54 protein-coding genes and 1 riboswitch (2 of these 55 cut by a window edge) are annotated in these 55,785 nt (G+C 70.7%); of the genes, 22 read left to right on the top strand and 32 right to left on the bottom strand.

Going from position 1 to position 55,785, the window contains the following annotated elements; all coding sequences use genetic code 11:
• On the top strand, positions 1-523 hold the end of the coding sequence (locus GPA03_RS09885) for a diflavin oxidoreductase (protein ID WP_156251805.1). It extends 1,214 nt beyond the left edge of the window; only the last 523 of its 1,737 coding nucleotides appear in the window; its start codon lies beyond the left edge, outside the window; the stop codon is at positions 521-523.
• Between the two features lie 360 nt (positions 524-883).
• Here the strand turns inward: GPA03_RS09885 and dapC are convergent, their stop codons facing one another.
• Positions 884-2,005: a succinyldiaminopimelate transaminase gene (dapC, locus tag GPA03_RS09880; protein WP_156251804.1), complete on the bottom strand. Its 1,122-nt coding sequence runs from the start codon at positions 2,003-2,005 to the stop codon at positions 884-886.
• A gap of 14 nt (positions 2,006-2,019) precedes the next feature.
• A complete protein-coding gene (gene fdxA, locus GPA03_RS09875; protein ID WP_156251803.1) occupies positions 2,020-2,340 on the bottom strand; it encodes a ferredoxin in 321 nt (106 codons plus the stop codon).
• Positions 2,341-2,414: 74 nt separating this feature from the next.
• Between fdxA and GPA03_RS09870 the strand changes: the two genes are divergently transcribed.
• The gene (locus GPA03_RS09870) at positions 2,415-2,624 is read left to right on the top strand and encodes a putative acetyltransferase (RefSeq protein ID WP_156251802.1); all 210 of its coding nucleotides are present in this window, start codon (positions 2,415-2,417) and stop codon (positions 2,622-2,624) included.
• Between the two features lie 13 nt (positions 2,625-2,637).
• Here the strand turns inward: GPA03_RS09870 and GPA03_RS09865 are convergent, their stop codons facing one another.
• The 5 genes from GPA03_RS09865 to GPA03_RS09845 all read right to left on the bottom strand — a co-directional run bounded on the left by GPA03_RS09865 (position 2,638) and on the right by GPA03_RS09845 (position 10,493).
• Positions 2,638-4,653 (bottom strand): VanW family protein, encoded by a 2,016-nt coding sequence (locus GPA03_RS09865; RefSeq protein ID WP_156251801.1) that lies wholly within the window; start codon positions 4,651-4,653, stop codon positions 2,638-2,640.
• 100 nt (positions 4,654-4,753) lie between these two features.
• On the bottom strand, positions 4,754-5,248 hold the full coding sequence (locus GPA03_RS09860; RefSeq protein WP_156251800.1) for a flavin reductase family protein: 495 nt from the start codon (positions 5,246-5,248) through the stop codon (positions 4,754-4,756).
• Positions 5,248-6,681, bottom strand: a complete 1,434-nt coding sequence (locus GPA03_RS09855) for a PIG-L family deacetylase (protein ID WP_156251799.1) — start codon at positions 6,679-6,681, stop codon at positions 5,248-5,250. Before GPA03_RS09855 ends, GPA03_RS09860 begins: the two co-directional genes overlap by 1 nt.
• Positions 6,682-6,694: 13 nt before the next feature.
• Positions 6,695-8,608 (bottom strand): translational GTPase TypA, encoded by a 1,914-nt coding sequence (gene typA / locus GPA03_RS09850; RefSeq protein ID WP_156251798.1) that lies wholly within the window; start codon positions 8,606-8,608, stop codon positions 6,695-6,697.
• Between the two features lie 76 nt (positions 8,609-8,684).
• Complete coding sequence (locus GPA03_RS09845) at positions 8,685-10,493, bottom strand: ABC transporter ATP-binding protein (RefSeq protein ID WP_156251797.1); 1,809 nt, start codon at positions 10,491-10,493, stop codon at positions 8,685-8,687.
• A gap of 95 nt (positions 10,494-10,588) precedes the next feature.
• Between GPA03_RS09845 and GPA03_RS09840 the strand changes: the two genes are divergently transcribed.
• On the top strand, positions 10,589-11,164 hold the full coding sequence (locus GPA03_RS09840; protein WP_156251796.1) for a PH domain-containing protein: 576 nt from the start codon (positions 10,589-10,591) through the stop codon (positions 11,162-11,164).
• Positions 11,165-11,184: 20 nt separating this feature from the next.
• On the opposite strand, the gene GPA03_RS09835 is transcribed toward GPA03_RS09840, so the two are convergent.
• The 3 genes from GPA03_RS09835 to GPA03_RS09825 form a co-directional block, all read right to left on the bottom strand.
• The gene (locus GPA03_RS09835; RefSeq protein ID WP_156252015.1) at positions 11,185-12,252 is read right to left on the bottom strand and encodes an ABC transporter permease; all 1,068 of its coding nucleotides are present in this window, start codon (positions 12,250-12,252) and stop codon (positions 11,185-11,187) included.
• Between the two features lie 163 nt (positions 12,253-12,415).
• Positions 12,416-13,957, bottom strand: coding sequence for an ABC transporter permease (locus GPA03_RS09830; protein ID WP_156251795.1), 1,542 nt, complete (start codon positions 13,955-13,957; stop codon positions 12,416-12,418).
• Positions 13,958-14,129: 172 nt separating this feature from the next.
• Positions 14,130-16,016 carry an ABC transporter family substrate-binding protein gene (locus GPA03_RS09825; RefSeq protein ID WP_156251794.1) on the bottom strand — a complete coding sequence of 629 codons (1,887 nt, stop codon included), beginning with the start codon at positions 16,014-16,016 and terminating at the stop codon, positions 14,130-14,132.
• Between the two features lie 333 nt (positions 16,017-16,349).
• On the opposite strand from GPA03_RS09825, the gene arfB reads away from it, so the two are divergent.
• Entirely contained in the window at positions 16,350-16,799 is a 450-nt protein-coding gene (gene arfB, locus GPA03_RS09820) for an alternative ribosome rescue aminoacyl-tRNA hydrolase ArfB (RefSeq protein ID WP_156251793.1), read from the top strand.
• A 3-nt stretch (positions 16,800-16,802) separates the two neighbouring features.
• Here the strand turns inward: arfB and GPA03_RS09815 are convergent, their stop codons facing one another.
• Positions 16,803-17,135, bottom strand: coding sequence for a hypothetical protein (locus GPA03_RS09815; RefSeq protein ID WP_156251792.1), 333 nt, complete (start codon positions 17,133-17,135; stop codon positions 16,803-16,805).
• Between the two features lie 164 nt (positions 17,136-17,299).
• Here GPA03_RS09815 and GPA03_RS09810 point away from each other — a divergent pair, with 164 nt between their 5' ends.
• From GPA03_RS09810 to GPA03_RS09800, 3 genes are all read left to right on the top strand, one after another.
• Positions 17,300-19,636, top strand: coding sequence for a glycoside hydrolase family 65 protein (locus GPA03_RS09810; RefSeq protein ID WP_156251791.1), 2,337 nt, complete (start codon positions 17,300-17,302; stop codon positions 19,634-19,636).
• Positions 19,637-19,727: 91 nt separating this feature from the next.
• Positions 19,728-20,213, top strand: a complete 486-nt coding sequence (locus GPA03_RS09805) for a GNAT family N-acetyltransferase (protein ID WP_156251790.1) — start codon at positions 19,728-19,730, stop codon at positions 20,211-20,213.
• 85 nt (positions 20,214-20,298) lie between these two features.
• Positions 20,299-20,652: a cupin domain-containing protein gene (locus GPA03_RS09800; RefSeq protein ID WP_156251789.1), complete on the top strand. Its 354-nt coding sequence runs from the start codon at positions 20,299-20,301 to the stop codon at positions 20,650-20,652.
• 132 nt (positions 20,653-20,784) lie between these two features.
• Here the strand turns inward: GPA03_RS09800 and GPA03_RS09795 are convergent, their stop codons facing one another.
• Both GPA03_RS09795 and GPA03_RS09790 read right to left on the bottom strand, forming a co-directional pair.
• On the bottom strand, positions 20,785-21,315 hold the full coding sequence (locus tag GPA03_RS09795; protein WP_206673504.1) for a putative immunity protein: 531 nt from the start codon (positions 21,313-21,315) through the stop codon (positions 20,785-20,787).
• Positions 21,316-21,411: 96 nt separating this feature from the next.
• The gene (locus tag GPA03_RS09790; RefSeq protein ID WP_156251788.1) at positions 21,412-21,816 is read right to left on the bottom strand and encodes a VOC family protein; all 405 of its coding nucleotides are present in this window, start codon (positions 21,814-21,816) and stop codon (positions 21,412-21,414) included.
• Positions 21,817-21,952: 136 nt separating this feature from the next.
• On the opposite strand from GPA03_RS09790, the gene GPA03_RS09785 reads away from it, so the two are divergent.
• The gene (locus GPA03_RS09785; protein WP_162458320.1) at positions 21,953-22,486 is read left to right on the top strand and encodes a GrpB family protein; all 534 of its coding nucleotides are present in this window, start codon (positions 21,953-21,955) and stop codon (positions 22,484-22,486) included.
• Positions 22,487-22,563: 77 nt separating this feature from the next.
• Here GPA03_RS09785 and ychF read toward each other — a convergent pair whose 3' ends face one another.
• From ychF to GPA03_RS09760, 5 genes are all read right to left on the bottom strand, one after another.
• On the bottom strand, positions 22,564-23,652 hold the full coding sequence (gene ychF / locus GPA03_RS09780) for a redox-regulated ATPase YchF (RefSeq protein WP_156251786.1): 1,089 nt from the start codon (positions 23,650-23,652) through the stop codon (positions 22,564-22,566).
• Between the two features lie 148 nt (positions 23,653-23,800).
• Entirely contained in the window at positions 23,801-24,544 is a 744-nt protein-coding gene (locus GPA03_RS09775; protein ID WP_156251785.1) for an energy-coupling factor transporter transmembrane component T family protein, read from the bottom strand.
• Positions 24,541-26,037: an ATP-binding cassette domain-containing protein gene (locus GPA03_RS09770; RefSeq protein ID WP_156251784.1), complete on the bottom strand. Its 1,497-nt coding sequence runs from the start codon at positions 26,035-26,037 to the stop codon at positions 24,541-24,543. Before GPA03_RS09770 ends, GPA03_RS09775 begins: the two co-directional genes overlap by 4 nt.
• On the bottom strand, positions 26,034-26,624 hold the full coding sequence (locus tag GPA03_RS09765; protein ID WP_156251783.1) for an ECF transporter S component: 591 nt from the start codon (positions 26,622-26,624) through the stop codon (positions 26,034-26,036). Before GPA03_RS09765 ends, GPA03_RS09770 begins: the two co-directional genes overlap by 4 nt.
• Positions 26,621-27,265, bottom strand: coding sequence for a YkoF family thiamine/hydroxymethylpyrimidine-binding protein (locus GPA03_RS09760; RefSeq protein WP_156251782.1), 645 nt, complete (start codon positions 27,263-27,265; stop codon positions 26,621-26,623). Before GPA03_RS09760 ends, GPA03_RS09765 begins: the two co-directional genes overlap by 4 nt.
• Positions 27,266-27,309: 44 nt before the next feature.
• A riboswitch (TPP riboswitch) is annotated at positions 27,310-27,421 on the bottom strand.
• A gap of 142 nt (positions 27,422-27,563) precedes the next feature.
• Between GPA03_RS09760 and GPA03_RS09755 the strand changes: the two genes are divergently transcribed.
• Positions 27,564-29,249: a DNA recombination protein RmuC gene (locus GPA03_RS09755; RefSeq protein ID WP_156251781.1), complete on the top strand. Its 1,686-nt coding sequence runs from the start codon at positions 27,564-27,566 to the stop codon at positions 29,247-29,249.
• Positions 29,250-29,290: 41 nt separating this feature from the next.
• On the opposite strand, the gene pflA is transcribed toward GPA03_RS09755, so the two are convergent.
• The 4 genes from pflA to GPA03_RS09735 form a co-directional block, all read right to left on the bottom strand.
• On the bottom strand, positions 29,291-30,208 hold the full coding sequence (gene pflA, locus GPA03_RS09750; RefSeq protein WP_156251780.1) for a pyruvate formate-lyase-activating protein: 918 nt from the start codon (positions 30,206-30,208) through the stop codon (positions 29,291-29,293).
• Positions 30,209-30,221: 13 nt separating this feature from the next.
• Positions 30,222-30,470, bottom strand: a complete 249-nt coding sequence (gene grcA2 / locus GPA03_RS23025; protein WP_156251779.1) for an autonomous glycyl radical cofactor GrcA2 — start codon at positions 30,468-30,470, stop codon at positions 30,222-30,224.
• A 25-nt stretch (positions 30,471-30,495) separates the two neighbouring features.
• Complete coding sequence (locus GPA03_RS09740; protein ID WP_156251778.1) at positions 30,496-32,610, bottom strand: pyruvate formate lyase family protein; 2,115 nt, start codon at positions 32,608-32,610, stop codon at positions 30,496-30,498.
• A gap of 155 nt (positions 32,611-32,765) precedes the next feature.
• On the bottom strand, positions 32,766-33,770 hold the full coding sequence (locus GPA03_RS09735) for a 4-hydroxy-3-methylbut-2-enyl diphosphate reductase (RefSeq protein WP_156251777.1): 1,005 nt from the start codon (positions 33,768-33,770) through the stop codon (positions 32,766-32,768).
• A gap of 92 nt (positions 33,771-33,862) precedes the next feature.
• On the opposite strand from GPA03_RS09735, the gene xseA reads away from it, so the two are divergent.
• The 4 genes from xseA to GPA03_RS09715 are packed head-to-tail and all read left to right on the top strand — an operon-like array spanning position 33,863 to position 36,979.
• Positions 33,863-35,176 carry an exodeoxyribonuclease VII large subunit gene (gene xseA / locus GPA03_RS09730; RefSeq protein ID WP_241681204.1) on the top strand — a complete coding sequence of 438 codons (1,314 nt, stop codon included), beginning with the start codon at positions 33,863-33,865 and terminating at the stop codon, positions 35,174-35,176.
• A complete protein-coding gene (locus GPA03_RS09725) occupies positions 35,164-35,415 on the top strand; it encodes an exodeoxyribonuclease VII small subunit (protein WP_156251775.1) in 252 nt (83 codons plus the stop codon). Before xseA ends, GPA03_RS09725 begins: the two co-directional genes overlap by 13 nt.
• Complete coding sequence (locus tag GPA03_RS09720; protein ID WP_156251774.1) at positions 35,412-36,332, top strand: carbohydrate kinase family protein; 921 nt, start codon at positions 35,412-35,414, stop codon at positions 36,330-36,332. Before GPA03_RS09725 ends, GPA03_RS09720 begins: the two co-directional genes overlap by 4 nt.
• On the top strand, positions 36,329-36,979 hold the full coding sequence (locus tag GPA03_RS09715; RefSeq protein WP_241681202.1) for a carbonic anhydrase: 651 nt from the start codon (positions 36,329-36,331) through the stop codon (positions 36,977-36,979). Before GPA03_RS09720 ends, GPA03_RS09715 begins: the two co-directional genes overlap by 4 nt.
• Positions 36,980-36,982: 3 nt before the next feature.
• Here GPA03_RS09715 and GPA03_RS09710 read toward each other — a convergent pair whose 3' ends face one another.
• Positions 36,983-37,183: a hypothetical protein gene (locus tag GPA03_RS09710; RefSeq protein WP_156251773.1), complete on the bottom strand. Its 201-nt coding sequence runs from the start codon at positions 37,181-37,183 to the stop codon at positions 36,983-36,985.
• Positions 37,184-37,352: 169 nt separating this feature from the next.
• On the opposite strand from GPA03_RS09710, the gene GPA03_RS09705 reads away from it, so the two are divergent.
• Entirely contained in the window at positions 37,353-38,624 is a 1,272-nt protein-coding gene (locus GPA03_RS09705; protein WP_156251772.1) for an NAD(P)/FAD-dependent oxidoreductase, read from the top strand.
• A 10-nt stretch (positions 38,625-38,634) separates the two neighbouring features.
• On the opposite strand, the gene GPA03_RS09700 is transcribed toward GPA03_RS09705, so the two are convergent.
• A complete protein-coding gene (locus GPA03_RS09700; protein WP_156251771.1) occupies positions 38,635-40,941 on the bottom strand; it encodes a family 78 glycoside hydrolase catalytic domain in 2,307 nt (768 codons plus the stop codon).
• A gap of 255 nt (positions 40,942-41,196) precedes the next feature.
• Between GPA03_RS09700 and GPA03_RS09695 the strand changes: the two genes are divergently transcribed.
• The 3 genes from GPA03_RS09695 to GPA03_RS09685 are packed head-to-tail and all read left to right on the top strand — an operon-like array spanning position 41,197 to position 43,162.
• A complete protein-coding gene (locus GPA03_RS09695) occupies positions 41,197-41,580 on the top strand; it encodes a GntR family transcriptional regulator (protein WP_156251770.1) in 384 nt (127 codons plus the stop codon).
• Positions 41,577-42,479, top strand: coding sequence for an ATP-binding cassette domain-containing protein (locus GPA03_RS09690; protein WP_156251769.1), 903 nt, complete (start codon positions 41,577-41,579; stop codon positions 42,477-42,479). Before GPA03_RS09695 ends, GPA03_RS09690 begins: the two co-directional genes overlap by 4 nt.
• Positions 42,476-43,162 carry a hypothetical protein gene (locus GPA03_RS09685; RefSeq protein ID WP_156251768.1) on the top strand — a complete coding sequence of 229 codons (687 nt, stop codon included), beginning with the start codon at positions 42,476-42,478 and terminating at the stop codon, positions 43,160-43,162. Before GPA03_RS09690 ends, GPA03_RS09685 begins: the two co-directional genes overlap by 4 nt.
• Before the next feature lie 104 nt (positions 43,163-43,266).
• Here the strand turns inward: GPA03_RS09685 and GPA03_RS09680 are convergent, their stop codons facing one another.
• Both GPA03_RS09680 and GPA03_RS09675 read right to left on the bottom strand, forming a co-directional pair.
• Positions 43,267-44,622: a PhoH family protein gene (locus tag GPA03_RS09680; protein ID WP_156252012.1), complete on the bottom strand. Its 1,356-nt coding sequence runs from the start codon at positions 44,620-44,622 to the stop codon at positions 43,267-43,269.
• Positions 44,623-44,986: 364 nt separating this feature from the next.
• Complete coding sequence (locus tag GPA03_RS09675; protein ID WP_156251767.1) at positions 44,987-45,748, bottom strand: isoprenyl transferase; 762 nt, start codon at positions 45,746-45,748, stop codon at positions 44,987-44,989.
• 129 nt (positions 45,749-45,877) lie between these two features.
• Between GPA03_RS09675 and trhA the strand changes: the two genes are divergently transcribed.
• Together trhA and GPA03_RS09665 are read left to right on the top strand one after the other, a co-directional pair.
• Positions 45,878-46,627 (top strand): PAQR family membrane homeostasis protein TrhA, encoded by a 750-nt coding sequence (gene trhA / locus GPA03_RS09670; protein WP_156251766.1) that lies wholly within the window; start codon positions 45,878-45,880, stop codon positions 46,625-46,627.
• 29 nt (positions 46,628-46,656) lie between these two features.
• Entirely contained in the window at positions 46,657-47,538 is an 882-nt protein-coding gene (locus tag GPA03_RS09665) for a PPK2 family polyphosphate kinase (protein WP_156251765.1), read from the top strand.
• A gap of 1 nt (position 47,539) precedes the next feature.
• Here the strand turns inward: GPA03_RS09665 and GPA03_RS09660 are convergent, their stop codons facing one another.
• The 3 genes from GPA03_RS09660 to mca are packed head-to-tail and all read right to left on the bottom strand — an operon-like array spanning position 47,540 to position 49,460.
• Positions 47,540-48,325: a nitrilase-related carbon-nitrogen hydrolase gene (locus GPA03_RS09660; protein ID WP_241681199.1), complete on the bottom strand. Its 786-nt coding sequence runs from the start codon at positions 48,323-48,325 to the stop codon at positions 47,540-47,542.
• Entirely contained in the window at positions 48,322-48,609 is a 288-nt protein-coding gene (locus GPA03_RS09655; protein WP_194239510.1) for a hypothetical protein, read from the bottom strand. Before GPA03_RS09655 ends, GPA03_RS09660 begins: the two co-directional genes overlap by 4 nt.
• A complete protein-coding gene (gene mca, locus GPA03_RS09650) occupies positions 48,606-49,460 on the bottom strand; it encodes a mycothiol conjugate amidase Mca (RefSeq protein ID WP_156252010.1) in 855 nt (284 codons plus the stop codon). Before mca ends, GPA03_RS09655 begins: the two co-directional genes overlap by 4 nt.
• Before the next feature lie 108 nt (positions 49,461-49,568).
• Between mca and GPA03_RS09645 the strand changes: the two genes are divergently transcribed.
• The gene (locus tag GPA03_RS09645) at positions 49,569-49,988 is read left to right on the top strand and encodes a DUF4307 domain-containing protein (RefSeq protein ID WP_156251764.1); all 420 of its coding nucleotides are present in this window, start codon (positions 49,569-49,571) and stop codon (positions 49,986-49,988) included.
• 19 nt (positions 49,989-50,007) lie between these two features.
• On the opposite strand, the gene GPA03_RS09640 is transcribed toward GPA03_RS09645, so the two are convergent.
• A complete protein-coding gene (locus tag GPA03_RS09640; RefSeq protein ID WP_156251763.1) occupies positions 50,008-51,738 on the bottom strand; it encodes a hypothetical protein in 1,731 nt (576 codons plus the stop codon).
• Positions 51,739-52,042: 304 nt separating this feature from the next.
• On the opposite strand from GPA03_RS09640, the gene greA reads away from it, so the two are divergent.
• On the top strand, positions 52,043-52,525 hold the full coding sequence (greA, locus tag GPA03_RS09635) for a transcription elongation factor GreA (protein ID WP_156251762.1): 483 nt from the start codon (positions 52,043-52,045) through the stop codon (positions 52,523-52,525).
• An 86-nt stretch (positions 52,526-52,611) separates the two neighbouring features.
• Here greA and ilvA read toward each other — a convergent pair whose 3' ends face one another.
• Both ilvA and GPA03_RS09625 read right to left on the bottom strand, forming a co-directional pair.
• Positions 52,612-53,826 carry a threonine ammonia-lyase gene (gene ilvA / locus GPA03_RS09630; RefSeq protein WP_241681195.1) on the bottom strand — a complete coding sequence of 405 codons (1,215 nt, stop codon included), beginning with the start codon at positions 53,824-53,826 and terminating at the stop codon, positions 52,612-52,614.
• Positions 53,811-55,016 carry an AI-2E family transporter gene (locus GPA03_RS09625; protein ID WP_156251761.1) on the bottom strand — a complete coding sequence of 402 codons (1,206 nt, stop codon included), beginning with the start codon at positions 55,014-55,016 and terminating at the stop codon, positions 53,811-53,813. Before GPA03_RS09625 ends, ilvA begins: the two co-directional genes overlap by 16 nt.
• A 109-nt stretch (positions 55,017-55,125) precedes the next feature.
• Here GPA03_RS09625 and msrA point away from each other — a divergent pair, with 109 nt between their 5' ends.
• Positions 55,126-55,785, top strand: the 5' portion of a protein-coding gene (msrA, locus tag GPA03_RS09620; RefSeq protein ID WP_156251760.1) for a peptide-methionine (S)-S-oxide reductase MsrA. 39 nt of this gene lie beyond the right edge of the window; the window shows 660 of its 699 coding nt (coding positions 1-660); the start codon lies at positions 55,126-55,128; its stop codon lies off the right edge, out of view.

Below are 55,785 nucleotides of genomic sequence, written 5' to 3'. Positions count from 1 at the left end.
CGTGGGCGCCGAGGACGTCGCCGGCATCTTCCTGCAGCCGAACCAAGCCTTCCGGCTGCCCGCCGACGGCGACCGCCCGGTCATCATGATCGGCCCCGGCACGGGTGTGGCGCCGTTCCGGGCATTCCTGCAGGAGCGTGCGGCCACCGGCGCGACCGGCCCGAACTGGCTCTTCTTCGGAGACCAGCACCAGGCCAGCGACTTCATCTACGCCGAAGAGCTGCAGGCGCACGCCGACGCCGGCCTGCTGACCCGGCTCGATCTCGCGTTCTCGCGCGACCAGGCCGAGAAGATGTACGTGCAGACCCGCATGCGCGAGCACGCCGCCGACCTGTTCGGCTGGCTCGAGGACGGCGCGTACGTGTACGTGTGCGGCGACGCGACCCGGATGGCGAAGGACGTCGACGCAGCCCTGCTCGAGATCGTGGCGTCCCAGCTCGGCGGCACGGACCGCAGCGAGCGCGCCGCGGAGTACGTCAACGACCTCAAGCGCACCAAGCGCTACGTCCGCGACGTGTACTGACGCCCCACCCCGCCGCGCGTTGCGGAACCCACCGAACCGTCACTTCCGCAACGCCCCACCCCCGCCGCGCGTTGCAGAACCCACCGAACCGTCACTTCCGCAACGCCCCACCCCCGCCGCGCGTTGCAGAACCCACCGAACCGTCACTTCCGTGACGCCCCACCCCCGCCACACGTTGCAGAACCCACCGAACCGTCACTTCCGCAACGCCCCACCCCCGCCGCGCGTTGCGGAACCCACCGAACCGTCACTTCCGCAACCCCACCCCAGCACCAACCGCGCGTTCGTGGCAGCGATGCGGCACTTCCGCGATGCAGCGCCAGGCGCCCGGCGGGCCTTGACGTGCGGCTGAACGACTCGTCAGGCGGCTGTGAGGCGCGCGGCGGCGGCAGCGATGCGGTCGTCGGGGGCGGTGAGGGCGAAGCGGACGTGGTGCTCGCTGCCCGGGCCGTAGAAGGCACCCGCACCGGCGATGATGCCGAGGTCGGCAAGGCGGTCGAGGGTGGCCCAGCAGTCTCCGCCGTCGAGCGCGCGGGCCCACAGGTACAGCCCGGCCTCGGAGTGGTCGATCGTGAACCCGGCCGCGTGCAGCGCGGGCAGCAGCAGCGCGCGGCGAGCGCGGTAGATCTCGCGCTGCGCGGCCACGTGCTCGTCGTCGGCCAGGGCCACGGCCATCGCCACCTGCACCGGGTGCGGCAGCATCAGGCCGAGGTGGCGGCGCATCAGCACGATCCGGGCCATCAGATCGGTGTCACCGGCGAGCAGACCCGCGCGATACCCCGCCAGGTTCGACTGCTTCGAGAGCGAGTAGGCCGCCAGCAGCCCGGCGTGAGAGTCGCCCGCGACACGAGGATCGAGGAGGCACGGGACGCCGTCGGAGCTCCACGGCTCGACCCAGCCCAGCTCGGCGTAGCACTCGTCGCTCGCCACCACGGCGCCGAGCCCACGAGCAGCCTCGACGATCTCGCGCAGCTTCTCGACCGGGGCGACGGCGCCGGTCGGGTTCCCCGGGGAGTTCACCCACACAAGTCGAACCCGGGCGTCGCCGGCCCAAGCGGCGACGTCGTCGGTCGCGAGCACCTCAGCGCCAGCCGCACGGGCGCCGACCTCGTAGGTCGGGTACGCCGAGGCAGGGATCACCACGACGTCGCCGGCGCCGATGCCCAGCAACGAGGGCAGCAACCCCACGAGCTCCTTGGAGCCGATCGTGGCCATCACGCCGTCGATGGTCAGCCCCTCGACGCCGCGGCGCCGCGCGAACCAGTCCACCATCGCCTGTCGCAGCGCCGGGATCCCGGCCACCGTCGGGTACCCGGGGGCGTCGGCCGCGCCAGCGAGCGCGGCCTGGACCGCCTTCGGGGTCGGGTCGACCGGGGTGCCGATCGAGAGGTCCACGATGCCGCCCGGGTGCTGCTTCGCCCGGCGCACGTACGGCGCGAGCTTGTCCCAGGGGTAGTCCTCGGTGATCGCGACGAAGCCCACAGCCCTGCCGCGCTCTACTCGCCCTGCGGCGGGAGCGCTGCGATGATCGGGTGGTCCTTGGGGATCAGACCCATCTTGGCGGCGCCGCCTGGCGAGCCGATGTCGTTGAAGAAGTCGACGTTCGCGGTGTAGTACTGCGCCCACTCCTCGGGGACGTCGTCCTCGTAGTAGATCGCCTCGACCGGGCAGACCGGCTCGCACGCGCCGCAGTCCACGCACTCGTCGGGCTGGATGTAGAGCGAGCGCTCACCCTCGTAGATGCAGTCGACGGGACACTCGTCGATGCAGGCCTTGTCCTTGACATCGACGCAGGGCAGCGCGATCACGTACGTCACCGGTGGATCTCTCCTCACGCTCGCCGCTGGCGGTCCAGCGGGTTCAGCTTGTCCTGCGTCCTAGTATCGCAGGCATGACGTTCTGGCGAGCCTGGGAGCCCGGCATGCGCGTCGTCGTGAGATACCGCAACGACGAGGGCAGCTTCTCGGACGCCGTCGGCGAGCTCGTGCGGGTCGACGACGACGGCGTGGAGGTAGCCACCAAGCGCGGCCCGGTGTCGGTATCCGCTGCTGCGATCGCGATCGGCAAGCGGGTCCCGCCCGCCGTGCCGCCCCGCCGCTGAGGTCGCTACCGGCTCATCCCTCGTCGGTGCTCTCGGCCTCGGTGGTCTCGGCCTCCTCGTCGTCGTCGGACGGCGGCTCCCCGCACACGACCCGGTTCCACGGCGAGTAGGTCCACGAGTAGCTGTCGGAGTACTCGTCGTTGACCTCGCCGTCCAGCGTGAGCGTGCGGCGGATGTCGATCGTGAACCCCGAGGCACCGCCGCTCTCCGGCTTGCACTCGGGCGAGGTGTTGTAGACCGTCCGTGGCGAGGTGAACCGGTACTTCTCGCTCGAGGTGATGTCCACGTCCCAGTAGGCGGTGCTCCAGAGCCGCACGTGCACCTGGTTGTCGTCGGTGCCCACCCAGGCCTGCACGAGCACCCCGTACGGCGTGTTGTTGCCCCACCGCATGTCCAGGGAGGGGGCGTAGATCGTGGCCTCGCGGCCCGGGGGGTACCGCTGGAACCAGCGCGAGTGCGGCTTGTGCTCGATGTCCTCCATGCCGGCCTCGTAGGCCGCGTTGAAGGTGGTGGTCGAGACCTGCGAGAGACCGCCGCCCATGGCGGTGGTCGCGAAACCGTTCTCGACGACGCCGGAGCTCACGTACCCGTTCGCTGCCGTGATCGGCCCGAGCGCCTCGATGAGTGAGAACTCCTCGCCGGGCTTGATCAACGTGCCGTTGATGTGTGCGGTGCCGTTGACCAGGTTCTCGGTGCGGGTGGGGTCGTAGGGGTACGGCGTCGCGTACTCCCCCACCACCTCGACGATGCCGAGGGCCTCGGCCTCCTCGGTCGTGAAGTCGGCCTCGGTCGCGGCGAGCCCGGCGACCGCGACACGCGCATCGCCCTCGGCGACGGCTGCCTCACCGACCACGAGCGCGAGCTGGTCGGGGTCCAGACCGGTGCCGGTGACGGCGGGGATCACGGTGGGCACACCGCCGTCGAAGACGATCTGCGCGTCCTGCGGGGTCTCCCCGACCGACGGCACCGCCTCGGTGATGTGATCGGCCAGCAGCTGGCCGTCGATGGTCAGCTCGAGCCCCGAGGCGCCCGGGCTCAGGGTCGCGGCCTCCACGAGCAGCGCCGGCTCGAGACTGGCCTGCTCCTCGTTCAGCTGCACGGTCACGGGACCCGACAGCAACGGGTCCACGATGTTCGACATCGCTGCAGCGATCTGCTCGTCGTCGATCTCCGGCGCGGTGGTCTCCGACGGGAGCTCGATCGGGCGCTGCCCGGTGAGCCACTCGGCGGCGACCAGCTCGGCCGCGGCCGGGATGTCGACCGAGATGCCGTCCTCGGGCTCGGTGGCCACGGTCGCGGTGCCGTCAGCGAGCTCGATCACGCCCTCGACGGGGGCCTTGTCGAGGTCGGTCGAGGCGGTCTCGAGCGCAGCGGTGAGCGCGGCGTCGTCGACCTCGACCACCGGCTCCTGCGCACCCAGCCCGAAGATGTGCCCGAGCACGACCTGCGGCTCGAGCGTGAACCCGGTGAACCGCCCGACGGTCGCGAGCGCGTCGAACGTGAGCCCCGCCTGCGCCGGGTCGATGCTCGCCGCCGTCTCGCCGAGCTGGATCGGGACAGGATCCGTGGTGGGCCCCGCGAGCTGGGTCTCGAGCTGCTCGACGGCGTCCTGCACGGGCAGGCCGGAGATGTCGACGCCGGCGACCGTGGTGCTCTGGGGCACCCTGTCGCCGAGATACCAGGCAGCGCCGACGTACGCACCTGCGAGCACGACGACGCCGATCCCGACCCCGAGCGCGATCTTGCGCCCACGGCGTCGTGGCTTGGGCTTCACAGGCTCCTCGGTGGCCTCGGGGTCGACGGACGGCGGGACCGGATCGCGGACGACGGTGGCCTCGGGGTCGTCGGCGGCCGCAGCGACCGGCTCCTCGTTCGCAGGCCGTACCACCGTGGCCTCGGGGTCGACGTCGGTCGCGGCGGTCTGCTCGGCCGCCTGCTCGCTCGGACGCACCTCGGTCGCATCCGGGTCGGCTTCGGGCTCGCCGGACGCGGGCGACACGCCCTCAGGTGTGACGTCGTCGTCCCTCACGGATCGGCGAAAGATCATGGGCCTCGGAAACTCTCGACAAGACCACCGGTCGTGGCCCCCCTCGGCGCGATTCTAACGGTCGCCGCACCGAGGGCCACGCTCAGCCCTTCCATGTCTCCAGCCGCCCGTACCCGTGCAGGACCGCGCCCTCGTTCTCGGCATGAACGCCGGTCGCCAGGACCTCGCCGCCCACGACGTCGTGCGTGCCCGCCTCGATCACCCACAACGTGCGTGCCTCCAGCCACGCCGTCGCGGCGGTCAGGATCGCCGCGCCGCTGTGCTCGCCCGCGCGGTGCGGCACACGGGTGAGCTGGTCGAGCAACGGTCGGCCCGGCTCGCTCAGCCAGCGGGCCGCAGCGGCCCCGCCGTCGCCCAGGATGCTGACCGCCCAGCTCTCGCCCACCTCGACCGCCTCTCGCAGCCGCGCGTCGCGATGCACGGTGAACAGCACCACCGGCGGCTCGAGCGAGGCGGACACCAGCGAGCTCACGGTCGCGGCGATGTCGTGGCGGCCGGCGCGCGCCGCGACCACCGAGACGCCCGAGACCAGCCGCGACATCGTGCGCCGCAGCTCATCGGGTCCGACGGCGGCCATCAGGAGTCCGCGAACCAGCGCTTGGGCAGCAGGGCAGGCAGCAGCAGCGCGGCGGGGATCGAGCCCACCAGCCAGGCGAGGCCGATCGGTTCGCCGGTGACCAGCACGTCGTCGCCGGGTCGCACGTAGGTCATCACGACCACCATGATCACGGCCGCGGTGCCGAAGGCCGCCTGTCCGGCCCGGTCCACGAACGTCCGGGCGAGCACACCACCTGCCACGAGCGCCACGAACGCCGCCAGCAGGCCCCACGGGGGGCCGACGCGGTGGAACGCCGTCCCGACCGCCGCGACCATGAGCCCGAGCACGAGCGAGAACGCGACCATCGCAGGTCGGAACCACCGCCCGCCGTCGACCGTCTGCGCCGGTGCCGGTGCGACCAGACGCCCGACGGCGGCGCGCAGCTTCTCGGGATCTCCTCGCCCTGGGGCGAGCCGCAGCCAGGCACGGCCCAGGATCGGCTGCAGCAGACCGTTGCTGAGCGCGTACCAGCCGGCGGCAGGAACACCCTCGGCGGTGCCGACCAGCGTCGGCACCTGCACCTGGCTGCGGTGCGCCCGCATCGCGGCGAGCAGGTCCGGGAGCTGGGGAGAGACATCGATCTCGAGATCGACCGTGGCGTCGGGCACCGCGATGCTGGGCAGCTGGCCGCCGGGCTCGGGCAGGGTCAGCGGGGCGCCGTCATCGCCGGTGGTGGGCAGGTCGGTGCGGTTCCGCAGCCACTCCTGCGCAGCTCGGACCGCGCTCTCGGGCCGCACGAGCCAGGCGACGAAGGCCGGGTCGTGCTGGGCAGCCGCCACCGCTGCCATCGTGACCTCGTGGGCGCGCTGGTGGTCGGGGTGTCCGTACCCGCCGCCGGGCTCGTCGGTGAGCACGAGATCGGGCTGCACGCGGTCGATGACCGCGGCCAGTGCCGCCACCGGGCGCTCGAGCGGCACCACGCTGAACGCGTCGGTTCCGGCGTCGAGCGCCGGCAGCGCACGCACCAGGTGCGCGCCCTCGTCCCAGCGCATGCCGGAGTCCACGAGGCGAGGGCCGCCGTCCACCGTGTCCAGGAAGAGGTGATCGACCACGCCGAGCGCCGTCAGCGCGCGCTCGAGCTCGCCGGCGCGATACCCGGCGAGCTCGGCGGGATCGTCGAGAAGGTGAGCGAGATCGGCGCCGATCATCTCGCCGCGCTCGCCACGGGTGCAGGTGACCAGCGTCAGCTGGCAGTGACCCGCGAGCGCCGCGACGAGGGCGCCCGCGGTGAGCGTCTCGTCGTCGGGATGGGGTGCGACCACCAGGACGCGCCGGATCTCCGGCAGCGCCACCGCGGCGTCGGCGACCTCCCCGATCTCGGCACGACTCTCGCCGCCGCCCTCGGCGAGCGACGTCGATCCGCCCGACCCGTCGCTGTCGACAGGTCGAGGAGATCGGCGTTGATCGCTCATGGAGAAGACGAGTTCAGGCGCGGCGGGCGCGGGAGGCGGCCTTGGAGCGCTCGTTGGAGTCGAGGATCACCTTGCGGATGCGCACCGACTCGGGTGTGACCTCGACGCACTCGTCGTCGCGGGCGAACTCGAGCGACTCCTCGAGCGTCAGCGTGCGCGGCGGCGTGAGGTTCTCGAAGGACTCCGCGGTCGAGGACCGGATGTTGTTGAGCTTCTTCTCCTTGGTGATGTTCACGTCCATGTCGTCACCGCGGGAGTTCTCACCCACGACCTGGCCCTCGTACACCTCGGACGTCGGCTGGATGAAGAACGAGCCGCGCTCCTGGAGCGCGAGCATCGCGAACGGGGTGGCCGCGCCCGCGCGGTCGGCGACCAGCGAGCCCGTGGTGCGGAACTCGATGTTGCCGGCCCAGGGCTCGTAGCCCTCGGAGATCGACGAGGCGATGCCGGTGCCGCGGGTGTCGGTGAGGAACCGGGTGCGGAACCCGATCAGGCCACGTGCGGGCACCAGGAACTCCATCCGAACCCAGCCGGTGCCGTGGTTGCTCATGGTCTCCATGCGGCCGCGACGTGCCGCGAGCAGCTGGGTGACGGCGCCGAGGTGCTCCTCGGGGACGTCGATCGTGAGTCGCTCCACCGGCTCGTGGAGCTTGCCGTCGACCTCGCGGGTGACCACCTGCGGCTTGCCGACCGTGAGCTCGAAGCCCTCGCGGCGCATCTGCTCCACGAGGATCGCCAGCGCGAGCTCGCCGCGGCCCTGGACCTCCCAGGCGTCCGGGCGGTCGGTGGGCAGCACGCGGAGCGAGACGTTGCCGATCAGCTCACGGTCGAGGCGGTCCTTGACCTGCCGGGCGGTCACCTTCGCGCCCTTGACCCGGCCGGCCAGCGGCGAGGTGTTGATACCGATCGTCATCGAGATCGCCGGGTCGTCCACGGTGATCAGCGGCAGCGGGCGCGGGTTCTCGGGATCGGTGAGCGACTCACCGATCGTGATGTCCTCGATGCCGGCGACCGCGACGATGTCACCCGGTCCGGCCTCGGTGGCGGGCACCCGGTCGAGGGCCTCCGTGCGCAGCAGCTCGGTGACCTTGACGGTCGTCATCGAGCCGTCGCGGCGCGCCCAGGCCACGACCTGACCCTTGCGCAGGGTTCCGTTGAAGACCCGCAGCAGCGCGAGGCGACCGAGGAACGGTGAGGCGTCGAGGTTGGTGACGTGCGCCTGCAGCGGCGCGCCCTCGTCGTAGGTGGGAGCGGGGATGCGCTCGAGGATCGTCGCGAACAGCGGCTCGAGGTCCGGCGAGTCCGGGAGACCGCCGTCCTCGGGCTGGGTCAGCGACGCGCGGCCGGCGCGGGCAGAGGCGTAGACCACGGGCAGGTCGAGGACCGCGTCGAGGTCCAGGTCCTCGCCGCCCTCCTCCTCGCCCAGGTCCGACGCGAGGCCCAGCAGCAGATCGGTGGTCTCGGCGACGACCTCGCTGATGCGGGCGTCGGCGCGGTCGACCTTGTTGACGACGAGTACCACGGGCAGCCGCGCCTGCAGCGCCTTGCGGAGCACGAACCGGGTCTGGGGCAGCGGGCCCTCGGAGGAATCGACCAGCAGCACGACGCCGTCGACCATGGACAGACCACGCTCGACCTCACCACCGAAGTCGGCGTGGCCCGGTGTATCGATCACGTTGATCGTGATGCCCTCGGGGTGCCCCGCGGCCGCCGCGGCCGGGCCCGAGTAGGCCACCGCGGTGTTCTTCGCGAGGATCGTGATGCCCTTCTCACGCTCCAGATCACCTGAGTCCATCGCGCGCTCCGCGATGTCGTCATGGTCACCGAACGCACCGGACTGCCACAGCATGGCATCGACGAGAGTGGTCTTGCCATGGTCCACGTGCGCGACGATCGCGACGTTGCGCAGGTCGGTGCGCGAGCTCATAAAGGTCCTTCGGGGGCTGGGGCGAGGGCAGGGGCAAGCGTCCCACGTCGCACGAAGCCCGCGGAGATCTTACCTCTCAGAATCCGGTGGGGCCGTCCTGGGTCGGACGTTCCCCTCTCGAGACGTTCTGCTGGTGTGCCTCGAGCTCCTCCTCGGCAGCCAGCTCGGCGGCCGCCGCCTCGAGCAGGGCGTCGCGCCGCTCGCGGCGGATCTTCTGCTCGTTCGGGTCGGGCACGGGCACGGCAGCGATGAGCCGCTGGGTGTACGGATCCTTGGGGCTCTGCACGATCTGCGCCGCCGAGCCCAGCTCCACGAGCTTGCCGTGGTGCATCACCGCGATCCGGCTGGAGAGCATCTCGACCACGGCGAGGTCGTGGCTGATGAACAGGCACGCGAACCCGTGCTCGCGCTGCAGGTCGGTGAACAGCTCGAGCACGTGGGCCTGCACCGACACGTCGAGCGCAGAGGTGGGCTCGTCGGCGACCAGGAGCTTGGGCTCAAGGCTCAGCGCCCGCGCGATACCGACACGCTGGCGCTGCCCGCCGGAGAGCTCGTGCGGGTAGCGGTTGCGCATCGAGCGCGGCAGCTCCACCTGGTCGAGCAGCGACTCGACACGCTTGTCCAGCTCGGCGCCCTTGATGCCGGTGTGCAGCATCAGCGGCTCACCGATCGATTCACCGATCGGCAGCCGCGGGTTGAGCGAGCTGCCCGGGTCCTGGAAAACGATCCCGATCTGCTTGCGCAGCGGCATCAGGTCCTTGTGGCTCGCACCCACCATGTCGAAACCGGCGATCTCGAGCTTTCCCTCGGTCACCGGGAGCAGCCCGACGACGGCGCGCCCGATCGTGGTCTTGCCCGAACCGGACTCGCCCACCAGCCCGACGACCTCGCCCGCGTTGATCGTGAGCGAGACGCCGTCGACGGCGCGGAACGCGGGGGTGCGGCCACGCTTGGGGTACTCGATGACCATGTTCTCGGCCACCATGACCGGCTCACCGATCGGGGTGTCGCCCCCGTGGTCGCGCTCGTGGTCGGAAATCTCCATCGTGCTGTGCGCACCGAGGTGCGGCACCGCGCCGAGGAGCTCGCGGGTGTAGGGGTGCTGCGGGTTGTCGAAGATGTCCTTCGCCTCACCGCTCTCCACGATCCGGCCGCGGCGCATGACGACGATCCGGTCCGCCATGTCCGCCACCACGCCCATGTCGTGGGTGATCAGCACGATGCCGGAGTCGATCCGGTTGCGCAGGTCGCGCATCAGCTTGAGGATCTCGGCCTGCACGGTCACGTCGAGCGCCGTGGTGGGCTCGTCGGCGATCAGCAGGCGCGGGTCGCACGAGAGCGACTGCGCGATCATGGCGCGCTGCCGCTGCCCGCCCGAGAGCTGGTGCGGGTAGGAGTGGAACCGGGTCTCCGGGTCGGGCATCTCCACGAGCCGCAGCAGCTCGAGCGCGCGCTCGGTGGCCGCTGTCGGACCGATGTCGAAGTGGTTGCGCAGGGTCTCCACGATCTGGAAGCCGATGCTGTACACGGGGTTGAGGGCCGTCATCGGCTCCTGGAAGATCACCGCGATGTCGTTGCCGCGGACCCGCCGGAGCTGGCCGGCTGACATCCCGATCAGCTCCTTGCCGTCGAGCTTCGCGCTGCCGGTGGCGCGGCCGTTCCCGGGAAGCAGACCCAGCAGCGACATCGACGACTGGCTCTTGCCCGAGCCGGACTCGCCCACGATCGCGAGCACCTCGCCGGGGCGGACGTCGTAGGTGACGTCGATCGCGGCCGGGAACCACTCGCCCTCGACGTAGAAGTCCACGCAGAGGTCACGGACCTCCAGGATCGGCTCGCGACCGCCGTCGACCGGCTTGTCAGTGATGGCCTCGGGAGCGCTCACAGCTGCTCACCTTCCGTTCGGCAGGTTGCCCGCACCAGGATCGCCGGCGTGGGGTGGACGACCGCGCGAGCGGTCACGGATGGGACGATGACGCGATGGAGTCCGAGACGTTCCGTTCGCGCCTTGCCCAGGGGCTTGCCGTGCTCACCGCTGTGATCGCCGCGGTCGCGTTCGTCACCTTCGTGACCGAGGAGGGGCTGACGGCGGTGCTCACCACGCTCGCGCCGGTCACCCTGGCAGGTGTGCTGGGGTGGGCGGTGTTCTGGAAGCCGCGTGCCGAGGTGTCCGAGGACGGCATCACGATCGTCAACGTGTGGCGCACCATCCACGTCCCGTGGCGCCGGTTCAAGCAGGCCGACAGCAAGTGGGCGCTGGCTGTGACCACCACGGAGGGCCGCACCTTCACCTCGTGGGCGGTGCCGGCAGGCAGCGGCTTCGGAGCGCGGATGGCACCGAACCGGCAGCAGCACGGCGGCTGGGCGCCCACCGAGCGCAAGCTCGGCTCCACCGGCACCGCCGAGGCCGCCGCGCTTGCGATCGCCGAACGCGTACGCGAGCTCCCCAAGCCCGACGGCGCAGGCGCGCCGGTCACCACGACCGTGAACACCCGCCTGCTCGCCGTGCTGGCCGGCCTCGCGGTGCTCTCGGTGCTGAGCGTGACGCTCCCCTGACGTGGGCCTCCGCGGGGAGGTCACGCCGTCGCCCTTGCATCGGCACGCGCGGTCCGCCTGTCGGCGCGTGCCATCTTCCGTGCCGAGGGGACCTTCTTCTGGCGAGGGTCGAACGCGTCGCGCAGGCCGTCCCCGATGAAGTTGACGCACAGCGCGATGAGGATGATGAACAGGCCCGGCCACCAGAACAACCACGGGCGGGTGTTGAACGAGCCCTGGTAGTTGTTGATCATCTGCCCGAGGGAGACGTTGGGCGGCTGGATGCCGAAGCCGAGATAGGAGAGCGCGGTCTCGAGCAGGATCGCCGAGCTCATCAGCAAGGTGACGCTCACGATGATCACCCCGATCGCGTTCGGCAGCATGTGCTTGAAGATGATCCGGCTGGTGCTGGCGCCTGCGACCCGCGCGGCATCGATGAACTCCCGCTCACGTAGCGACAGGAAGTCACCACGGACGAGTCGCGCGAGGCCGGTCCAGGCAATCGCACCGAGCGCGAGGGCCAGCGGGATCGGGTCGGCGGATCCGAGCTTCTTGCCGAGGACCGCACCGATCACGATGACGGGCAGCGTGATGATCAGGTCGGTGAACCGCATGAGGACGTTGTCGGTCTTGCCGCGGAAGAAGCCGGCGAAGGCACCGACCAGGGTGCCGAGCACGGTGGCGACCGCGCCGATGACTCCCATCACGATCAGCGAGGTCTGCACGCCCTTCATGGTGCGCGCGAAGATGTCGCGGCCGATCTCGTCCTGGCCGAACGGGTGCTCGCCGATCGCGAAGCCGCCCTCGTCCCAGGGCATCCTCAGGGTCGGTCCGCCACGGGGGTTGAGGATGTCGTTGAGCGCGCCGGCCGTGTGCGGCCACCAGCCCGGGATCCGGAAGCCACCGATGTTGAAGCCGATCGAGGTGATCGCCAGGAGAGCGATCAGGATCATGACGATCAGACCGGCCATGGCGCCGGTGTGCCGGAAGAACCGGCGCCGCACGATCTGGCCCTGCGAGAGGCCTTCGACCTCGCGCAGCTCGATCGCGTTCTCCGCCTGGCCGGCATCGACGACGCCGTCCTCGTCGGTGGTGGACGCCGCGGTCATCGCCGGGTCGAGCGAACCGGTGCTGGTCTCGCCGGCCTCGAACGGGTCGTCCCGCTCATCCTGGGGGTCCCGCTTGTCCTGAGGGTCGTTGGTGCTCATGCGGGGTCCTCGCGGAGCTGTTCGGAGGAGCGGAGCGGAGGAGAAGAACTCCGTGGGGTGCTGATCATGCGTTCACCCGGATCCTGGGGTCGAGTGCGGCGTACAAGAGGTCGGCGATGATGTTCGCGAGGATCGCGAGGAACGCGATGATCACGAGGTACGCCATCACCGGCGCGATGTCGTCGGCGTTCAGGTTCGCGATGAAGAGCTGGCCCATACCCGGTCTGCTGAAGATGCGTTCGGTGATCAGGGCGCCGCCGATGAGTCCGATGACATCGACCGGGATGATCGAGGCCAGCGGGATCAGCGAGTTGCGGAACCCGTGACGCATCACGACCGTGCGCTCGTTGATGCCCTTGGCGCGTGCTGTGCGGATGTAGTCCTGGTTCATCACCTCGAGCATGCTGCCGCGCGAGAAGCGCGTGTAGCCGGCGAACGAGATCAGCATCAGCGACAGGGTCGGCAGGATCAGGTGCGTGTACTGGTCGAGCACCTGGACCCAGAAGTTGCCGCCCAGGTTGGGGGCGCGGTCACCGATCGTCTGGATCGGGCGGCCTCCGATGGCAGGCGCGGCCATGTACGCACCCCAGTAGCTCATGACCTTGTCGAGGAAGATCAGGAAGGCGATGAGGAACGCCGAGATCGCGCCGGTACGGGCGGACTGCTTCCAGTCCGGCCCTCGCCACAGCCAGCCGATGAGAGCGCCGACGCCGATGGCGACCAGTCCGAGCAGGAGAGCGACCCCGTAGTTCATGTAGGGCGTCAGCCACGCGTTGCTGAACAGGAAGTAGCGCACCGGGTAGTACAGGACCAGGCCAAGCGCAACGCAGCTCAGCGCGGTGTAGAGGGAGCGCCGGTTGCGCAGTCCGGTGGACAGGGTCGTGACCGTGAGCGCGATGCCCAGCGAGGTCACGGTGAGCAGCACCCAGTCGAGCCGGGGCCGCAGCCACCAGTCCGTGAGCTGCATGTAGAGCAGCACGAGCGCGACGGCGAGCGCCGCGAGCCCGGCGTGGATGACCCTGCGCTTGAGGTCTCCGCCCACCGCGAGCTGCCACACGAAGCCGGTGACCACGGCGATCCCGATGATCACCGGGATCGCGATGACTGGATCCGCGAGGAAGTCGTTGAAGCCGATCGCGCCCCACTGCTTCAGCAGCACCGCGACCCAGAACGAGGGCAGCGAGAACATCAGGAACGCGAAGAAGGTGATGAGGTAGTCGAACGTCGTGTACTGACGCAGGGCCGAGACGATCCCGACGGCGACACCGAGAACGATCGCCGCCACGGTGGCGAACGAGACCAGCTGGAGGGTCGAGATCATGGCGCTGCCGAGCAGGTCGGACACCGAGCGGCCGGTACGCCATGCGACGCCGAAGTCACCGGTGACGAAGGCGCCGAGCCAGTCGAAGTACCGCACCCACGGTGGTGCGTTCAGGTTCAGCATCTCGGTGCGCTGCTCCATCTGGAGCGGCGCGCTGGGGTCGGTGCTGGTGCGCAGGTCGGACAGCGGGTCGATCGTGAAGTCGACCAGCATGTACATCACGAACGAGGAGACCAGCAGCAGCGCCAGTCCCATCAGCACACGGCGAATAACAAAGATCAACATGAGCGGGCTACCTCGCAGTCCACGGTGACAGGCCCGAGCCGGAGTCTAGGCGAACGCGCTGGGCACGTCGCCGTCATCCGCTGCTCGGGGGTGGGGGCGAGTCACGACAAGGGGGGCGCCGGAAGTCCGGCGCCCCCGCTCGTCGTGCTCAGGACTCGTCAGGCTTGGCTACTCAGCCCTCGGAGTCAGCGGTGTCACCCGTGGTGCCCCACTCCCAGAAGCCGTAGAACACGGTCGGGGAGATGGTGATCGGGGTGATCCCGGTCACCGTGTTGCGGTAGGCCGTGACCGAGGGGAACTGGAAGATGGTGACGCCGAAGGCGTCGTTCACCAGGTGGGCCTCGATCTCTCCGAGCAGACGCTCCTGCTCGGCGGGGTCGGTCTCGGTGCTGAGCTGATCCTGGAGCTCGTCAACCTCGGGGTTGCTGTACCCGTAGAAGTTGTTGATCTCGCCGGTGCCGAAGTTGGCGTTACCAGCAGTCACCGCGGTGCTGGTCGACTGCCAGCCGAAGAGCGCCGCGTCGTACTGATCGGTCGCTGCCGACAGCATCGAGCCCCAGTCGTCGCTGCTCGCGTCGACGAGGTTGAACAGGCCGCTGCCGTTGATCGCCTCAGCCATGATCGCGTACTCCTGCTGACGACGAGCGTTGCTCGCGGCGAACAGGATGCGGACGTCGACAGGGGTCTCGACGCCGGCCTCCGCCATGAGCGCCTCGGCACCCGCGACGTCGTTCTCCAGCGGGAACGCCTCGGCCTGCCCGTTGGCCTCGGTCACACCGTCGTACATCGGCGAACCGGGCACGACGTTGTAGGACTGACGGACCTCGGCCTCAGGGTTGAGCGGGACGATCAGCTTGTCGACGATCTCCTGACGGGGAACGAGCTTGAGGAACGCCTGGCGAACCTTGAGCGCGGTCTCGGCGTCGCCACCGTAGGTCGCGGGGTCGAAGGGACCACCGTTGGTGACCTGCAGGTCGACGTGCTCGTAGGTGCCGTCGATGCCGGTCTCGACCGTGTAGTCGTCACCGAGGTCGTTCAGCGCCTCGACGAGGTCGGCGGTGGCCTGCGGGGCCATGACGTCGATCTCACCGTTCTCCAGCGCGAGCACCTGCTGCATCGGGTCCTCGTTGTAGCGGACCGTGATGCGCTCGACCGTCGCGGCGTGCGCACCGGTGAAGTCGGGGTTCGCCTCGAGAGTCACGTACTGACCCGCCACCATCTCGGTGAGCAGGTACGCGCCGTTGGACAGGTACAGCGACGTGTCCTCGGGGAGCGTGTCACCGAAGGCGAAGCCCTCGTTCCAGAACTTCGAGATCTTGGCGAGAGCCTCGGTGTCGTTGTTCTCGATCGCGTCCTTGACGGCCTGCTTGGCCTCGGTCGGGTCCTCGATCTCGAGAGCGTGCATCGCGACGACGTGCGCCGGGACGGCCGCACCGGTGAGGTTGACCTCCCAGTCGGCGTAGTTGCGGTCATAGGTGGCGGTCAGCGTCTTGTTGTCGTCGGAGACCTCGACCTCGGTGATGTATCCCACCGTGGCGCTGGTGCCGTTGAAGTAGACGTTGGCGTCAACCTCGTCCTGGTTGACGACGTTGCCCTCCTCGTCGGTCTCGATGTCCTCGTCCGCGAGGGTGTTGAGGTTGCCGCTCGTGGCCGCCCACTGCAGCATCAGGTCGACCGCGTCGACCGGCGTGCCGTCGGACCAGGCGATGTCGTCGGCGAAGACGTATTCGATCGTCAGCGGGTCCTCGTTGACGATCGAGTACGTGCCGAAGTCCTCGTTCGGGACCAGGTTGAGCTCGGGGTCGTAGTAGTTGAACGACTCCTGCATCAGGTACAGGATGTTCGCGTTCGCGGTCGCGTTGCCGGTCGCCGAGCTGGTGTTGTACTCGTAGAAAGGCTGGTTCCACCCCACGGTGACCGCGGTGTCGGTCACGATGCCGCTGTCGTCACCGCCGGTGTTGCCGTCGTCTCCGGTCTCGTCGGGTGGCGTGCACGCCGTGATGGCGAGCGCTGCCGCTGCGGCACCCGCAACGAATGCGGTAAGGCGCCTGATCTTCAATGTTCCTCCTAGGAACGGCCTGGATGCTGCCCGTCCCGGACTCGTCCGGAATGGCCTGGTGGGCCCGTGGGTCGACACGCAATTGTGCCTGGGACAGCGGCAGCATACGCACGGGTGAGGTGCGCCACAGCGTCCCAGAGGGCGAGATGAGACGCATCGTTACCGAGTTGATACCCGAACCGCTCCGGCCGCAACATGGGCGTAACCAAGTAAGCACTGGGGAAACCTGCCCGTGACCTGGAGATGGCGCGGCGGCACCTCGGCCGAGTATCACCTTGACGAACCGTGCGTCCGTCTCGGTCATGTTCGGCCGCGCGCGTCATAGTGGTGCGCATGGACGACCTGCGCGTGAGCCCGGGGCCGGGAGCTCCGGCCGGGCTCAGCATCCCGTCGCGCGAGCTCGTCGAGCAGTTCTCCCACGCCTCCGGCCCGGGCGGGCAGGGCGTCAACACGGCCGACTCCCGCGTGCAGCTGAGCCTCGACATCGGCAGCACGTCCGCGCTCACCGACCTCCAGCGCCGCCGAGCCTTGGACCGCCTCGCCGGTCAGCTCACCGGCACCGTGCTCACCATCACGGCATCCGAGCACCGGTCGCAGCGAAAGAACCGCACGGCAGCGAGGGAGCGCCTCGCGACCGTGCTGCGCGCCGCCGTCGCGCCTGCCTCGGTCCGGCGACCCACCCGGCCCACGCGAGGCTCGCAACGCCGTCGGCTCGCCGCCAAGCGCGAGCGCTCGGAGATCAAGCAAGCTCGACGGCGACCCTCCCCCGGTGGCCACGACTGAGAGTCACGAGGGGTCCAGGGGTCGGCAGGACAGCCCGACGGCGCTCTCCCCCGGTCCGAGGAAGGCGCCGAGCGGTTCGTCCTCGACGAGCAGGCGTGAGCGGAGGTGCTCGGCCGCCCCGTAGGCGACGAGCACCTCGGCGATGTCCCGACGCCGCCCGCTCCAGGTGGCACGACAGACCCAGGTGGCGCGAGGGGTGCGCTCGAGGAACGGCTCGAGCACCCTGGTCAGCACCTGCGACAGCAGGAGGTCACCGGGCACGTCGACGCTCCCTCGGAGACCGTGCACGTCGGCCGGGTGGGCGTCGAGCCGCTCGAGCTCGATGTGGATCGGCACGCACCCTCCCGGCGGCGAGGCTCTGGTGCCGAGACGCTAGCAGCGCCGAGCATCGCGAGGCGGCCTGCCGAAGCAGCGGAGGCGAGGCCGCCCGCCTGCTCGACCCGGACCGCGGCACATCTAGACTGGCCGCCGGCGTCCCGCGCCGACCGAACGGAGGCCCGATGGCGTCGACCCCGCAGCTCGAGATCGACGCCTGGCAGGTGCGCGAGCCCGTGGTCGCGGTCGAGGCGCTGCCGGTGACCGAGTCGCTGTTCAGCCTGTCCAACGGGTACCTGGGGATCCGCGGCACACTGGAAGAGATCGAGCCGCACGGCACGCGTGGGACGTTCCTGGCCGGGGTGCACGAGACCCACCCGCTCTCCTACCCCGAGGGCGGCTACGGGCACCCGGAGGAGGGCCAGGCGATGATCGACGTCGCCGATGCCACGCCGCTGCGCCTCGTGGTCGACGGCACGCCTCTCGACATCCGCACGATCGAGCCCGAGACCCATCAGCGCACGCTCGATCTCCGCTCCGGGATCCTGGAGCGGGTGCTTGTGTGGCGCACGCTCGCGGGCGCTCGACTCGAGCTGCGGTCGCAGCGGTTGGTCTCGCTGCGCGAGCGCTCGTTGGCCGCCGTCCGCTTCCGGGTGCGGGTGATCGACGGCGCGGCTCACGTCGTCGTGCGATCCGAGCTCGTGCTCGGCGGCACGCCGCCCGAGGTCGACAGCGATGACCCGCGTGTCGCCGAGGCCCTCGACCACCCGTTCGAGCGGCTCGAGCTCCGCCACGGTGACGACGGCGGTGCGCTCAGCGCCGTCACCCGCCGCACCGGGATCACCGTCGCAGCCGCGGTCCGTCACGTCGTCGACGGCGCCGACGAGATCGGCATCCAGGCCGCGGACGACGACCACGTCGTCACGACGATCACCGCCTCGCTGAGCTCCGGGCAGTCGCTGGAGGTCGTGAAGACGTTCGGTCACGTGTGGTCGAGGGAGTCCACCGCGGCGTCGGAGCTCGAGGCGGCACGCGCCGCCGTCGACTCGGGCGTGGACCAGGGCTGGGACGGCCTCGTCGCAGCGCAGCGTGAGGAGCTCGACGAGCTGTGGGTGGTGGCCGACGTCGAGATCGACGGTGACGACGAGCTCCAGCAGGCGTTGCGCTTCAGCGTGTTCGCGCTGCTCACCGGCACCGCGTGCACCTCGGGCGCGCCGGTCGGCGCGAAGGGGCTCACCGGGCTGGGGTACAGCGGTCACACCTTCTGGGACATCGAGGGGTTCGTGATCCCGACGCTGTCGCTGCTGGTCCCGGACGCCGCGGCCCGGCTGCTCGCGTGGCGCGCATCCACGCTGGACGCGGCGCGTGCCCGAGCCCGGGTGCTGGGCCTGCAGGGCGCATCGTTCGCGTGGCGCACCATCGACGGGCGTGAGACCTCGGCCTACTGGCCGGCCAGCACGGCCGCCATGCACGTCAACGCCGACATCTCCCGGGCGTTCTGGCTGCACGGGCACATCACCGGCGCCGACGCGGTGGCACTCGGTGCTCTCAAGGTCCTCGTGGAGACGGCGCGGCTGTGGATCTCGCTCGGGCATCATGACGTCGACGGCGGCTGGCACCTGTTCGGGATGACCGGCCCCGACGAGTACACCGGTGTGGTCGAGGACAACGTGTTCACGAACCTGATGGCCCGGCGCAACCTCATCCGAGCAGCCGAGATCTGCCAGGAGCACACCGAGGAGGCCGCGGCGCTCGGCGTCGACGGCGAGGAGCTCGCCAGCTGGCACGCGGCCGCCCGGGCGGTGCACGTGCCGTGGGACGAGCACCTGCGCGTGCACCCGATGAGCACCCTCTTCACCGCCTACCGGCCGTGGCGGTTCGAGGAGGACGACCCCTACCCGATCGAGGATCACCACCACTACGCGAAGATCTACCGGCATCAGGTGCTCAAGCAGGCCGACCTGGAGCTCGCGCTGTGGTGGTGCCGGGAGGACTTCACCGAGGAGCAGATCGCCCGCGACGTCGACTACTACGAGGCGCGCACCGTGCGTGACTCCTCGTTGTCCGCCAGCGCGCAGGCGGTCGCGTGCGCGATGGCGCAGCACCCGGACCTGGCGTACCGGTACCTGCGGGAGTGCGCGCTGGTCGACCTGCGTGACCTGCAGCACGACACCGGGCAGGGCTTGCACCTGGCGTCGGTCGGCGGTACGTGGCTCGCGCTCACCGCGGGTCTGGGTGGCATGCGCGAGGATCACGACGACCTCGAGCTTGCGCCGCTGCTGCCGGCGCAGCTGTCGCGCATGCGTTACCGGATCACGTGGCGCGGGCGGCTGCTGCAGGTGGAGACCACGCGAGCCGGGACGACCGTGACGATGCTGCGGGGCGAGCAGCCGGTCGCCGTCGTGATCGATGGCCGGCGGGTGGAGGTCGCGCCGGGCGCGCCGGCGAGCGCGCCGTTGCGCCAGCCGACCCCGCTGCTCCCCGAGCCGACCCAGCCGGCCGGGCGCGCACCGCAGGCGTGAGCCGTAGAACAGCCCGACCGGGGTGGTTCCGGTTCACCAGGTGACCTCGACAGGCCCCCAGCGCCTGAGCGCCACCCGATATTGTTCTGAGATGCTCCCGGCCCCGACCTCGAGGCTTCGTTTCCGGGAGATGACGGATGCGGACGTGCCCGACATCGCCACGCTGGAGATCGGTGGCTCCCGCGGCCCCGAGAGCTGGATCGCGTGGAACCGCGGCAGCTACGAGCAGCACGGATTCGGCCTCTGGGTGATCGAGACCCACGCCGGCGAGTTCGTGGGCGACTGCGGGCTGACGATGCAGGAGGTCGAGGGCGAGCTCCTGGTCGAGGCCGGGTGGCACGTACGTGCCTCGCTCCGCCGTCAGGGTTATGCCGCCGAAGCGGCGGCCTCGGTGCGCGAGTGCGCACGGGAAGCAGGCGTCGAGCACCTCGTCGCGCTCATCCGACCGCACAACGCGGCGTCCCAACGGGTCGCCCTGAAGATCGGCCTCGCCCTCGAACGCGAGGTCCACGCCCATGGCGGCCCCGCGCTGCTGTTCGGCGGCGACCTGCGGGAGCACGGAACCATCCAGCTGTGACCACCCAGAGTTAGCCCAGCCGAGCGCGGGAGGCGCGGTCGGAAACTGCCATGGCCTGGCGAAGGTCCAGGCGTACAGTGCGATCGTGATCGACGACGATCCGATCTCGACAGATCCCGCGCACTACCGCGTGCTGTGGGAGAACGAGTTCGTCCGCGTGCTGGAGTACACCGATACGCCAGGGGTGCAGACCACACCGCACCGGCATCCGAACAGCGTCATGGTCACGCTGTCCGCCTTCGACCGACGGTTGGCTGCTGGCGACCGCGAGGTGGATGTCTCCCTCCCGGCAGGTCAGGCGGTGTGGCTGCCCGCGCAGCGTCACTCCGGGCACAACACCGGCACGAGTCCCACGCACGCGATCTTCGTCGAGCTCAAGGGCGATGCGGCGGGCCAGCCGTCGGACACCGCGGTGGGACCGAGACCATCATCGCGCTAGCCGACGTAGCCGTGCGTTCCACAGCTCGAGCCGCGGCAGCGCTGGATGACCGCTGCGCCGCGAGTCGCGTGCACAGGTACGGCGTCGGCGTCACCCGGCGTCCAGTGGTCACCTTCGTCGGGTGGGAGCCGACTACGCGATCTCCTCCTGGAGCTGACGGATCGTCCGTCCCAGGATCCCGCTCGATAGCAGCCCCTCTCCCAACGGCCCCGAGGAATCCGATCCCAGCTGTGGGAGCCGGCGCAACGCCGTCCGCTCTCTCTCGCTCAGCTGGGCCAGCTGCCACCGGATCTCTTCCTGCAGCGCTTCAGGTTGCTCCGGACTCGCCAGCGACACGGCCTTGACCGCGTACGCGGCGGCACCGAGAGCGTGGGCTCCCATGTGCGCGACTGCCGCAGCTTGCGCGAGGGCGCGGGCGGCTGCCGCGCCCGCGGGAGTGGTCGCGGCTCTCGCGGCCTTCACCGCGACGAGGCGCTTGGCGATCTCCTCGGCCGCGGTGCTCTCGCCAGCGCTGTACGCCCGCGTGCGGGCAGCCGCGTCGCGGAGCTCCTGCACGGCAGCCTCGTCACCCTCGAACAGCGGCAGCACGCGTTCAGCACAGGCGAGCGCCCGCCGCGCAAGGATCCGTCGGTCTGCCTCATCGAGGGTCTGAGCGGACGCCACGGTCAAAGCCTGTCACAGCGACGGCGCAATGCGGCCTCACGCCCTCCCGATCGAGGATCTCCTTGTTCCGCCACCAAGCAACGTGTGGCACGAGGCTCACAGACGCTCTGTCGACTGCACGGCAGGCGTCATCACCTCGAGCCGGTTCCCGAACCCGTCGCGCGCATGGAACCGGAGGTACCCCTCGAAGGTATCTCTCTCCGCCCACGACAGCTCGTATCCTCCGTGCTCGATACGTTCCGCCATCGCTTCCAGCTCACCCAGGGACTCGCAGACGAGACCGGGATGGGCCTTGCTCGCAGGGCGGAACGGATCGTCGACCCCGAGGTGAATCTCCGCGACGACGACCTCACCGTCGTAGGCCCGGAACCAGCAGCCACCCCGACGGACCAGGGATGGTGGCTTCGGGACCTCCCGCAGCCCAAGGGCCTCCCCGTAGAAGCGACGCGCCTCGTCCTCCCCGCCACGCGGCATCGATACCTGCACATGGTGGAGTCTCATCTCGGCCTCCATCTACCTCGATATCAAGATGAATCTATCGCAGCGGTCGATGGACATGCCTCTTCACGCCGTGACAGGGGATGCCACCCGCTGGCGGGCCCAGAGGTCGAATCGACGTCGAACTACGCTGAACGCGATGACCGCAGAACCGCCTCTGGACGAGCCCATCACGGTGGTGGACCACGATCCACGCTGGGCGTCGCAAGCTGCCCGCACGATCGAGGACGTCAAGCTCATCACCCGAGCGCGCGATGTCGAGCATATTGGCAGCACAGCCGTTCCCGGATTGCCAGCGAAGCCGATCATCGATCTCATGGCCGATGTCGCTCCCGCTGACCACGACGCCGCCGCGCGAGCGCTGACGGCAGCAGGGTTCACCGACTTCGGCGAGATCTCGGCAGGGCGGCGCTATCTCGTTCGGCGGGCGGCACCCGCCACCAACGTTCACCTCATCGCCTCAACGTCTTCGCTGTGGGCCGACAATCTCGCCTTCCGCGACTATCTTCGCTCTCACCCGGATGCCTCGCGCGCCTACGGCTGCGCCAAACGGCATGCCGCGAGCAGAGGGCGGCTCTTGGCCTACTCGGACACCAAGGCACCGATCGTCCTGGAGATCCTGCGCATTGCCCGAACGTGGGCTACGGGCGCTCCGAAGGGATCAACAAACTGACTCAAGCTCCGACCGGATCATCGACGTCCCTGGGGCCGAGTGCTGTTGCCACAGCACAAGCACGCAGATTGCTCGTGCTACACGTTGAAGCGGAACTCCACCACGTCGCCGTCGACCATGACGTAGTCCTTGCCTTCAACTCGCGCCTTGCCCTTGGCGCGGGCCTCCGCGACGGAGCCAGCCTCGACGAGCGCGTCGAAGGAGATCACCTCGGCCTTGATGAAGCCCTTCTGGAAGTCGGTGTGGATGACACCGGCGGCCTGGGGTGCGGTCCAGCCCTGGTGGATCGTCCAGGCGCGGGCCTCCTTGGGGCCGGCCGTGAGGTAGGTCTGCAGGCCCAGGGTGTCGAACCCGACACGCGCGAGCTGGTCCAGACCGGACTCCTCCTGGCCGTTCTCGGCCAGCATCTCGGCAGCCTCGTCCGGCTCGAGCTCGACCAGCTCGGCCTCGAACTTCGCGTCGAGGAAGATCGCCTCGGCGGGTGCGACCAGAGCCTTCAGTTCGGCCTGCCGGGCCTCGTCGGCGAGCACGCCGTCGTCGGAGTTGAAGACGTAGATGAAGGGCTTGGTGGTCATCAGCCCGAACTCGCGCAGCGCGGCGAGCGCGTCGTCGTCGAGCTTCGAGCCGGCCGCGCTCAGCGGGGTCCCCGCCTGCAGCAGCTCGATCGCGGCCTGGGCGGCGGCGAGCACCGCAGGCTCGGTCTTCTTGCCGCGGACCTCCTTCTCGAGCCTCGGGATCGCCTTCTCGAGGGTCTGCAGGTCGGCGAGCTGGAGCTCGGTGAGGATCGTCTCGATGTCGGAGCCGGGATCGACCTTGCCGTCGACGTGCACCACGTCGGGGTCGTCGAACGCGCGCGTGACCACGCAGATCGCGTCAGCCTCGCGGATGTTGGCGAGGAACTGGTTGCCCAGCCCCTCCCCCTCGCTCGCACCGCGCACGATCCCCGCGATGTCCACGAAGCTCACCGTCGCCGGCACGATCCGCTCGCTGCTGAACACCTCGGCGAGCACATGCAGCCTCGGGTCGGGCAGCGGCACCACCCCGACGTTCGGCTCGATCGTGGCGAACGGATAGTTCGCCGCGAGCACGGTCGCGCGAGTCAGCGCGTTGAACAACGTGGACTTGCCGACATTCGGCAGTCCAGCGATCCCGATCGTCAGAGCCACGGGGCGCTAGCCTACTGGGCTCGTGCGCCGGCCCAGACCTGGCCGCGCTCCGGCCGCCCCTCGTGAGTGCGCACATCGGCGGTGAGTGCGCACCGTGCACCGTGCGCACTCACCGTGGGTGTGCGCACTCACCCGTGGGGCGCGCCTCTCACAGGTGCCCGACGGCGGCGCTCACCGCGAGCGCTGCCGTCACCGCTCCGGCGGTCACCAGGGCGGCTGCCGCGACGTCGAGGCGGCTGAACGGCTCCTGCAGCCGCATGGTGCGGGTGGGGGCGCCGATCCCGCGCACGTCGAGCGCGTCGGCGGTGCGGTTGCCGCGCCGGATGCCGCCGACCAGCAGCCCCATCACCGCCCGCCCGTAGCCCGCCGCCCCCAGGCGTGGGCGGCCCCGCCGGTCCAGCGGTGCCCGGCTCCGCCCGGCGGCGAGCAAGAGCCCCCAGCGCTGCGGCATCTCGGCCAGCATCCGGTGCGCCGTCAGCACCGCGAACCCCGCCCGGGGCCGCACGCGCAGGTGCTGCATCATCGCCACCACCAACCGCGTGGGGTCGGTGCGGCGCGCCACCAGCGCTGCCGGGACCGCCACCACCATCACGCGCAGCGCCAGCGCCAGCCCGACCCGCAGGCCGTCGTCGGTCACCTCGAACGGCCCGACCTCGGCGATCACCGCCCCGCCCCGGCTGACCGCGTTCGTCATCACCACCCCGATCGCGAACGGCGCGAACAGCAGGTGCGCCCGCACCAGCTCACCGGCCCGCACCCGCAGCCCGAGCACCAGCACGAGCAGCAGCCAGGCATGCAGCCCGAGGAGCGCGCCGCCGTCGAGCATGAACGAGACCACGGCACCCAGCAGCAGGAGCAGCCCCATCGGGGTCAACGGGTTCACCCTGGTCACGCCGCCGCCTCCCGCACCGCCGCGCGCACGCTCGCCGGGAGCGGCAGCCCCGCGAGCGCCGGCAGGTCCCCCGCGAGCACCTCCGCCGTCGCTCCCCCGCCGAGCAGCCGCCCCTCGTGGACCACGTGCACCCGGTCGGCGACCTCCAGCACGAACCGCAGGTCGTGGCTGGTCAGCAGCACCCCGCGGCCGGCCCGCGCAGCCTCCCGCAACGCGCGCATCGTCCACCGCACCCCGGCGCGGTCGAGCGAGTGGGTGGGCTCGTCGGCGAGCACCACCGCGCGGCCGCCCCGCAGCACGGTCGCCAGCGAGAGCCGCCGCTGCTCCCCGCCGGAGAGCCGGTGCACCGAGGCACTGGGGTCGAGTCGGAGCTCGGCGGCGGCCGCCTCGGCGTCGTCACCGTCGAGCGCGAGCTCCTCGAGGACCGTCTGCGCGAGGAACTGCTGCTCGGCGTCACCGAGCACGAGCGCCGGCCGGCCGCCCGGCCGTGCCAGGGTGCCTGCGAGCAGCCGCAGCTCACCGGCGAGCGTGTGCAGCAACGTCGACTTCCCGGAGCCGTTCGCCCCGATCACCGCGACCACCTCCCCCGCGCGTACCTCGAGGTCCACCTCGCTGAGCACCACCTCGTCCCGCCCGGCGGCGAGACCCCGGCCGCTCATCAGGCTCGCCCGGGGCGAGCCCCACCCGGGCGAGCCCGACGGCGGAGGTTCGCTCTCGCCGTCGGGCACCGCGAGGGTCTGCTCGACCTCCCAGGGCAGGTGGCACCCCGCCTGCGCGAGGGCGGGACCGACCTGAACCCATACCTGCTCGGCGGGACCGTCCGCGACCACCCGGCCACCCTCGAGCGCGACCACCCGGTCTGGGAGGGCACCGGCGTCGGCCCACTCGTCGAGGCGGTGCTCCACGAGCAGCACCGCCGGCCCTGCGAGACCGCTCACGATGGCCTGGACGCCTCGGAGCGCGCCGGGGTCCAGGAGCGCGGTGGGCTCGTCGAGCAGCAGCAGCGCAGGATCGGGAGCGAGCGCTGCGGCCAGTCCCACCCGCTGGGCCTGCCCCGCCGAGAGCGTGCCGCTGTCCCGCCTGCGCCACTGCCAGCCACCGACGGCGGTGAGCGCGCCGCGCACGGCCTGCGCGATCCGCGGCACGGGCCAGGCGCGGTTCTCGCACCCGAAAGCGACGTCGTCCTCGATCACGGGAAGGCAGACCCCCGCCGCGGGATCCTGCGGCAGCCAGCCCACGTCGAGCGGCTCGCGGTCCTGCGTGTGGTCGTGGCCGAGCACCTGCCTGTCGGCTACCGCCACCGAGCCGGTGACGCTGCCGCCCGGGGCGGGGTCCAGGCCCGCGATCACGCGCAGCAACGTGGACTTGCCCGAGCCCGAGGGGCCGACCACGAGCACCCGCTCACCGGGATCGACATCGAGGTCGATCCCGGTGAGCAGCCTCCGGCCCTGCGGGGTGCGGACCGTGAGGTCCCGGACCTGGAGGGTGCTCACGCGCGCGCGGGGACCGCAGCCGACTCGCGCACGATCGCGAACGAGTCGAGCACGCCGGTGCGGCGCAGCGCGCTCACGATCACCCGGGCGAGCAGACCACCCAGCAGCGCGCCGGAGGCCACCTGCAGCACCAGCCGCAGCGTGAAGAGGTCGGACCCGAACCAACCGGCGCGGACCGCCGTCAACCAGAACACCAGGAACGCGCCGAGCGCGCCCGAGATCGCGTAGATCCCCCAGCCGAAGCGGCGATAGCGCGTGAGAGCGAACGGGATCTCGCTGCCGACTCCCTGCAGCAGCGCGGCGACGAGCAGCATCGGCCCGACGGGCGAGCCGAGGAACACAACCTCCACCAGACTCGCCATCACCTCCGCGACCACGCCCGACCCGGGGCGGCGCGTGATCGCGATCGTGACCGGGGCGACCAGCAGCCAGCCGCCGAGCAGCACGTGCTGCGTGAGATCACCGAAGGGGCCTGCGAGCACCGACAGCGCGGTCCACGCCTGCACCAGCACCCAGTACAGGAACCCGAACGTGACCCCGAGGACCACGGTGAGCATGACGTCCCGGGTCTGCCAGCGCGCCCTCATCGCAGCCCACCCGAGGTGGCGGGGCTGTTGGCCACGATGGTCGCGTGGGTGACCACGTGCTGGGTCACCTGCGCCGCGGCGAGCCAGGTGTCGAACATCGTGACGAGCACGTCGCTGATGTCGCCCTGCAACGTCGTGGCGAAGTGCTCCGACCGCAGGTACGTGCCCGCCTCGCGGGCGCGCTCGATGGCAGCCCAGACGGGGGCGAGATGGTCGCCCTCAGGGGCGTCGCCGTCGCCCCTGGGGTCGAACAGGGGGTACAGCGACCACTGCGCCTGCACCTGGGTGTCGGCACGTTCGAGACTCGGCGGCTCGACGGCGGGAGGTGCCACCGTGCCGCACACCTCGCCCGGGCAACCGCGCGAGATCATCACGGTCGCGACCAGGTGGTGACCTGAGCTCGCGGCGGCGGCGACGAGGTCGCGCAGATAGGTGGCGATGCGGTCCTCGGGGCCGCGGACGAACGTCGACACCTTGTCGGTGTCGATCTCGAGATCGTGGACCTCGACGGCGGCGAGGGCCCGGGTGATGACGGCGACGTAGTCGTCGGACATCACCGACAGGGTGATGCGGGCGCCGACCCCGAGTGCCGCTGCGGTGGCGATCGGGTCGGTCTGAGCCGTGGCGGTGCTGGTGTTCATCGTGGCCTCACTCTCGTGCGGTCACGGGACGCGAGGTCGTCAGATGACGCCTGCGTGAGCCTCCCTGCGCCGGCATGATCCGGATCAGGTTCGACGGTCGAAGGTTGGGAACCTTCCTCTCAGCCCGGCCGCTACCGGACTCCCGTGGTGCTGACCACGCTAGCCAGGAGAGATCGCGGCGGACAAGGGCGTCCGAGGGATGGGACCGGGGCCGATCGAGCATGGTGAGGCGGTCTGATCCGGCCCGGGACGGCGCGGCTGAGCGACGTTGTCGGCGGTGCGTGACACTCTCGCAGACATGGAACTCCTGCCCCTGATCCTCGGCGTGGCCGGCCTCGTGGCCGGCGGCGCCCTCGGCTGGCTGCTCGGGCGCCGCGGCGGCGCGGGTGCCGACGTCGAGGCCGAACGACGCGCCGCGGCGCAGCGGTTGGCGGATGTGCAGGCGGGCGCCGAGCGCCGGATCGCCGATGTGCAGGCCACGGCCGAGCAGCGGCTCGCTGACCGGGATGGTTCCTGGCAGCAGCGGTACGCCGATCTCGAGCGCGGCGCTGCCGAGCGCCTGGCGATCGCCGAACGAGCCGGCGCCGAGCGCGTCGCCGAGCTGGAGAGGGCTGCGGCCGAGCGGCTGGCGAGCGTGGAGCGCGCCGGCGCGGAGCGGCTGGCGGAGATCGAGCAGCGTGCGGCCGAGCAGCTGCGCGAGGAGCGCGAGTCGGCGCAGCTGCGGCTCGCGGAGCTGAAGGCCGATCAGCAGCGGCTCAAGGACGAGTTCGGAGCGCTCTCGGCCAAGGCGCTGGCCGCGAACAACGAGGCGTTCCTGCAGCAGGCCGAGCAGCGGCTCAAGCGCGCCGAGGAGGTCAGCCAGGCCGAGCTCGCCAAGCGCGAGGAGGCGGTGCGCTCGCTCGTGGAGCCGCTCGCCAAGACCCTCGGCGACGTGCGCACCGAGATGACCGCCGCCGAGAAGGCGCGTGCGGAGGCCCACGGTGCGCTGGCCGAGCAGGTACGGGCGATGCAGACCTCCTCGGACCAGCTCCGGACCGAGACCTCCCAGCTCGTCACGGCGCTGCGGGCGCCGCAGGTGCGGGGCCGGTGGGGCGAGCTGCAGCTGCGCCGGGTGGTCGAGGCCGCGGGCATGCTCTCGCACGTCGACTTCACCGAGCAGCAGACCGTGCAGACCGATGACGGCGTGGTCCGCCCGGACCTGGTGGTGCACCTGCCGGGTGAGAAGAACGTCGTCGTCGACTCCAAGGTCGCCTTCAACGGCTACCTCGAGGCGATGGAGGCCACCGACGAGACCGTGCGCAACAAGCGCCTCGTGGCGCACGCCCGCCACCTGCGGGACCACATCGACTCCCTCGGCGCCAAGGCCTACTGGGAGGCGCTCAGCTCCACGCCGGAGTTCGTCGTGATGTTCATCCCTGCCGACACGTTCCTCAACGCGGCGCTCGAGCAGGACCCCACGTTGTGGGAGCGGGCCTTCGAGAAGAACGTGGTCATGGCCACACCCGCCACGCTGGTCGCGCTGCTGCGCACCGTGGGCTACACGTGGCGGCAGGAGAAGCTCGCCGCCGAGGCGCAGCAGGTGTTCGAGGTCGGTCGCGAGCTGCACAAGCGGCTCGGCACGGTGGGGCGGCACCTGACCGATCTGAGCAAGAAGCTCAACGGCACGGTCGAGCAGTTCAACAAGCTCAACAAGTCGCTCGACAGCACGCTGGTGACCCAGGTCCGCCGGTTCAGCGAGCTGCAGGGTCTCGAGCCCGCGTTGCAGACCCCGCCGCCGCTCGAGGTGCTCGCGGTGCCGGCTGCCAAGCCCGACCTGTACGGCGACGAGTCACCGCGCGCGATCACCGCAGCCCCCGCCTCCGATCGCGCGAGGGACGCCGAGACCGAGCGCCGTGCCGTCCTCGACGTCGCCGACGACACGCTCGCGCTCCTCGAGATCGCCGAGGTCGAGGAGCCCCGGCCGCTGCGCCGCAAGCGCGCCTGATCTCGGCGACCCCAGCGGGTCGACCCGGTGCGCGGCGTCGGCTACCGGCTCACGCCCGCCGGGTTCCCGCCGACCGGCAGTCCCAGGCGCCGGAACTGCTCACAGGCCGCCGACCACTGCTCGTCGGTGGGCGGCGCGACGTCGGTGAGCGCGTAGTCGAGCCCGAGGGCGTCCCACTTGTCGCGACCCATCTGGTGGAACGGCAGCACCTCGACGCGCTCCAAGGTGCCGATCGCGGCGGCGTGCTCGGCCACCTTGCGGATGTTGTCCGGGTCGTCGGTCACGCCGGGCACCAGCACGAACCGCACCCACACGCGGATGCCTGCCGCCGCGAGGCGCTGCCCGAACGCCAGCGTCGGCGCGAGCGGCCGGCCGGTGACTCTCCGGTGGGTCTGCTCGTCGCCCGCTTTGATGTCGAGGAGCACGAGGTCGACGTCGTCGAGCATCTCGTCGGTGCACGCGGCACCGAGGTAGCCGGAGGTGTCGAGGCACGTGTGCACGCCCATGGCCTTCGCACCCGCCAGAAGCCGTGCGGCGAACGCCGGCTGCATCAGCACCTCGCCGCCCGAGAGCGTCAGCCCGCCGCCGGTCGCCGCGAACACCTTCCGGTAGCGGCGCAGCCGCGCGAGGATCTCCTGCGCCTCGATCGGTTCCCCGGCCCGCATCTGCCAGGTGTCGGGGTTGTGGCAGTACAGGCACCGCAGCGGGCAGCCGGCGAGGAACACGGTCATCCGGGTGCCGGGGCCGTCGACCGCCGTCACCAGCTCCCACGAGTGCACCGACCCGAGCTCGCCGGCACGCATCCGCGCCAGCCGCTCGGAGCGCTGCGCCTCGGAGACCGCAAGCGCCGCGGTCCCCGCACCGGACCTCCTGCCCGACGGCGCCGCGAACCCCTGGTCGAGCGTCGTCGCGTCGGCCGCGGCGGGAGCCGCCAGTCGGTCGGGAAGGGTCGCCGGCATGGTGGTCCGCGCCTCAGGCGCTCTCGTGGAAGGTGCGTGCCAGCACGTCGCGCTGCTGCTCGGGGGTGAGCTTGACGAAATTCACCGCGTAGCCGGAGACCCGGATGGTCAGCTGCGGGTACTTCTCCGGGTGCTCCATCGCGTCGAGCAGCGTCTCTCGGTTCAGCACGTTGATGTTGGCGTGGTAGAGCCCACGGACGCCGCCGTGCTCGGCCCGGGCGTCGCGCATGTCGGCGAGCCGCTCATGGTAGGTGCTGGTCATCGTCCCTCTCCTTCTCGTGAAGCGGTCAGTCCTGGGGCGCGAAGCCGGCGTCGAGGATCCCGACGAGGTTCGTCACCCGCTCCGCGGGTGTGCGGCCCAGCCCGGCCGGTGTGATCGTGTTGGTCAGCGAGATGCCGTCGAGGGCGTCGACGTAGTCGAGCTTGCCGACCGAGAACATCGAGGCGACCATCCCGTGGGTGTCCGCGCCGTTGGTGGGGTTGGCGCCGGGTGCGAACGGCGTGCCCGCGCGGTGACCGCAGGGGAACGAGCCGGTCGACCTGCCGTAGACGACGTTGGAGGTGATCGTCAGCACCGACTGGGTGGGGATCGCGTCGCGGTACATCGGGATCGCCCGCAGCTTCTCCATCACCGTGTGCACCACGGTCGCGGCGATGTCGTCGGCGCGGTCGTCGTCGTTGCCGTAGCGGGGGAAGTCGCCCTCGGTGAGGTAGTCGGTCACCAGCCCGTCATCCGTGCGCACCGGCGTGACTGTCGCGTACCGGATCGCTGCCAGGCTGTCGGCGACGATCGACAGGCCCGCGATGCCGCAGCCCATGGTGCGCACGATCTCGGAGTCGTGCAGCGCCATCTCCATCGCCTCGTAGGCGTAGCGGTCGTGGCTGTAGTGGATGATGTTGAGCGCCTCGACGTAGGTGCCGATGACCCAGTCGAGCATGTCCTCGAACCGTGCCCAGACCTCGTCGAAGTCGAGCGGCGCGTCGCCCGGCACCGGCGCGTGGCCGGTCACGACCTGGGCGCCGGTGACCTCGTCACGGCCGCCGTTGATCGCGTACAGCAGTGCCTTCGCGAGGTTGACGCGGGCACCGAAGAACTGCATCTGCTTGCCCACCCGCATCGGGGAGACGCAGCACGCGATCGCCGAGTCGTCGCCCCAGCGCTCGCGGATCTGTGCGTCCGACTCGTACTGGATGGCGGAGGTCTCGATCGAGATGGCGGCGCAGAACCGCTTGTACCCGTCGGGGAGCTGCTCGTCCCAGTAGATCGTGATGTTCGGCTCCGGGGCAGGCCCCAGGTTGCGCAGTGTCTGCAGCAGCCGGAAGGAGGTCTTGGTCACCAACGTGCGGCCGTCGTCACCCAGCCCGCCGTCGGTCCAGGTGGCCCAGTAGGGGTCGCCGGAGAAGATCTGGTCGTAGTCCTCGGTGCGCAGGAACCGCACGATCCGCAGCTTGATGACGAGCGCGTCGATCAGCTCCTGGGCGTCGGTCTCGGTGATCCGCGCCTCGGCGAGGTCGCGCTCCATGTAGACGTCGAGGAAGCCCGAGAGCCTTCCGATGCTCATCGCGGCACCATCCTGCGAGCGCACCGCGCCCAGGTAGGCGAGGTAGGTCCACTGCACCGCCTCCTGCGCCGTGGCGGCCGGGCGAGCCAGGTCGAAGCCGTACTGGGCGCCGAGCACCTTCAGCTTGGTGAGCGCCTTGATCTGCTCGGCGTGCTCCTCGCGGTAGCGCGCCCAGTGCTCGCTGAACGGCTGGTCGGCGACGGCGTCCTTCGCTCGCTTCTTGTCCTCGATCAGAGCGTCCACGCCGTAGAGCGCGACCCGGCGGTAGTCGCCGATGATCCGGCCGCGGCCGTAGGAGTCGGGCAGGCCGGTGATCACGTGCGCGGACCGCGCCGCTCGCACCCGCGGGGTGTAGATGTCGAAGACGGCCTCGTTGTGGGTCTTGCGGTACCGGGTGAAGATCCGCTTGATGTCGGGGTCGGGCTCCTTGCCGGCCTCGCGGATCGCTGTCTCGACCATCCGCCAGCCGCCGGCGGGCATCATCGCCCGCTTGAGCGGGGTGTCGGTCTGCAGGCCGACGATCACGTCGTCGTCGTCGCTGATGTAGCCGGCGCCGAACGCGTCGACGTCGGAGGGGGTGGCGGTGTCGACGTCGTACACCCGTCGCTCGCGCTCGACGCTGAGGTAGTCGCGCTCCAGGGTCTGCCACAGCCGCCGCGTCTTGGGGGTGGCACCGGCCAGGAACTCGGCGTCACCGAGGTAGGGGGTGTAGCTGCGCTGGATGAAGTCGCGGACGTCGACCCGCTCCTGCCAGGAACCTGTCGGGAAACCGCGCCAGGGATCGGGGACCGGTTCGAGGTGGGCGGTCGTGGTGCTCGGGGCCTGGGAGATGGTCGACATGGCTGGCGTCCTTCCGCGTGGTGTGATTCCACGGTAGGAAGCCGCTGCGACTGGGGTCAGGGACCTACGGCCCGACGGCGCCTCGCGGGAGGGCGTGCTTCGTCACACCCTGAGGGCTGGGTCACATCTGGGAGGCGCGAGGAGCCCCCGGCTGCTCAGACGGGTCGCAGGTCCAGCTGCTTGGGTCGCTTGGTCGACTGACCGGCAGCCTTGAGGTCGGCACGCAGCTCGCGCGGGAGCGAGAACATCAGGTCCTCGGTCGCGGTGCGGACCTCCTCGACATCGCCGAAGCCCCACTCGCCGAGCTGGGTGATGACGTCGCGGACCAGGATCTCGGGCACGGAGGCACCGGATGTCAGACCGACGCTCGTGGCGCCGTCGAACCATGCCTGCTGGAGCTCGGATGCCTGGTCCACGCGATAGGACGCACCGGCGCCGGACTCGAGCGCGACCTCCACCAGGCGCACCGAGTTCGACGAGTTCGCGGAGCCGACCACGATGACCACGTCGGCCTGCGGGGCGATCTTCTTGACCGCGACCTGGCGGTTCTGGGTGGCGTAGCAGATGTCGTCGCTGGGCGGGTCGGCGAGCTGGGGGAACTTCTCGCGCAGCAACCGCACGGTCTCCATCGTCTCGTCGACCGACAGCGTGGTCTGCGAGAGCCACACGACCCTCTCGGGGTCGCGGACCTCGATGTCGTCGACCGCCTCAGGCCCGTTGACCAGGGTGATGTGCTCGGGCGCCTCGCCAGCCGTGCCCTCGACCTCCTCGTGGCCCTCGTGACCGATCAGGAGGATGTCGAAGTCGTCTTTCGCGAACCGCACCGCTTCCTTGTGCACCTTGGTGACGAGCGGGCAGGTGGCATCGATCGTGTCGAGGTTGCGAGCCGCCGCCTGCGCGTGAACGGCGGGCGAGACACCGTGCGCGGAGAAGATGACGCGGGCACCCTCGGGCACCTCGTCGGTCTCCTCCACGAAGATCGCACCTCGTTCGGTCAGCGACTCGACGACGTACTTGTTGTGGACGATCTCCTTGCGCACGTAGACCGGGGCGCCGTAGTGCTCCAGCGCCTTCTCGACGGCCTCGACGGCGCGGTCCACCCCCGCGCAGTACCCGCGCGGGGCTGCTAGCAGGATCCTCTTGGGGGTGTTCTCAGTCACCGGGCCAGTCTCCCATGCCTGCTGCGGGAAGGTCTGTGGGCCCGGTCACCCGCGCGGACGCGGGTGTCTGCGCGATGAGGCACGCTAGTGCCGTGACCGAGCAGCCGAGCAGCGGGGCGCCGAGGCAGGCGGAGCGAGCGCCGCTGCCCACGAAGGCGCTGGAGACCAGCGCCGAGAACCCGTGGCCGGTGCGGGTGCTGTCGAGCAAGATCCTCGACTACATCGCGCGGATGCCGAGCGTGTGGGTCGAGGGGCAGATCGTCAGCCTCAACGCTCACAACTCCAGCAACACCGCCTGGGTGACGTTGCGCGACACCGATGTCGACATGTCGATGACCGTGACGCTGCCCAAACGGATGCTCAACGGGCTCGCGAGCATCGGTGAGGGTGCTCACGTGGTGGTGCAGGGCAAGCCCGAGTACTGGGTCAAGCGCGGCACGCTGCAGCTCTCAGGCCGGAGCATCCGCGCGATCGGCGTCGGTGACCTGCTGGCCCGCGTCGAGCAGCTCAAGCGCGTGCTGGCCGCCGAGGGCCTGTTCGACCGGGAGCGCAAGCGGCCGCTGCCGTTCCTGCCGCACCGGGTCGGGCTGATCTGCGCGCCGAGGGCGAAGGCCCACGACGACGTGCTCGTCAACGCGCGCGACCGCTGGCCCGAGGTGGCGTTCGAGATCCGTGAGGTCGCCGTGCAAGGTCCGCGGTGCGTGGACCAGGTCGTCACCGCGATCCGCGACCTCGACGCCCACCCCGATGTCGACGTCATCATCGTCACTCGTGGTGGCGGCGCCGTCGAGGACCTGCTGCCCTTCTCGAACGAGGCGATGATCCGTGCCGCCGCGGCGGCTCGGACACCGATCGTGTCCGCGATCGGGCACGAGACCGACACCCCGCTGCTCGACCTCGTCGCCGACTTCCGGGCATCGACCCCCACGGACGCGGCCAAGCGAGTCGTACCGGACGTGGTCCACGAGCGCGGTGCGCTGTCCGCTGCCCGGCAACGCCTGCGCAGCGTGCTGCGGCACCGCCTCGACGCCGAGCAGCACCGGCTCGCTGCGCTGCGCTCGCGTCCGGTCCTCGTCGACCCCACACGCATCCTGGAGGTGCACACCACCGCCCTCGCCGAGGCCCGTGAGCGCGGCCGGCGATCCCTGTCAGCGAGGGTCACCGGAGCGCATGCACGGATCGAGACCCTCCGGACGGCGTTGCGCACCCTCTCGCCGCAAGCCACCCTCGACCGGGGGTACGCGGTGCTGCGCACCGCTGCTGGCGACGTGGTGCGCTCCCCCGACCAGGTCGCCGTCGGCGAGGGCCTGACCGGCCTGCTCGCACAGGGCAGGATCCACGTGGTGGTCTCGCAGGACGGCGAGGCTGACGAAGAATCTGTTGCAGTGATTGGATGCGAGTCGTGACCGATGCGCCCGACCCCACCACGCTCACCTATGAGCAGGCACGCGATGAGCTGGTCGAGGTGGTGAACCGGCTGGAGTCCGGGGCCGCGAGTCTCGAGGACTCGCTCGCGCTGTGGGAGCGTGGCGAGGCACTCGCCGACCGCTGCCAGAGCGTGATCGACGATGCCCGTCAGCGACTCGCGAACGCGCACGATGTCACGGTCGCCGTCGACGAGAACGAGCAGGAGGACACCGAGTGAGCCACGCTCTCGTCATCGGTGAGGCCCTCGTGGACGTGGTCCACGACGCCTCCGGCAGCACCACCGAGCACCCGGGCGGCTCGCCCGCGAACGTCGCGATCGGGCTCGGGCGCCTGGGCCGTCGCACCCAGCTCGCCACCTGGCTGGCGCGCGACGCGCGCGGCCACACCGTGCTCGACCACCTGCGCGCCTCCGACGTGCACCTGGTGCCGGGCTCCGACGAGGCCGAGCGCACCTCCACCGCGGAAGCAACGCTCGACGACCAGGGCGCGGCCAGCTACACGTTCGACCTGCTCTGGAACGTGCCCGAGGTGCACCTCGACAACGACCTCGCGGTGCTGCACGTCGGCTCGATCGCTGCCACGTTGCGCCCCGGCGCCGATGCGGTGGCCGAGATCGCGCTCGCTGCCCGCGCGCACGCCACGGTCTGCTACGACGTGAACGCCCGGCCCTCGATCATGGGCCAGCCCGCAGACGCGGAGCCGCTGATCGAGCGCGTCGCCTCCCGGTCCGACGTCATCAAGGTCTCCGACGAGGACTTCCGCTGGCTGTACCCGCATCTCGACCCGCTCGACGCCGCGCGCGAGTGGGCGCAGCAGGGGCCGGCGATCGTCATCGTGACCCAGGGCGGGGAGGGGTCGACCGCCTTCACGAGCGGTGGGCTCGAGATCCACGTGGCCGCGCCCGCGGTCACGGTCGTCGACACCGTCGGTGCCGGCGACTCGTACACGAGCGGGCTGATCGACGCGCTCTGGTCGGCCAACCTGCTCGGAGCGTCCCGGCGCGAGGAGCTGCACGCCGCCACCGAGGAGCAGCTGCGGACAGCGATGAGCTGGGCCGCACGCGTCGCCGCGGTCACGGTGTCACGACCGGGCGCCGACCCACCCCGACGCCGAGAGCTGGAGCCGCCACGATGACCTCCCCGATGACACCCGCCCAGGCCTGGGCCGAGCTGACCGCCGGCAACGCGCGGTTCGTCTCCGGCAACCTCGAGCACCCGAGCCAGAGCGTGAACCGGCGCTCCGAGGTCAGCAACGAGCAGCACCCGTTCGCCGTGCTGTTCGGTTGCTCCGACTCCCGGGTGGCTGCCGAGATCATCTTCGACCGCGGCCTCGGCGACATGTTCGTGGTGCGCACCGCGGGCCACGTGGTCGACACCACCGTGATCGGGTCGATCGAGTACGGCATCGACATCCTCAACGCGCCGCTGGTGGTCGTGCTCGGGCACGACAGCTGCGGTGCGGTCGCCGCCGCCCGCGCCGCGCTGGTCACCGGTGAGATGCCGGGCGGCATGATCCGCGCCGTCGTCGACCGGGTCATCCCGAGCATCGTGACCCGGGTGCCCACGGGTGCCGGCAGCAACGGCGAGTCGTTCGACCTCGAGGTACCCGACCCCGCAGAGCTGGGTCGACAGCACCTGCGCGGCACCGTGCGGATGCTGACGAACTACTCGCACGCCCTTGCCGATGCTGTCGCCGAGGGGCGGTGCGCTGTCGTGGGCGCGGAGTACCGACTCGCCGAGGGGCGGATCGACCTCGTCGAGTCCATCGGCGACATCGGCTGAGGGCTAGACCCGCCCGAGCATCCGGCACGCGCCCACGAAGGCCGCGAAGCCCGCTGTCGCAGCGGTGCCGGCCAGCACCGCGTGCGCTCCGCCGTCGATCAGCAGCAGCCCCACGAGCACGGCGACCGCCGCACCCGCGAGGATGAGCGCTGCCCGGCTCGCGTCGATCGTGCGGTGCAGGCGCGGCGTGCTGTGCGAGGTCATCGGTGCTCCTGATCGGCGTGGCTGAGGTCTTCAGCCTCGCCCGATCACGGTGGCGCGGCATCGTCCGCGGGACTCGACCGCCTGTCCTCCTCAGGGGTGAGCTGCACACCGGCGTCATCCCGTTGGTGGATCGCCGCCCCCACGGGTGTCCACCATGCAAGATGGGGGTATGCGACGACGTTTCCCCGCTCCGACCTCGGCGATCGTGGTCGGCGCAGGCATGGTCGGGCTCGCGACCGCGTGGCATCTGCGCCGCGCCGGTCTCGCGGTGCGCGTGGTTGAGGCGGACCGGGTGGCAGCCGGGTCGTCGTGGGGCAATGCCGGCTGGCTGACGCCGCCGATCACCACCCCGCTGCCCGAGCCGGCGATCTTGCGCACCGGCCTGCGCGCGATGTTCTCGGTGACGTCGCCGCTGTACGTGCCGCTCCGACCCGACACAGTCCTGATCCGCTTCTTGCTCGGCTTCCTGCGGCACTCGACCCCGGCCGCGTGGCATCGGGCCATGCAGGCGTACATCCCGCTCAACCACCGGGCGCTCGCGGCGTTCGACGAGCTCTCCGAGGGTGGCGTCACCGAGCCGACGCACGCGGCCGAGCCGTTCCTGGCGTGCTTCGCCGGCGCCGAGGAGCACCGCCTGCTGATGGAGGAGTTCGAGCAGATCCGCGCAGCGGGGCAACCGGTCACGGCTGACCTGATCAGCGGCGCCGAGGTCCGGAGGATCGCGCCAGCCGTCTCCGAGGGCATCGCCAACGCGATCCGCCTGGAGGGAACGCGCTTCCTGCACCCGCCGCACTACCTGGAGGCGCTCGCCTCGGCCGTGCGCCGCGAGGGCGCGACCATCCACGAACGGACCCAGGTCACCGAGGTGTCGGGAGGGAGGCCGTCGACCCCTGCTGGGGTTCGGGTGATGACCGAGGAGGGCGAGGAACGGTGGTCGGCGGACGTCGTGGTGCTCGCCACCGGCGCCTGGCTGGGCCGGCTCGCGCGCCCGTTCGGCGTGCAGACGGTGGTCCAGGCGGGTCGCGGCTACTCGTTCACAGTGCCCGTCGATCCCATGCCGCGCGTGCCGCTGTACTTCCCGATCCAACGGGTCGCGTGCACGCCGTTGGGTGATCGGTACCGGGTGGCCGGGATGATGGAGTTCCGCCGCCCCGGGGAGCCGCTCGACCCGCGCCGGATCGATGCCATCGTGCGTGCCACCCGCCCCCTGCTCACCGGTGCCGACTTCGACGACCGGCAGGACGAGTGGGTCGGTTCTCGGCCCTGCACCCCCGACGGGCTGCCGCTCGTGGGCCCGACCCGCTCACCGCGCGTCATCGCCGCCGGCGGTCACGGCATGTGGGGCATCACGCTCGGCCCTCTCACCGGTCGCCTGGTCGCCGAGCTCGTCACCACCGGCGCGACCCCGGACCTCCTGCGCCCCCTCGACCCGCTCCGCTGACCTCGCGATCTCAGGCGGTGAACGTGTGGGTGCCGCCGGTGACCTCGTGGGTGGTGCCGTCCGGGAGGACGACGTCGGCCGGGACACCCTCGGGGATCGTCACCTCGAGCGTGAACTGGCCGCCCTCGTTCCGCCACGCGGTCTCGATCCGACCCACGCGGGAGTCGTAGCCGGTCCGGGCCCAGTCGATGCCCTCGCCGGGCACGGGCTGGATGCGGATGCGGCGGTAGCCCGGCTCGGCGGCGCGGATGCCCGCGACCACCTGGTAGATCCAGTCCGCCACCGCGCCGAGGGCGTAGTGGTTGAAGGACGTCATCTCGCCGGGGTTGATGCTGCCGTCGGGCAGCATGGAGTCCCACCGCTCCCAGATCGTGGTCGCCCCCATGGTGATCGGGTAGAGCCAGGAGGGGCAGCCCTTCTCCAGCAGCAGCTTGTAGGCGACGTCGGCGTGGCCGTTCTCCGACAACGCCCAGGTCACGAACGGCGTGCCCGCGAACCCGGTGGTGACGCGGTAGTCGCGCTCGGCCACCAGCTCGGCCAGCCGGCCCGCGGCCCATCCGAGCTCGTTCTCCTCCAGCAGCCCGAAGCAGATCGCGAGCGCGTAGACGGTCGCGCAGTCGGACGTGACGCGCTCGTCGGCCACGTAGTGCTCACGGAAGGCCGCCCGGAGCCGCTGAGCGAGCTCGGCCCAGCGCGCGGCGTCGTCAGTCAGCCCCAGCTCGCGCGCTGTCTTCTCGGTGAACGCCACGCTTCGGTAGAAGGACGCCGTCGCGACCACTCCGGTGTCGGCCTTGGCAGCAGCCGGGTCGTCCGGCGGTGCGTCCGGGTCGAGCCAGTCCGCGAGCTGGAAGCCCTCGTCCCACAGCCCGGTCTCCGAGAGCAGCGGGATCACCGACTCGACGTGACCGACCATGCCGGGGTAGTGCGCCGCGAGCCGGTCCCGGTCGCCGTAGGCGTTCCACAGCGCCTCGGGCACCCACGCGGCGGCGTCGGCCCACACGGCCTGCGACGGCATGTCGAGGAACGGCAGCGGCTTCTGGATCAGGTTCGGCTTGAGGTTGTTCGGCACGATGACGGGGACGTAGCCGTGCTCGTCGTGCTTGCCCTCCTCCGCGAGGTCGAGCAGCCAGTTGTGCAGGAAGTCGCTCACGTCGAACTGGAACGCCGAGGTGGCGGCGTAGGCGGCGATGTCGCCGGTCCAGCCGAGTCGCTCGTCGCGCTGCGGGCAGTCCGTCGGCACGGCGAGGAAGTTGCCCTTCTGGCCCCACACCGAGTTGTGCACGAGCTGGTTGACCAACGGCTCGGAGCACTCGAAGTCGAAGGTGCGGCGGATCGCCGAGTGCACGACGACGGCCTCCAGATCCTCCGCACGCAGCTCGCCCGGCCACCCACTCACCTCGGCGTAGCGGAAGCCGTGGAAGGTGAAGGTGGGCTCGAAGGTGTCCACACCCTCGCCCGAGAGCACGAACGTGTCGGTCGCGCGCGCTGACCGCAGCGGCCGGGTGCCGAGCTCGTCGTTCTCGAGCACCTCCGCGTGACGCAGCACGATCTCGGTCCCGGCCGGTCCCTCGGCGCGCACCCGCACCCACCCGACCAGGTTCTGCCCGAAGTCGACCAGTGTCTTGCCCGAGGGCGAGGTCCAGATCTTCTCGGGCGCGAGCACCTCGTGACGGCGCACACCCTCGGCGATCTGGGGCGTCAGCCGGTCGGGGTCGAGCTCGCTGCCCGCGCGCACCGTCAGCGCGGTCGTGCCCTCGGTCCGGAGCCGCGCGTCGATGCGCTGCCCGTGGTAGATCGAGTGCTCGACGACGTCGCACGTGCTCGCCGCCCAGCCCGCCGAGGTGCCGATCACCTGGGTCGCACCGTCGCGGTAGGTGATCCGGAGGGCCGCGAGCACCCCGATCTCCTCGCCGTAGTTGGAATTCGCGCCGCCGAAGCCGAAGTCGCCGCGGTACCAGCCGTTGCCCACGAGCGCCGAGATCTCCAGCTCCTGCCCGGGACCCGTGCGCACCTGTTCGGTGACGTCGTAGCGCTGGTACTGCAACCGCCACTCGTACGAGGTCCAGCCGGGTGCGAACAAGTCCTCGCTCACCGGCGCACCGTCGAGGCTCAGCTCGTAGATGCCCAGTCCCGTCGATGCCGCGACGGCGGAGCTCACCTCGGAGCGGTCCTGGTCGAGCTGGGCCGCGGTGTGGAAGACCACGGCAGCATCCCGGTCGGCATCGGCGGTGATGAACGTCGCGTCGCGAAGCAACGCGAGATCGTCGGCGACGGCGGTCTTGACCAACGGGCTCTCCCTCGAACCGTGCGCGCGCATGCGCAGCATTGAATAGTTTCAATCCGTAGTCTAGATGGTCGATCGCGTGGAGGCCAACGACGCCCTTCGCCCCGCGTGGGACATGCTCCACGCTCGATCACCCGGACGCCGCTGCGCAAGCGCTTGCAGCCGCATCGAGCGTGGAGTCTGTGCCAGCCAGCGCTCGATACCGAGCCGGGCGGGCAGACGGGCTTGACGCGACGCGGCTTACATGGTTCATTAGTCGAGTAACTAACCCACCAACCAGGAGTGCGCATGGTCGAGGAAGGGCGGGCGATCTTCCTGCAGATCGCGCAGAGCGTCGAGGATGCGATCCTCGACGGCTCCCTGGCCGAGGAGGCGCAGGCTCCCTCGACCAACGAGCTCGCCGCATTCCACCGCATCAACCCGGCCACGGCCGCCAAGGGCATCAACCTGCTCGTGGACAAGGGCGTGCTCCAGAAGCGACGCGGGATCGGCATGTTCGTCGCCACCGGCGCCCGCGAGGCGCTGCTCACCGAGCGGCGCACCGGGTTCGCCGACCGATTCCTCGACCCGCTGCTCGCCGAGGCTCGGGCGATCGGCCTCTCCCCCGCCGACGTCGCGGACCTCATCCACCAGCGCACCACATCGACACCAGACCCCCGGAGCACACCATGACCGCCGTCATCGAGGTCGACCACCTCACCAAGCGATACCGCGAGACGCTCGCGCTGGACGACGTCACCGTCACCTTCGCCGAGAACGCCATCACCGGGCTGCTGGGCCGCAACGGCGCCGGCAAGACCACGCTGATGTCGATCATCACCGCGCAGAACTTCGCGACCCAGGGCACCGTGCGGGCCTTCGGCGCCGAGCCGTACGAGAACGCCGCGGTGCTCTCCCGCATGTGCTTCGTCCGGGAGAGCCAGCAGTACCAGGACGAGTCGAAGCCGCACCACGCGTTCGCCGCGGCACGGATGTTCTTCGCGAACTGGGACCAGCAGCTCGCCGAGTCGCTGGTCGAGGAGTTCCGGCTCCCGATGAACCGCACCATCAAGAAGCTGTCGCGTGGCCAGCTCTCGGCGGTCGGCGTCATCATCGGCATCGCCTCCCGCGCGGAGATCACCTTCTTCGACGAGCCATATCTCGGGCTCGACGCCGTGGCTCGCCAGGTCTTCTACGACCGCCTGCTGGCGGACTACGCCAGCCACCCGCGCACGATCGTGCTGTCCAGCCACCTCATCGACGAGATCGCGCACCTCATCGAGAACGTCGTCGTGATCGACGACGGACGCATCATCGTCGACACCGATGCCGAGAGCCTGCGTGGCGAAGCGACCACGATCGTCGGGGAGAGATCCGCCGTCGAGACCTTCACGCTCGGGCGCCGGGTGATCCACACCGACGCGCTCGGCAACACCATGGCCGCCACCGTGCTCGGGCAGCTGACCGAGGCCGACAGGCACGCGCTCACCCAGGCCGGCCTGGACACCGAACCCGTGTCGCTGCAGCAGCTCGTCGTGCGCATGACGCAGCACGCGCACCAGACCTCGCCCATGAACGGAGCCTCACGATGAGCCGCGTCCTTGATGTCGTCCGCATGCACCTGCTCGTGAGGCTGACGTTCGTGACCCTGCCGCTGATCATCCTCGGCGGCGCCTTCGCACTCACCCTGGCGATCTTCGCGCTGATCCCCAGCGACGGCATCAAGATCGCCGGGGCCGGGCAGGCCCCGTTGTGGTACTTCCTGTCGGTCGGCGTGATGGCGCAGACTCGCACGTTCCCGTTCTCGCAGGCGATGAGCACCACCCGCCGGGAGTTCTTCCTCGGCACCATGCTGACCGGGCTGCTCGCCAGCGGTGCTCTCGCCGCCCTCTTCGTGGTCCTCGGGCTCATCGAGAAGGCGACGGACGGCTGGGGCATGAACGGCCGCATGTACTTCATCGACGACTTCGGCGGCGGCAACGTCGCGGTCGCGTTCCTCGCCTACCTGGTGATCGCGATGCTCGCGTTCACCACCGGGCTGACCTTCGCCACGGTCTACAAGCGCTTCAAGGTGCTCGGGCTGTGGGCGGCCATCGCTGGTGTCGTGGTGGCGCTGCTGCTGGCGATCGTCGCCATCACCAAGACGAGCTCGTGGCCGGCGGTCGGGGACTTCCTCATCGACGCCGGCCCGTTGGGCCTCGCCGCGATCGGCGTGGCCGTGATCGCCGTCGTCGGGCTCGCGGACTACCTGGTGCTCCGCCGCACCCAGCCCTAGCCCGGCTCGCCCTCCCACCGAACGGTGGTTCTGCCCGGTATCAGGTCCGATACCGGGCAGAACCACGCGTGTATGCAGGCACCGACCTGCGCGGATCTGGCGGCCTAGAGATCGACGCCTTCCAGGAGCTCTGTGACCAGCGCGGCGACCGGAGACCGCTCGGACCTCGTCAGCGTCACGTGCGCGAACAACGGGTGCCCCTTGAGCGCCTCGATGACAGCAGCGACACCGTCGTGCCGCCCGACCCGCAGGTTGTCACGCTGCGCCACATCGTGCGTGAGCACCACCCGGGAGTCCTGCCCGATGCGCGACAGCACCGTGAGCAGCACGTTGCGCTCGAGCGACTGCGCCTCGTCCACGATCACGAACGCGTCGTGGAGCGAGCGCCCGCGGATGTGGGTGAGCGGCAGCACCTCGAGCATGCCCCGGTCCATCACCTCATCGACCACCTCGCGCGAGACCACGGCGCCGAGGGTGTCGAAGACCGCCTGCGCCCACGGGTTCATCTTCTCGGCCTCGGACCCTGGCAGGTAGCCGAGGTCCTGGCCGCCGACCGCGTACAGCGGGCGGAACACCATGATCTTGCGGTGCTCGTTGCGCTCCAGCACGGCCTCGAGCCCGGCGCAGAGGGCGAGAGCGGACTTCCCCGTCCCCGCTCGCCCTCCCAGCGACACGATGCCGACCTCGTTGTCCAGCAGCAGGTCGATCGCGATCCGCTGCTCGGCGCTGCGGCCGTGCATCCCGAAGATGTCCCGGTCGCCCCGCACCAGCTGGACCTGCTTGTCGGCCGTGACCCGGCCCAGCGCGGATCCGCGGGGCGAGTGCAGCACCAGCCCGGTGTGGCAGGGCAGGTCGCGCAGCCCGTCGGCGGCCACGATGTCGACGACGGCGATCTTCTCCTCGCTCCAGAGCGTCGCCATCTCCTGATCCGTCAGATCTGCCTCGGCCATGCCCTGCCAGCCGGAGTCGACCGCGAGCTGCGCCCGGTACTCCTCGGCGCTCAGCCCGACGGCCGAGGCCTTCACCCGCATCGGCAGGTCCTTGCTGACCACGGTGACGACGTGCCCCTCGGCGCGCAGGTTCGCCGCGACCGACAGGATCCGGGTGTCGTTGTCGCCGAGCCGCAGCCCCGAGGGCAGCACGCTCGGGTCCGAGTGGTTGAGCTCCACCCGGACCGTGCCGCCGCGCTCCCCCACGGGCACCGGTCGGTCCAGGAACCCGTGCTGCTGGCGCAGGTCGTCGAGCGAGCGCAGCGCGCTCCGCGCGAAGTAGCCCAGCTCCGGGTGATGACGTTTGGCCTCGAGCTCGGTGACCACGACGACCGGGAGGACGACATCGTGCTCGGCGAACCGTGTCAGGGCCTTCGGGTCCGAGAGCAGTACCGAGGTGTCGAGCACGAACGTGCGGCGGATGTCAGGTGCAACCTCCGCACCTGTGGGATCCGACGTGGTGATCGGCAGCGTGGGCGTCTCGGACGCAGCTGCGGGGTGCGGAGTGTTCAAGGACTGCTCCTATCCAGGTCGGCGGTCGCCGACACCGGCGAGCGCCGCAGGTGAGGCAGGAGGCAGACACGGACCAGCCGAAACACGCTGTCGCGTATGCCAGCGATGCTCCACGCTTGCCTCCCGACGGTCGACGTGTGTCTCCCGATGTGCGTCACGCTACGACCCCGCGAGCACCCAGCAGGGCACCGGCACGCCCGGATCTGGCGAGAGTTCACCTGCGCGCAACACGGCGCGGGCGGTGCGCGGCGCGCACCGCTCTCCTGCCCGTGCCCGCGACGGCGGCGGCGGCTGGCCTGGGCAGCGTGCAGCAGCTGCTCGGTCAGCGCCCCAACCGGCGCTCGCGGGCGGCGTAGTCGCGCAGCGCGCGGAGGAAGTCGACCTTGCGGAAGGCGGGCCAGTAGGCCTCGCAGAAGTAGAACTCCGAGTGCACGCTCTGCCAGAGCAGGAAGCCACCGATGCGCTGCTCGCCGGAGGTGCGGATGACGAGGTCCGGGTCGGGCTGGCCGCGGGTGTAGAGGTGCTCGGCGATGTGCTCGACCGTGATCGCGTCGGCGAGCTGCTCGAGCGTGACGCCCGCCTTGGCCTGCTCCTTGAGCATCGACCGCACGGCGCCGGCGATCTCGTCGCGGCCGCCGTAGCCGATCGCGCAGTTGACGCCGATGCCCTCGATGTCGGCGGTCGCCGCCTCGGCCGCGTGCAGCCTCGCCACGATCGGCTCGGGCAGCAGGTCGAGCTCGCCGACCACCCGCAGCCGCCACCGCCGGGTCGCGGCGAGCGTCTCGACCGCCTCCGCGATGATCTCCAGGAGCTCGCTCACCTGATCGGGCTCGCGCTTGAGGTTGTCGGTCGAGAGCAGCCACAGCGTCACGAGGTCGACGCCGACCTCCTCGCACCAGGTGAGCAGGTCGACGATCTTGTCGGCCCCGGCCCGGTGTCCCGCCGAGGTCTCCAGCCCCACGGACCGCGCCCATCGGCGGTTCCCGTCGAGCATCAGCCCGACGTGCGCGGGCAGGTTGCCGTTGAGACCAGAGATGATCTGGCGTTCGTACAGTCCATAGAGGAAGCTGACCGGACTCTTCACCGCGCCCCTCTCACGTTCCACGACGACCGGCGCCCAAACTACCGCGCGCCCGAGCCCATCGTCACCTACGGAGACGTAAGTTACTCTTGCGTAGGTTCGCTTGGACCGCCACCCACCCGGAGCAGCACGATGTCCCACGCACGACCCGATCACCCCGGGAGCGAACCCACGCCCGCCGAGCCGAGCAGCGGCCTCCGGGAGGTCGGTGACGACGTCAAGGACGCCGTCGAGCAGGTCGTCGAGATCGTCAAGCCGCGGCTGCGCGGCTGGATCCACGCCGGGCTCGCTCCGTTCGCCCTGCTCTACGGGATCGTGCTCGTGGTGCTCACCCCCGCGGGCACCCCGCGCCTCAGCGTGGCTGTCTTCGCCGTCGCCACCGTGCTGCTGTTCGGCACCAGCGCCGTCTACCACCGCGGCACCTGGAGCGACCGCGTGGCCGCCGTGCTGCGGCGCCTGGACCACTCGAACATCTTCCTCGTCATCGCCGGCACCTACACCCCGCTCGCCACCCTGCTGCTTCCCCCGAGCACCGCCCGCGTGCTGCTGACCGTCGTCTGGGTCGGCGCGGTCGCCGGCATCCTCATGCGGGTGCTGTGGCTGGGTGCGCCACGCTGGCTCTACGTGCCGATCTACGTGGCCCTCGGCTGGGTCGCGGTGTGGTTCCTGCCCGCGTTCGGCCGGTCCGGCGGTCTGAGCGTGATGTGGCTGGTGATCGCCGGCGGGGTCGGCTACACGGTCGGCGCGCTCGTCTACGGTCTGAAGCGACCCGACCCGAGCCCCCGCTGGTTCGGGTTCCACGAGATCTTCCACGTCGGCACGATGATCGGGTACGTCTGCCACGCGATCGCCGTCGGGATCGCCGCGTTCTCCCTGCGCTGACGCCCATGCTCGCCCTAGGGTGACGAACCATGGGCAAGAAGAAGAAGAGCACGAGCAGCGCCGGCTGGTCCGGTGACCCCTCCGAGCTGCTACGCGTGGGCCCCGACTTCGACCTCGCCTCCTTCGACCGCGCGGGCACGCCCGGCTGGGAGGGCGACAAGGATGCCGGCGAGCAGTTCATGGCCCAGCGCGGCGAGGAGCTCTCCGACCTGCAGGAACGCCTGTTCGCCGATGGCAGGAGCGGTGGCACCCGCTCGGTGCTGCTTCTGCTGCAGGGCATCGACACAGCCGGCAAGGGCGGCATCGTGCGGCACGTCATCGGCATGGTCGACCCGCAGGGAGTCGCGCTCGCGAGCTTCGGCGTGCCCACCGCCGAGGAACGCGAGCACCACCACCTGTGGCGCATCCGCAAGGAGCTGCCCGAGCCCGGCAAGATCGGCGTCTTCGACCGGTCCCACTACGAGCAGGTGCTCGTGGTCAAGGTCGACGAGCTCGAGCCCGCCGACGTCAACGAGACCCGCTACGACGAGTGCGTGGAGTTCGACCGCACGATCGTCGAGAGCGGCACCACGCTGATCAAGGTCGCGATGATGGTCTCGCACGCCGAGCAGGGCGAACGCCTCCAGGAGCGCCTCGAGCGTCCCGACAAGTGGTGGAAGTACAACCCCGGCGACGTCGACGTGCGCGAGGAGTGGGACGACTACCAGGCCGCCTACGCCGAGATGCTCGCCCGGACCTCCGTGCCCGAGGCCCCCTGGTACGTGATCCCGGCCGACCGCAAGTGGTACGCGCGGCTCGCGGTCACCGAGCTGCTGCACGGCGCTCTCACCGACCTCGACCTGGGCTGGCCGGCCGCCGACTTCGACCCGAAGGTCGAGCTCGAGCGCCTCGCCGGGACCTCGCGCGCCTAGATCAGGAAGGGACGACGGCGTAGCGCCGGTGCCGTAGCGAGGGCACCATCGTGCGGACCTCGTCCAGGCGTTCACGCGTCAGGTCGGCCACGAGCAGCTCCGGCTGCTCACCGGCAGTGACGAGCTCCTCACCGAGCGGCCCGACGGCAGCACTGCGCCCCGTCCGCCCCTGGCCGCTCTGGCTGGCGAGCAGCAGGTAGCTGGTGTTCTCCAGCGCACGAGCGCGAGCCAGCACCCGGAGCTGGTCGGCCTTGCCGGGCCCGGCCGCCCAGGCGGCTCCGACGGCGAGCACCTGCGCCCCGGCGTCGACGAGCACCCGGAAGGTCTCAGGGAACCGCAGGTCGTAGCAGGTGGCGAGGCCGACCTGCCACCCGTCCACGTCGATCACCACCGGCGCACCCGGCGCGCCCGGGTCCAGTACCTCGGACTCCCGGATCCCGAACGCGTCGAACAGGTGCACCTTCGTGTAGGAACCGCGCGGCTGCCCGTCCGGACCGAACGCGACGGCCGTGTTGCGCAGCCGCTCCCCCGCCGGCTCGAGCGTGCCCGCCACCACCCAGAGCCCGTGCTCGGCGGCTGCCGCGGCGAGCGCCTCGCCGAACGCCTCGTGCCCGTCACCGAGGTCGGGGCGCAGCCGGGCCGCCCATGCGAGGGCGTACTCGGGCAGCAGCACCAGGCGCGCGCCGGCCTCTGCGGCCTGCGCCACGAGCCCGACGGCGGTCGCGGCGTTGGCCACGGGGTCATCCGTCGCGGAGTACTGCCCGACGGCGACGCGCAGGTCGGTCATGAACCCTCGCGACCCGTCTCGCTCGAGTCGGGCGGGACGTCGGCAGGCGTCGTGCTCACGGGCGCGGCGCCGTCGTCGGCTCCTGACCTCGCTGCCGCCTCCCGGGCGGCGTCCTCGGCATCGGCGGCCTCCTCGGCCGCGCGCTTGTCGATGCGGCGCAGGTGCTTGCTCATGCTCAGCACGAGCAGCAGCACGATAACCGCGAGCAGCGCGAACACCATGAAGCCCTCGATGCCCGGGGTGACGGTGGCGTCGTCGGGGATCTGCTGGTCGGCGAGGATCATGCGAGCTCCCGCACGCCCGCGAAGAGGTCGTCCTCGGGGAACGTGGTGTCCACGCGGCTCCGGGCGAGCTCGAACTCCTCGACCGACCAGACCTCCCGCTCCAGCTCGCGGGGCACGGCGAAGAAGACGCCGTCCGGGTCGATCTGGGTGGCGTGCGCGAGCAGCGCCCGGTCGCGGTGGCCGAAGTAGTCGCTGCACTCGATGCGGGTGGTGACCTCGCGCTCGGGCGAGTCGTCCTCGTCCCAGCGCTTGAGCCAGTCCTCGTACGGCGAGGGCTGCTGCTGCGCGAGCAGTGCCTCGTGCACCGATCGCACCCTGGACTTCGAGAAGCCGTGGTCGTAGTAGAGCTTCAGCGGCTCCCACACCGGGCCGGCGTGCGGGTAGGCGGCCTCGTCACCGGCCGCCTCGAACGCCGCGACCGAGACCTTGTGGCACATGATGTGGTCCGGGTGCGGGTAGCCACCGTTCTCGTTGTAGGTGGTCATGACGTGGGGGCGGAACTCCCGCACCACCCGGACGAGTGCCTCGGCGGCCTGCTCGAGGGGCTCGAGCGCGAAGCAGCCCGGCGGCAAGGGCGGCAGCGGGTCGCCCTCGGGAAGCCCCGAGTCGACGTACCCGAGCCAGCGCTGCTGGACGCCGAGCGCGGCCGCGGCGGCTGCCATCTCACGACGGCGCAGGCCCGGCAGGTCCCGCAGCACCTCGGGGTCCTCCTGGAGCCGCGGGTTGAGGACGTCACCGCGCTCCCCACCGGTGCAGGTGACGACCAGCACCTCCACCCCTTCGGCCGCATAACGTGCCATGGTCGCGGCACCCTTGCTCGACTCGTCGTCAGGGTGCGCGTGCACAGCCATCAACCGCAGCGTGGGCTCAGCCACGAATCCTCCGTCGTCCTGCAGGTGCGAGACTGGTGCACGGCCGGAGCCGACCCGGTCTCTCGTCTTCTCCAAGGATGACACGTCATGGCACCCTCACCCGCCCCCGGCTCGACACGTGAGCACGTACGACCGGCCGGCCGCTACGGCGAGAAGCCGGCCCGCCCGGGCGGCAGCTTGCGGGTGGCGGCCGTCGTCGTCGGCCTGGTCGCCGCCGTCGGGCTCGGATGGGTCGCTTGGGGGATGATGCAGCCGAGCGCCGAGGGCGAGGTGGGTCTGTTCACCGCGGTCGACGACGGCCATGTCGAGCTGGTCCTCGAGGTCACCCGCCCGGTGGGCGCCACCGCCGTCTGCACGATCGAGGCGCTCGGAGGCGGCTTCGGTCAGGTCGGGATCGTCGATGTCGAGGTCGAGCCGGCCGACAGCCAGGTCAGCCGGGTGGCCCTGACGATGGCGACCACGGAGCGCGCCAGCATCGCGATGGTCAGGTCCTGCGAGATCGCGTGAGCGCTGGGGCTCTGGCGGCTCACGAGCCGTACGTCGAGGCCAACCAGCTCCACCACGCGGAGGCATCCAGCAGCGGTCCGCCCAGGTCGGCGATCGCCTCGGGGAGCGCCTCGCCCTCGAGGAGGGCATGGTCGGCAGCCTCGTAGACGTCGACGCCGAGAGAAGCGGCGTAGGCGTACATCGTGCCGCTCAGCATGTAGGCGCAGTGCACGGTCTCGACCGGCGTGAAGTCGTCCTGCACGGGGAACTGGCCGTCGAACGGGTTCTCCTCGAGGCACATGCGGATGACCCGGCCGGCGTAGGTGCCCTCCTTGCCGAACTCGCCGTCGCCGGTGTACAGCCCCTCGTTGTACGTGGCCCAGCCCTCCATGACCGGGGAGCCCGGCCAGGACTGCTGCGGCACGTTCGTGGTGTGGATGGCGTGCACGAACTCGTGCACGATGGTGTCCTGCGTGTCCTCCGGGCCGTACAGCAGGCCGTTCGGGCCGATCGTGAGGACGCCGCCTGCGTTGACGCTCGGGCCGCCGGTGGCGATGGAGGCCAGCACCTCGTCGCTGGCGTAGGGGCGCCGTTGCGGGAACATCGTGCCCGCACGATCGGCTACCCAGCCGGTGGTGTCGGAGATGAACCAGTCGTTGAAGCGACCAGCATCCTCGGTCACGAAGGTCGTGAACCGCTCGGCGTTGGCGATGCCCTGCTCGCGCGCGAAGGTCTCGATCACCCAGGTGGCACCGGCGTCACCGAGCGGTGCGATCCGATCGACCAGCTCCCGCTCGTCGGCGTAGCCCGCCATCACCGAGTGCTCGGTCACCACGGCGTACAGCGGCTCCAGGTCCCACGGCGCTGCGGTGCCCACGACCTCCCAGCCGCTGATGACGCCGCTCTCGCCGTCGTCGGTCACCCGGATGGTGGCGCGGTAGATGTTGCTCGGGGCGTAGGAGAGCCCGGCGTCGGGGTGCTCGCTGGCCTCCGGGATCGTCGGCGAGCCCGCGGTCGCCGCTCCGAGCGTCACCCGCAGCTCGATCGTGTCGTTCTCGTAGGTGTCCAGCTGCCCTGGGGCGAGCGAGATCGCACCGACCTCCCACCGCAGCACGTCCATGTTGTCCCACCACAGGTTCAGCGCGGCTGCCGCATCGCCCTCGACGAAGCGGAAGAACGCGCCGCGATCGCGTGCGGCGAGCGCATCGTTCATTCCGGCGAGCATGTGCGCGCCGGTGAAGGTGCCGGAGGAGGCGGTGTTGGGCTGCCCGTACCCGTCGTCGACGGGCTGGGTGGGGCCGTCCGAGGTGCCCACTCCTGTGGGGTCGCCGCCTGGGTCGTTCGTCAGCGCGGGGATCGCGAAGACCGCCACGACGGCGATCACCAGCACCGCTGCCATCGCCCACATCCACCCCGGGATCCCCCGCTGCGGCGGCCGCGAGGGCGGCGGGAACTGCGGCGTGGGGTACTGCGGCATCTCGCCGTACCGGTATCCGTACTCGCCGCCCGCCCGCTGCGGCGTGTACTGCGGCTGCTGCCACTGCTGCTGAGGCGCTTGCGCGGGCCACTGCTGCTGGACCGGGGCCTGCTGAACCGGGGCCTGCGGCTGAACCGGGGCCTGCGGCTGCTGGACGGCGGGCTGCTGGGGCCACTGCTGCTGCCCTGGCTGCTGCCACTGCTGCTCACCTGGCTGGGGCCACTGCTGCTGGGGTGCCTGCTGCGGGTGCTGCTGCGCAGGACCCTGTGCCCCCGGCGGAGGAGTTGCCGTCATCGCCCTGCGCCCGCCCTTCCCCCTGAGCCCGTGCCGGACCAGTTCGTCGTCCTGTGCCAACGCTGCCCAGCCGGGCTGCTGCAGCCGCAGACTATCGTGCCCGGCGCGCCCGTCGCCCAGGAGTTCGCGGCGTTGCTAAACTGTCCGTTCACCCGCCTGGCGACAGCCCGAGCCAGCACCGAAGTCGTAGTGTCCGAGCAGAACGCTTGCTCGGCTCGGCCCGGAGCTGACCGCCGGCGGGTTTCGCCATAGGTCCGCAAGCCGTGCGGGCTTGGCGCCCTCGAAGCAAACAAGGAGTACCCGCGTGTCCGAGACGACGACCTGGCTCACCCAGGAGAGCTATGACCGCCTGAAGGCCGAGTACGACCACCTCACAGCCGTGGGTCGCGCCGAGATCGCCGACAAGATCGAAGCGGCTCGCGACGAGGGCGACCTCAAGGAGAACGGTGGCTACCACGCCGCTCGTGAGGAGCAGGCCAAGCAGGAAGCCCGTATCCGCCAGCTCGACGACCTGCTGCGTAGCGCGCAGGTCGGCGAAGCGCCTGCCGATGACGGCATCGTCGAGCCCGGCATGGTCGTGACCGCGACCGTCGGCGGCGAGAAGATGACCTTCCTGCTCGGCTCGCGCGAGGTGGCCGGTGACACCGACCTCGACGTGTACTCCGCGTCCTCGCCCCTCGGCGCGGCCATCCTCGGCCACAAGGCCGGCGACACGGTCGAGTACAGCACCCCCGCCGGGTCGAAGATGAAGGTCAAGATCACGAAGGCCACGCCCTTCAAGGGCTGAGCGCTCGAACGAGCACCCGGCGCCGCACGGCGTCGGGTGCTTGTTCTTTTCCCGACCACCGTGCTCGACGACGATCGCGGCGCTGGTCAGCCCGGCAGCACCTGGTACCCGGCGGCATGGAGCCGCTCGATCACCTCCGTGCAGTGCTCGGCCCCGCGGGTCTCGATCTCCACGGCGATGTCCACCTCGTCGACGGCGAGGGTGGGGTCGGTGCGTACGTGCCCGACGTTGAGGACGTTGCCGCCCTGGGCTGCGAGCTCGGCGAGGAGCCGGGCCAGGTGCCCCGGGGTGTCCTTGGTGCGAACCTTGACCTGCAGGTACCGACCGGCAGCCACCAGTCCGTGCTGCAGCACCCGCATCAGCACCAACGGGTCGACGTTGCCGCCCGAGAGCACCACCACGACCGGTCCCTCCCACCGACCCGGATGGTGGCGCAGCGCGGCCACCCCCGCGGCGCCCGAGGGTTCGACCACCAGCTTGGCGCGCTCCGTGAGCAGCAGCAGCGCTTGGGACAGCTCCTCCTCGGAGACCGTCTCGACCCATTGCACCTCGCGAGCCACGATGTCGAGCGGCACCTCACCGGGACAGCCGATCGCGATGCCATCGGCCATCGTCTGCATCTGGGCGAGCGCCACCGGGCGCCCCTGCGCGAGCGAGTCGGGGTAGGCGGCTGCGCCCTCGGCCTGCACCCCCACGATGGTGACGTGCGGGCCGAGCGCGCCGTGCAACGCCGTCGAGACCCCGGCGAGCAGACCGCCGCCACCGGTCGGGACGATCACGGTGCGGACATCGGGCACCTGCTCGGCGATCTCGAGGCCGAGCGTGGCCTGGCCGGTGACGATGTCGAGGTGGTCGAACGGGTGGATGAGGGTGCGGCCGGTCCGCTCGGCCTCGGCGTACGCCTCCACGAGCGCTTCGTCGACCGTGCTGCCGTGCATCCGCACGGTGGCGCCGTAGCCCTTGGTGGCGGCGATCTTCGGCAACGCGGCACCCAGCGGCATGTAGACGACCGCGTCGATGCCGAGCGCCGCGGCTGCGAGCGCAACACCCTGCGCGTGGTTGCCCGCGCTGGCTGCGACCACGCCGCGCGCCTGCTGCTCCTGCGTGAGCCGCGACATCCGCAGGTAGGCACCGCGGATCTTGAACGATCCGCCGCGCTGGAGGTTCTCGCACTTGAGCACCACCCGCGTGCCGGCGATCCGCGAGAGCGCGGCGCTCTCCTCGACCGGTGTCCGGGAGATGACGTCGGCGAGCGTCGCAGCGGCCGCTCGGACGTGCTCGATCCTCAGGTCTGCTGCCACCGTCTGGTCAGCTCCTCGAACTCGCCCTTGAGTCGGTCAGGGATGGGGTCCTTGCCGTTGAGGTACTTGATGGCCGTGTTCGCGACGGCGATGAGCGGAACCGCGAAGAGGGCACCGACGATCCCACCGACCAGGGTGCCGGTCGCGACGGCGAGCAGCACTGCCACGGGGTGCAGCCGCAACGCCTGGCTCATGAGCAGCGGCTGCAGCAGATTGCCCTCGACCTGCTGGACGAACAGCACGGCCGCGAGCATGAGCACAGCGGTGAGGATGCCGCCGTCGACGAGGGCGACGGCGACGGCCACGCTCCCGGTGACGAGGGCACCGATGATCGGGATGAACGCCCCGACGAACACCAGGATGCCCAGCGGGACCGGCAGCGGCACCCCGAGCAACCAGGCGAACAGCCCGATGCCGATGCCGTCGACGAACGCCACCAGGATCTGCGTGCGCGCGTACGTCCCGAGGCTGATCCAGCCGCGGAGCCCCGCACCGTCGATCCGGGCGCGCGCCACGCGTGGGAACAGACCCACCACCCAGGTCCAGATCCTGCGACCCTCGAGCAGGAAGAAGAAGAGGCAGAACAAGGCGATGAGGGCGCCGGCGGCGATGTGCCCGGCCGACGTCGTCAGCGACAGGGCACCCGAGACGATCGCTTCGGAGTTGGAGCTGAGCTGTTCCTGCAGCTGGTCGACCCAGCTGCTCAGGGTCGCCTCGTCGAGGCGCAAGGGGCCGGAGCTGAGCCAGGCCAGGGCGTCGTCGAATCCCGCGGTGGCCTGATCCCTGAGCGCAGGGAACCCGTCCGCGATCGAGCTGCCGGCCAGCGTGACCAGCCCGCCGACCACCGCGATCACCCCGACGAGGGTCGTGAGAACGGCCAGGACGCGCGGGAACCGGAAGCGCCGGCACAGCCACCCGGTCAGCGGCGCGAGCAACGAGGCGAGCAGGGTCGCGACCAGCACCGGCACGACCACGGTCTTCAGCCACACCAGGCCGGCCACCACGAGAGTCACGCCGATGACGATGAGGATCAAGCGCCAGGACCACTCCGAGGCGGCACGGACGGGCGCCGGGACGGACGAGCGGTGCGCTTCTTGGAGCGTTGCGGTGTCGGTGGGGCGGGTCGTCAGCGGCGAGGTCTCCCGCACCACCACGACGTCACGTGAACGTCCACTGCGGAGCCAACCCATGGGGTGCAGCCTAGGTCACCGCGAGCTGCCCGCCGGGGGAACAGCAGCGGTGGTGGCCACGTTGTCCCTGATGGCGCCGCACCCGGCGGCGACCAGAGGAGGACCCGCGATGATCTTCGGCCGACCGACCACCATGGTGACCCGCGAGCAGGCTCTGCCCGGCCACGCCGAGCGGCCGTTCACGGTGCCGCCCACCCACGCGGTCCTCGGCTCTGCGCTGGAAGGCCCCTGGCCCGAGGGCAGCCGCACGCTGTACGTCGCGATGGGCTGTTTCTGGGGTGCGGAGCGCATCTTCTGGCGGCTGCCCGGCGTGGTGAGCACCGCCGCCGGCTACATGGGTGGCTACTCGCCGAACCCCACCTACGAGGAGACCTGCACGGGGCGGACCGGCCACACCGAGGCGGTGCAGGTTGTCTACGACCCGGCCGTAACCGACGTCGAGCACCTGCTCAAGGCGTTCTGGGAGAACCACGACCCGACGACGCCCAACCGTCAGGGCAACGACATCGGCACCCAGTACCGCAGCGCGATCTACTGGACCGACCCCGCCGACGAGGCCGTGGTGAGAGCGAGCCGGGAGGCGTTCAACGCCGTCGTGCACGAGCACGGGTTCGGCGACATCACTACCGAGCTGCGGCCGGCCGCCGATGCCGGTCCGTTCTACTACGCCGAGGACTACCACCAGCAGTATCTGCACAAGAACCCTGGTGGCTACTGCAACCACGGGCCGAACGGCATGACCTGCCCGGTCGGGATCGTGCGTCAGGAC

The sequence above is a fragment of the Pseudactinotalea terrae genome, assembly GCF_009733845.1.
Lineage (GTDB): Bacteria > Actinomycetota > Actinomycetes > Actinomycetales > Beutenbergiaceae > Pseudactinotalea > Pseudactinotalea terrae.
This window is presented reverse-complemented; position numbering and strand designations above follow the sequence as displayed.

Excerpts from the sequence above, each read along its gene's own strand:
- mca (WP_156252010.1), bottom strand. The coding sequence starts at position 49,460 with ATGGCTGTGCACGCGCACCCTGACGACGAGTCGAGCAAGGGTGCCGCG.
- GPA03_RS09660 (WP_241681199.1), bottom strand. The coding sequence starts at position 48,325 with ATGACCGACCTGCGCGTCGCCGTCGGGCAGTACTCCGCGACGGATGAC.
- GPA03_RS09840 (WP_156251796.1), top strand. The coding sequence starts at position 10,589 with ATGGAGTCCGAGACGTTCCGTTCGCGCCTTGCCCAGGGGCTTGCCGTG.
- GPA03_RS09785 (WP_162458320.1), top strand. The coding sequence starts at position 21,953 with ATGACCGCAGAACCGCCTCTGGACGAGCCCATCACGGTGGTGGACCAC.
- GPA03_RS09665 (WP_156251765.1), top strand. The coding sequence starts at position 46,657 with ATGGGCAAGAAGAAGAAGAGCACGAGCAGCGCCGGCTGGTCCGGTGAC.
- GPA03_RS09725 (WP_156251775.1), top strand. The coding sequence starts at position 35,164 with ATGCGAGTCGTGACCGATGCGCCCGACCCCACCACGCTCACCTATGAG.
- GPA03_RS09685 (WP_156251768.1), top strand. The coding sequence starts at position 42,476 with ATGAGCCGCGTCCTTGATGTCGTCCGCATGCACCTGCTCGTGAGGCTG.
- GPA03_RS09645 (WP_156251764.1), top strand. The coding sequence starts at position 49,569 with ATGGCACCCTCACCCGCCCCCGGCTCGACACGTGAGCACGTACGACCG.
- typA (WP_156251798.1), bottom strand. The coding sequence starts at position 8,608 with ATGAGCTCGCGCACCGACCTGCGCAACGTCGCGATCGTCGCGCACGTG.
- GPA03_RS09625 (WP_156251761.1), bottom strand. The coding sequence starts at position 55,016 with ATGGGTTGGCTCCGCAGTGGACGTTCACGTGACGTCGTGGTGGTGCGG.
- GPA03_RS09805 (WP_156251790.1), top strand. The coding sequence starts at position 19,728 with ATGCTCCCGGCCCCGACCTCGAGGCTTCGTTTCCGGGAGATGACGGAT.
- GPA03_RS09860 (WP_156251800.1), bottom strand. The coding sequence starts at position 5,248 with ATGGCCGCCGTCGGACCCGATGAGCTGCGGCGCACGATGTCGCGGCTG.
- GPA03_RS09810 (WP_156251791.1), top strand. The coding sequence starts at position 17,300 with ATGGCGTCGACCCCGCAGCTCGAGATCGACGCCTGGCAGGTGCGCGAG.
- GPA03_RS09690 (WP_156251769.1), top strand. The coding sequence starts at position 41,577 with ATGACCGCCGTCATCGAGGTCGACCACCTCACCAAGCGATACCGCGAG.
- grcA2 (WP_156251779.1), bottom strand. The coding sequence starts at position 30,470 with ATGACCAGCACCTACCATGAGCGGCTCGCCGACATGCGCGACGCCCGG.
- GPA03_RS09855 (WP_156251799.1), bottom strand. The coding sequence starts at position 6,681 with ATGAGCGATCAACGCCGATCTCCTCGACCTGTCGACAGCGACGGGTCG.
- GPA03_RS09830 (WP_156251795.1), bottom strand. The coding sequence starts at position 13,957 with ATGTTGATCTTTGTTATTCGCCGTGTGCTGATGGGACTGGCGCTGCTG.
- GPA03_RS09755 (WP_156251781.1), top strand. The coding sequence starts at position 27,564 with ATGGAACTCCTGCCCCTGATCCTCGGCGTGGCCGGCCTCGTGGCCGGC.
- trhA (WP_156251766.1), top strand. The coding sequence starts at position 45,878 with ATGTCCCACGCACGACCCGATCACCCCGGGAGCGAACCCACGCCCGCC.
- GPA03_RS09715 (WP_241681202.1), top strand. The coding sequence starts at position 36,329 with ATGACCTCCCCGATGACACCCGCCCAGGCCTGGGCCGAGCTGACCGCC.
- GPA03_RS09655 (WP_194239510.1), bottom strand. The coding sequence starts at position 48,609 with ATGATCCTCGCCGACCAGCAGATCCCCGACGACGCCACCGTCACCCCG.
- GPA03_RS09835 (WP_156252015.1), bottom strand. The coding sequence starts at position 12,252 with ATGACCGCGGCGTCCACCACCGACGAGGACGGCGTCGTCGATGCCGGC.
- GPA03_RS09700 (WP_156251771.1), bottom strand. The coding sequence starts at position 40,941 with ATGCGCGCGCACGGTTCGAGGGAGAGCCCGTTGGTCAAGACCGCCGTC.
- GPA03_RS09705 (WP_156251772.1), top strand. The coding sequence starts at position 37,353 with ATGCGACGACGTTTCCCCGCTCCGACCTCGGCGATCGTGGTCGGCGCA.
- GPA03_RS09710 (WP_156251773.1), bottom strand. The coding sequence starts at position 37,183 with ATGACCTCGCACAGCACGCCGCGCCTGCACCGCACGATCGACGCGAGC.
- GPA03_RS09870 (WP_156251802.1), top strand. The coding sequence starts at position 2,415 with ATGACGTTCTGGCGAGCCTGGGAGCCCGGCATGCGCGTCGTCGTGAGA.
- GPA03_RS09640 (WP_156251763.1), bottom strand. The coding sequence starts at position 51,738 with ATGACGGCAACTCCTCCGCCGGGGGCACAGGGTCCTGCGCAGCAGCAC.
- GPA03_RS09740 (WP_156251778.1), bottom strand. The coding sequence starts at position 32,610 with ATGTCGACCATCTCCCAGGCCCCGAGCACCACGACCGCCCACCTCGAA.
- GPA03_RS09760 (WP_156251782.1), bottom strand. The coding sequence starts at position 27,265 with ATGAACACCAGCACCGCCACGGCTCAGACCGACCCGATCGCCACCGCA.
- GPA03_RS09765 (WP_156251783.1), bottom strand. The coding sequence starts at position 26,624 with ATGAGGGCGCGCTGGCAGACCCGGGACGTCATGCTCACCGTGGTCCTC.
- GPA03_RS09790 (WP_156251788.1), bottom strand. The coding sequence starts at position 21,816 with ATGAGACTCCACCATGTGCAGGTATCGATGCCGCGTGGCGGGGAGGAC.
- GPA03_RS09695 (WP_156251770.1), top strand. The coding sequence starts at position 41,197 with ATGGTCGAGGAAGGGCGGGCGATCTTCCTGCAGATCGCGCAGAGCGTC.
- arfB (WP_156251793.1), top strand. The coding sequence starts at position 16,350 with ATGGACGACCTGCGCGTGAGCCCGGGGCCGGGAGCTCCGGCCGGGCTC.
- pflA (WP_156251780.1), bottom strand. The coding sequence starts at position 30,208 with ATGCCGGCGACCCTTCCCGACCGACTGGCGGCTCCCGCCGCGGCCGAC.